Origin of the sequence: Streptomyces roseicoloratus, from assembly GCF_004117935.1 — a bacterium.
GTDB classification, from domain to species: domain Bacteria; phylum Actinomycetota; class Actinomycetes; order Streptomycetales; family Streptomycetaceae; genus Streptomyces; species Streptomyces roseicoloratus.
Genome location: NZ_SDOY01000119.1, coordinates 1 through 55,616, shown reverse-complemented (window position 1 = coordinate 55,616; position 55,616 = coordinate 1). Strand labels below are relative to the sequence as shown.

Genomic DNA, 55,616 nt, shown 5'->3' with positions numbered 1-55,616 from the left:
GCGGATCCCCCCAGCGGTCCGGACCGTCCGGCCCGGGCAGCCGCAGCGGCTCCGGGTCCTCCTCCAGCGGAACCGCGAGGAGCGTCGGCGCCGGCCGGTCGGCGCGCACCAGCAGCACCAGTACCCGCGAGCCGCGGCGGACGAGTTCGCAGAGCACGACATCCGGTGGCAGCACCGCGCGCAGTTCCGCGAAGGTGGCGGGTGCTCCGCGCCGGTGCCTGACGTAGGCCGCGCCGAGCGGCCCCGAGGCCTCCAGTTCCGCCCAGACCGCTTCGCGGGCGGCGCGGTACCGCCGCTGATGGGCGGGGTGGATGTCCGTGGGTGCGTCGGCCTGGGCACCCGCGCCCGGGAGGACGCCTTCGTGGACCCGCCCCTGCTCCATGCTCCGTTCCCGGGCCTGTAACGCCGCGAGCCGCTTGGGGAGTTCGGGTGAGTGGGAGGAGCCGAACACCTCGAGGAGCAGTCGGGACCGGCAGCGTTCGGCCAGCTCGACGGCCTCGGCCGGCTTCAGCTGGGGAGCCTTCCCGTCGACGACGAGCTCGATCAGCCGGGTGCAGGAGGGGGTGAGGTCCAGGTCGATCCGTGTGTCGCCGTCACCGACGCGTTCCCGCAGCCGCTCGACGACGTCCACGACGGCCAGGAGTTCGGCGGAGAGCTCCTCCCAGCGGTGTCCCGTCTCGGCGAGCCGGGCCAGCAGCCGATGGGCGTCCGCCTCGCTCGGCAGATCGCCGAGGGCGCGGGCGGCGGTCACCACGTCCTCGCCGATGGCCCGCGCGACGGCGGGTGCGGTCCGCTCGGACTCCCGCGCCCGCCGCAGTGCCTGACGCAGGTCGTGGGCGGCGGGCAGCTCGTAGCGGTCCAGGACCGTGGTGTACATGCTGCGTCCCCGGGCCTGGGCCGGTACGGCGGGTCCGAGCGCGTCCGCGACGCCGGCGAAGCGCTGCTCGACCAGCCGCACGAACCCGATCTCCTGGGGAAAGTGGCTGCCGAAGGGCAGCCACGTCGGCAGCTCGTCGAAGAGCCCCTTGGCGCACCGCAGGTCGAGGGGCATCATGCGGGCGGCGGCCGTCCCGGCCGCCCGGTCGCCCGCCGCCGCCTTCAGGACCAGCGCCAGACACGCCACCGCCTTGGGGGGACGCGGCTGCGCGGCGACCTGTTCCAGCTCCTCTCGGGCCTCCTCGGGCCGGTGCAGGTCGAAGACGAGCACGTCGGCGGCGAGGCAGCGAGCGGCGGCCGCGTTGCCGTGGAGCCCGGCGGCCGCGTACAGCTTGGCCGCGGTACGGCGGTTGCGGAGCGCGTAGTCGAACTCGCCGGAGGCACAGCTCACTTCCGCCCGGGCCATCGCGGTCATCGCCGTGACGATCAGCGCCGTGCGCAACAGGTCCCGCCGGCGGACGGGATCCAGGCCGACGGACTGGTGGCACAGCCCGCGAAGCGACTCGGCGGCGGCCTCGGCGGCACTGATCCACGGCTCCCCGTCCGAGGTGGGCACGGCGGTGACGGGCCGCCAGAGGACCGGCACCCACGCGTATCCCTCGCGCGCGGACAGCACCTCGCGGTGACGCAGCCACAGTTCCCACAGTGCCAGGTCCGGCTGGTGCGGTGGACGCGTCGTCGATTCCCACCACCGCTCCTTGGCGATCGCGGTGAGGCCCAGGGGAAACCGGTCACGGGCGATCCGCGTCGTCAGGAGCTCGACCGCGGCATCCGCGCGCAGGGCCCAGTCACCGGTTCGTGACGCGACGAGGGCGAAGGCGATCTCGAGGACGGTCATCGCCGTCGCCGCGGGCAGGATCATGACCGCTTCCGGCTGGACCACGGCGAGCAGTGCAGGAGCCCAGCCGTAGCAGAACCAGGTCCTCAGGCGGCCGAACCAGCGCACCCACGGGGAGGACACTCCCCGCACCTCAGGCCAGGTGCGGTACTCGCACAGGCAGCCGAACAGCGTGACCGCGACGGCCGCCACCGCGCACAGGACTGCCCACCCGGACGAAGGACGCGACGCACTGCCCCACGGCAGCAGCGCCGCGAGCCCCGTCCCCATGACCAGCAGGACGGCCTCGGTACGGGCCCGCCGGCGCCGCACGGCCCGGCTGATCGCGCGCATGCGCCGTTCGCCGATTCCCGCACGCACCAGGAGGAGCACGGCGAGGAGAACGCGCATCACGCCCGAGGCCGCCCCGTGGTCCGGTCGCACCGACGAGACGACGATCGCGAGCGGTACGACGGCCACGGCCAACCGGACCGCGCGCCACCAGCGATCGTGCAGGTCGGTGGGCCCGGCCTGGACGTCCTCGTAGCTCCGGAGCCGGCCCCCGCTGGGCAACCGCATCGAGCACATCCCCCCGCATGGCAGTAGATCGCCAACCAGGCTAGGGGCCCACCGCCACAGGAACCGGCCGCACGACGCCAGTCACCCGATCGAGTAGTGGCATCGGTGCGTGGTGGGCTGGGGGGCGGGGGTCACCCAGCCCACCACGGCAGGACGACCACCCCGGGCGACACGGCCCGGCGACCGCGGCGGCTTCGTCAGTCGGGGCACCAGGGTGAAGCGGCGGGGGTGGTCGGTGGAGGGCACTGCGGGACGCGCCGCCGTGCGAGCGGCAGGGCGGCGTCCATCACGGCTACGGGGATTTTCGTGGGCCTGGTTGGGGTTACCCCTTCGTTAGGATACCCAAGGGGGTATTTCGAAGGAGTGGGTCGTGGAACTGGCGATGGCGGCTGAGGAACTGAAGACGGTGGTCAACCGGCTGCGCCGGGCGCAGGGTCAGATCGCCGGTGTGATCAAGATGATCGAGGACGGGCGGGACTGCGAGGACGTCGTCACCCAGCTCGCCGCGGCGTCCAGGGCCCTGGACAAGGCTGGTTTCGCGATCATCGCCACGGGTCTCCAGCACTGCCTGACCGATGCGGACGCATCCGCTTCCGGTGACCGGGAGCAGATGCGTGCTCGGCTGGAGAAGCTGTTCCTGTCTCTGGCGTGATCCCTGGCGTGTTCTCTGGCGTGATCCCTGGCGTGTTCTCTGGCGTGATCCCTGGCGTGAACCGTGGTGCCGCGACGGCGGACCACCCGCCGGGTCCGGAGCGGCTGGCCACGTGGCCTGGCATACGTGAGGAGGGACCCGGAGCCGGGCCCCTCCCCTTGTGGTGTGGTTCAGCGACTGCGCAGCGCGGCCAGCGTGTCGTCGAGGTCGGCGGCGCGGGGGCGGTTGTGAGGGAGCCTGGCGAGCATGGCGGCCATGCCGCAGGTGCCGGTCAGGGCGGAGAAGACCAGACCGTCCGCGATGCCGGCGGAGACGAGCTGGAAGGCGGGATGGACCACGAGCCCCAGCAACAGGCCGAGCAGCACGATCACTCCCGCGGTGAGCCTCACCTGACGCTCCATTCCCCACGTCGCACGGGAGGCGCCCTGGGGGCGGTGGAGCCCGTGGCCGCCGGCCGCCCAGGCGCCGGTGCCTCCCGACAGGGTGGCGGCGGAGACGCCGTTCTCCGCGAGGATCTTGCAGGCGTTCGCCGAGCGAGCGCCCGAGGCACAGACGACCAGGACGTCGCCGCGGTCGGTGGCCTGACGGATGTCGGGCAGCGCGCGCCGGATCCGGTCGAGGGGGATGTTGAGCGCGCCGGGGAGGTGGCCACCGGCGTATTCGCCCGGGGTCCGCACGTCGATGATGGTCAGTTCGTGCAGGCGCGTGCGCGCCTCGTCGGTGGTGAGGGTCGCGGGTGTGGTCATGGCAGGGGTCGTCCTTGCGTGCCGAGGTGGACTGGGGATTGTTTGAGGGGGCCGGACCGAGGGCGGTCCGGAGAGACAGGAGCGGTCCGGAGAAACCGGAGGCGATCCCGAGCGGCCGGAGACCGTCCGGAGCAGGGCCCGTAGGCGCTCCTGAGAAACCAAGGGCGTCCTGAGAGGAGATCGAAGGCGGTCCTGAGATGCCGCGGGCCGCGCCGGTCGGAGAGCTGCCCTGGTCCCTGGCCGCGTTGGCGGCGGCCTCGGGTTCAGACGATCACGTCGACGAGCATGAAGGCCGCCACCGCCAGCAGGATGCTGCTGAAAACCTTCTGAAGGGTGCTTCCGGAGACCTTCGCCGCGAGGCGTCTGCCGTCCCAGGCGCCCAGGATCGCGGCTCCGGTGAACGGGGCGATGACCTCCCACTGGAGCCCGCCGGTGGTGCCGGAGCGGGCGGCGAGCGCGGCAAACGAGTTCACGGTGATGACGAGCAGGCTGGTACCGACAGCCCGGCGCATGGCCAGTCCCAGAGCGCCGACCAGGGCGGGCACCGCGAGGAATCCCCCGCCGACCCCGAGGAAGCCCGTCACGGCGCCGAGTCCGGCACCGGCGCCGGCCGCCTTGCCGGGACGGATCCTGTCCGGCGGCACGGCCGCGGACGGACGTCGCATACGCAGGGCCGCCAGCGCGGCGATGACCGCGAACGCCCCCGTCAAGGCCGCTTCGGGCAGGCGTCCGGCGGCAGCGCCGGCGAGGAAGGCGGGGACGATGCCCGCCGCGGCGAACAGTGCCCCTGTCTTCCATGCCACGTGCCCGTCGCGGGTGTGGGCGTACAGGGCGACGGCGGAGGTGGCGGTGACGATGATCAGACCGGCGGTGGTGGCGGCGGCCGGAGTGAAGCCGAGCAGGTAGATCAGTGCCGGTACGGCGAGGACGCTGCCACCGCCGCCGAGGGCTCCGAGGGCGAGACCGACGACGGCCCCGGCGATGAGGGCGAGTACGAGTACGGTCACGCTGTCCGACCGCTGTTCCCGCGTTCGCCGACGACCGGGTGCCCGGCGGCGGCCCACGCGTTCATGCCGCCCTTGACGTCCACCGCCTGCGCCCCGCGTTCGGCGAGGAGCTCCGCGGCCCGCCGGGAGCGGTGTCCGCTGCGGCAGATCACCACCAGCGGACGCCCTTGTGTCTCGGCCGGCAGGGGGAAGCCGGCGACCAGTTCCGTCAGGGGTACGTGAACGGCGTCCGGGGCGTGGCCCGCGCACCACGCGGGCTTCTCGCGCACGTCCAGCAGGACGGCGGAGGGCCGGTCGCCGCTGGTACGGCTTCGCGCCTCGTCGACCGTGACGCGGGGCCCGTTTCGGCGAAAGAGGAACATCACACGCTTCCTTCCGTACGTGGACAGCGGCCGGGATCAGCCGGAGGCGAGGGGCAGTCCGGCAGCCGTCGCGGCGTCGAAGCCGTCGTCGACGGCGACCACGTCGCGGCCGGCGGCATCGAGCAGGGAGGCGGCGATCGCCGCGCGCATCCCGCCGGCGCAGTGCACCCAGACCGTCCCGGCCGGCACCTCGCCGATACGGCCGTACAGCTCGTGGATCGGGATGTGGACCGAGCCGTCGATAAAGCCGCCCACACGCTCCGAGTCCCGGCGCACGTCCAGGACGACCACCTCGTCGCCGCGCTCGCGCACCCGGGCGAGGTCGGCGAACCGGGCACGCGGGAAGGAAGCGAGCTGCTCGCCCTCTTGGACCCAGCCCGCCGGGTCACCGGTGGCGGCGGCGGCCGGGCGGTCGATACCCACCCGCGCCAGTTCCCGCTGCGCGTCGGCGATCTGCGCGGGCGTTTCGGCGAGCAGGGTGACGGGCTTGCCCCACGGGATCAGCCAGGCCAGGTAGGCGGCGAGCTTGCCCTCACCCTCGAAGTTGAACGACCCGGCCACGTGCCCCTCGGCGAAGGCCACGCGGCTGCGCAGGTCCACCACCCACTCACCGGCGGCCAGCCGGGCGGAGATCTCGCCCGCGTCCGCACGCGCCGGCGGGGTGAGGTCGACGGGGGCGGGGCCGGCGGCGTTGGCCGGGCCCATGTGCGCGTAGTAGGCGGGCACGTCCTCCAGCCCGGCGAGCATCCGCTGGACGAAGGTGTCCACGTCCAGGGTGAGCGCGTCGTTGCTGGTGCGTTCCTTGCCGATCGTGGTCGCTCCCCCGTCGGACTGGGCGGCGGAGCAGAAGCTGCCGAACCCGTGGGTGGGCAGCACCGGCACCTCGTCGTCCAGCTCGGCGGCCAGGCGGTGGGCGGAGGCGTGCTGCGCCCGGGCCAGCTGCTCGGTGAGCCGGGGTTCCACCAGGTCGGGGCGGCCCACCGTGCCGATCAGCAGTGATCCGCCGGTGAACGCCGCCACACCGCGCCCGTCCTGCTCCAGGACGTAGGAGGTGTGGTGCGGGGTGTGCCCGGGCGTGGCGATCGCCCGCAGGACCAGACCCGCGTCCACGTCCACGGTGTCGCCGTCGGCGACCGGCGTGCGGGCGAACGACACGTGCGCCGCGGCCGGCACCAGGTACCGGGCGCCGGTGACGCGGGCCAGCTCCGGACCGCCGGTGACGTAGTCGTTGTGCACGTGGGTCTCCGCCACGTACGCGATGCGCACACCGCGTCGGGCGGCGGCGGCGATCACCTGGTCGATGTCGCGCGGCGGATCGATGACCACCGCGGCCGCGCGCCCGCCGACCACGTAGCTGCGGTTGCCCAGGCCCTCGAACTCAAGGGTGTCGACGAAGAACACGACTGCGACTCCTCCACTGGATTGGTGTACCCCCGGGGGTATTCGTCACCCACCCTAACAGCAATACCCAGGGGGGTATCTCTGTGGCACTCGGCGCCCCCGTCCTGCGATGCTCGGCGCCCCCTTCCTGCGATGCTCGGCGACCGTTCCTCCGGTGCTCGGCGACCCCCACATCCCCAGGGTGCTTCTGTGTCCCCGACGCTCCGGCCGGGGTGGCGGTCGGCAGGCGGTGGCCGAGACAGCGCACGGGCTGCAGCGAGGCCGCACCCGTCTCGTCGACCGTGCCCGCCACGACTCCGAGAGCGCGCTCCGGCGCGGCCGGCAGCAATCCTCCGCGCCCTCCGTACCGAGCTGTCGGCTCACGGCGCGCGTCGGGACGCCGGCCCGGCTCCCCGGGCGCCCGACCACCCATGCTCCCAGCGTGACCGGCCGCGCCCCCGCCCGCATCCGACCGGTCACGGTCCCGCCCTCGGTCCGGTGAGGGGAGGCCGAGGGCGCTCCTGTAGGGCCGGCCTCGTGGCGCGTGGCACGTAGCGGGTTCTCTCCAGGGTGACTCCGAGTGGCGGCGGCTAGATTGGGGGCATGACGGATGCTCGGCGTGCGCTCGAGGTTCTGGCGGCGGCGCTGGGCGAGCGGTTCGGCACGGCCTTCGCCGTCGAGCCGGACACACGGGACGGGCTGACCTTGGCCTGGACGGACGGGCCGACCGCCGACCAGGTCGCGGAGGCGGCCCGGGTGCCGGTGTTGACGCCGGAGGCGGCCGAGGGGCTCGCGTTCCACCGCGCGTTGTCGGAGCGGGCGGTCGCGCTCGGCGCGATCCGACTGGCGGTGGCCCCGAGCCCGCCGGCCCGCGGCCTGCCCGTGCCGGTCTCTCCGGCCGGCATCGAGTCGCTGTGGTGGCGGACGCCGTTGCCCGCCACGGCCACCCCGCGCGAGGAACGGCTCGTGTACGGCCTCTTGTACGAGGTCCACGACGACCACCGCAGCAACCACGTCACCCCACAGCAGATCTGCGACGGGCTCGCGCACCGCGGCATCGCGATGCTGCTGCTGCGGTCCGGGGCCGAACTGACCCCCGCCGAGGTCCTGACGGCCCGGTATGCAGCCGCGCACGGGCACCTTGCCTGGCGGCACCGGCTCGTGACGATGCCGGTCCCGGCCCTGCTGCGGGCCGTCCGCGAGGACCCGCAGGCGCCGCCGGAGTGCCGGGCGGCGGCCCGCGCGCTGGAGGCGGAGGCCACTACCGGAACGGCGCCCGCCTGAGACCACCCGAGGCCCCGTCTGAGCCAGGGCGATCAGGTGGCGGGCTGGTCGTCGCCGGAGGCCTCCGCGTCGTCCGTCTCCTCGACCGGCGGGACGAGGAACAGTGCGCGGAGCCTGTCGAGGATCCAGGTTCCGCCGTTCAGCGTCGTACCGTCGATCGTCACCGGGTGGACGAGCATCGGGGTCGCGGCGAGGACGGCGAGGACGGCTTCCCGTACTCCGATGACGGGGGCGAGACGTTCGTAGAGCCGAAGGAGCTGCACCGTTCCCCGCGCGAGGATCTTGCCCTCGAAGGGCCACTCCGGGGAATCCTCACGCGCCTCCGCGAGGACGCCGAGGCCGGCGGTGACGAGGTACGGGTCCCAGTCGCCGGGCCGGGGCCTCAGCCACGCGACCATGGCCGCCGGCTCGTCACCGCGGATTCGGAGAGCCGGGCCTTCGCGCCAACGCCCGAGGAGCCGAAGTCACCGTGGTGCACCCGCGTGATCCGTTCCGCGACCGTCCCGGCGTCGCCTGCTGGGCGAGCTGGTGGCCGACTCCGGGTCGGGCCTCGCCTCGTAGAGCATGGGGCGAGTCGGGGGGCTCGGGTCCCCGCGGGCGAGCTCTCACCGATCAGGCGTCCGCTTCCCCGCGACCGGTGTCGAACGTCTCCAGCGGCGTGCGTACGCCGCCACGGAAGGCTTCGAGGCCGGCCTCGAAGTCGACCGCCGAACCCATGAAGAGGGCCGTCTCGTCGGGCGCGACGTAGATCTTGCCGCCGCCACGTGCGGCATGCACGAGGCAGACGCCGAGGCCGTCAGGGAGCTCGACGATGCTCAGCACCGGATCGTCCGCGAGGGTGGCGAACAGAGCGCGGCCGACCGTGATCAGCCTGTTCTCGTCTAAGGGTGAGGTGAGCGAGTCGGAACTCCGGAACGTCGTCATGCGTGCCTTCCTCGGACCGGCGAGCGTCGCAGCGACACGCCGAATGACGCGCCCGGCGCGCCGGTTGGAGCGGGCTGTCCCGGTGGCCTGTCGTCCGGGAAGAGTACCGGGGCCGGGCCCGGGGGGCCCAGGGTTCTGGAGGGCCAGGGTTCTGGAGGGCCAGGGCTCCGCGTCAGCCGCGACCCTGGTGAGCGGGAACGTCGACCCCGACCTCGACGAACGGGATCACGAGCACCTCGAACTGCTCCGCGGTCAGATTCCCTCGCTTCAGGATCCCTCGGGCCGCCGTGGAGATCGCGGCCCGGGCGTCGGAGTGCAGCCCGGCAAGGTGCGCGTCGAGTTCGGCGGCGCGAGGGAGGAGGGCGGTGCGGATCCGGCGGTCCAACTCGGAGTTCTCGGCGGCGGACGGCACCGCTGCCCGGCTCGCTTCCCTGCCGCCTTCGGCGCGGAGGTCGACCATCCGGTCGAAGGCCGTGGCAAGCGACTCGGGTGGCAGGGCGCGAACCCGGTCGACGAACCGTTCGGTGGCCGCGTCAAGCATGGACGAGCTCCTTCGTTGATGGAGGAACGGCGATGGGCGTCATCGCCTCGATCTTGTCGAAGTTCGGCGTGTGCTCCGGTCTGCGCGGACCTCGTCTCACGGACACAGGACGGGAAAGTCGGCCTCGGCCCAAAGAGCACGGGGAGCAGCAGCCGTGTCGTCGAGAGGGGCGTCTTCGGTGCTCCATATCCTCGCCTGGGCCGGGGAGTTGTCGACCGACGGCCAGCCGGGGTTTCCCGTGGCAGCGAAATCGGCCCACGCGCGCACCATGCGGCGTGCCAGTCCGTGGTCCGCGGGTGTGGGTCTGCCGCCGATGAGGAACTCCAGGAAGCCGTTGTCGAGGTTGCCGAAGGCGAAGGGGATGTCCGCGCAGTGCCAGGCCCGGACGGCCCCGTCCGGGCCGGTGCGCCGGCGATCGAGCCGCGACAGAAACGCCTGGGCGCCGGCCTGGGCATGCATCTCGGCGAGTCGATTGCTGTACTCGCCGAACAGCAGGTCCCCGAACACGGCGAGGTAGACGTCGAGCACCGGGGCGTGGGGCATCGCAGCGCGGTAGCCGGCCACCAGACCGTCAGGGAGGCCGAAGTCTTCGGCGAAGAGGGCCAGCTGTTCATCCGTGGTGATCTTCGCGCTGCTGCCGACGGCGTCGAGCAGCCAGTACTCCTCCGTGGTGTGGCAGACCAGCAGGTCCACTCCCCGGGTCGCGCCGGAGGCCATCCCCGTGAGGGGGTCGACGGGCAGGACGTCGCCGTCAAGGACGGGGGCGTACAGAGACGGGTCGTAGTGGCGGGACCCGGAGGCGGGGTTCCGCCGGTAGTCGTCGAGCACCTGGTCGGAGGCGGTGACCAGGGCCTGCGGAGTCAGGGACGTCAGGCCCTCCGCAGTGGCGGGGCAGCCCGCCGCAGCAGCGATCTCCCGGGTGGTCGCCGCGGCGATCTCGCGGGTGTAGTAGGGACTGGCGGCGCTGTGGGCAATGGCCCGGTGGAACAAGCCCCGGGCGCGGTCCATCACCATCAGGCACGCGACGGACGCGGCACCGGAGGACTGGCCGGCGACCGTGACGTTGCCGGGGTCACCGCCGAAGGCGGCGATGTTCTCACGGACCCAGCGCAGGGCCGCGACCTGGTCGAGCAGGCCCCGGTTGTCCGGGTAGGAGGTTGCTTCCGCAGTGGGGACGTGGCCGAAGCCTTCGAAACCGAGCCGGTAGTTGAGGGTGACCACGACCAGATGGGCGCGCGCCAGCGTGGTGCCGTCGAAGTCGGGCTGAGCCGAGGAACCGAAGGTGTAGGCACCGCCATGGATCCAGACCAGAACAGGCAGACGGCCACCCTCAGGAGCCGGGGTCCATATGCTGAGGGTGAGGATGTCCTCGTCTTCGGGCGACCACACCGGTGAACCGGGCAGCTGCGCCGACTGCGGGGCGATCGGGCCGAAGGCCGTACAGTCCCGCACCCCGGCCCATGCCGGCGCCGGGAGGGGTTCCCGGAACCGGTTGGCGCCGAACGGCGGTGCCGCATAAGGGATTCCAAGAACGGTTACGACGTCGGCGGCGGCCCGGAAACCTCGGACCGAACCGCCCGTCGTCTTGAAGAGGTCCACGGGAAGACTGCCTCTCGAATGCATGCCGGATGGCCCGGCAGGACGAGCTTCACCCTTGCACGGCGCGCCACGCCCTGACCAACACCAAGATCACGACGATTGACCCACCAGTGATGTCAATCGCTCCCGGCTACGGTCGGCGATGTCGAACTTCCTTGGTGCGCGGGGGTGTTCCGTGCCAAGCAGGCAGGGGTGGAGCTCGGCCGACCCCGGCAGGCCGGAGTACAAGGCGGCGAAGTCGTGACCGGCCTGGTCCGCGCGGGCAGCGGATGCTCTGGAGCAGATCGTCCAGTCCGCGCGTCCCGTCGGCACACCCCCACCAGCCACGCCGCTTCATCGGCACGCCCACACCGGCCATGCCCCATCGAACGGAAAGACGAGACGACGCGGGTGCTCGAACCCGGGGACGCTGCGAAGGCACGCCCTGCGAGCAAACGCAGCCGCGTGAGGTCGCCCTTCAGCCGAACCTACCTGGGCGGAATTCGCCCGGTGAGCCTCTCCCATTCCCGGGAGGCCTCTGCCATTCGGGCTTCCAGCTTCTCGCCCCGAGGGTCACTGCCGTTGCGCTGACGAAGCTTCTGCAGACGCTCCCGGGCAGCGTCCGCTTCACTGGTGTCGCCTTGCGCCTTCTCCCACTTGCTCTCCGCCTCCTCCAGCTGACGTGGAAGGCGGGCACGGAAGACGTTCTCCTGCGCGACGGCGTTCTGGATCGTCACGGCGAAGTCGCGGACCCGTTCCTCGTCGAAGAGCTGCTCATCGCTCTCGGGCCCGGACGGGAGATGCGAGTACTTGGCCCGGTACACGTGTCCGTCGGCGTCGGTGCAGTAGACGGAGTAGTTCTTCTGTCCGGCCTCGAAACGGACCTCCATGCCGGCCAAGGCGATCGAACGCGTCTCCGAGGAGGACTGCACAACGAGAACGTGTTGGAACAGCACCAGCTCCCCGAGGGCCTCGACCCGCTGTCCGCGGCCAGGGTCGCTCAGCGATGCGATGCGCTGATCCAGCCGACGCAGACGCTCTTCCTGAGCCTCCTCGGCCGATTCGACATCCCGAAGCGCCTTTGACTCGGCCTGCGCCTTCGAGCGTTCCCAGGCCCGGTACGCACGACGAGCGGCCGACAACACCTTCCGGGCGTCCGCGTGCCTCTGGCCGAAGGCGTGTTCCCACCTTCCCGGAAAGAGGTACCGCCGCCATGCCAGCCCTGCCAGCACGCCGACGCAGATGATCAACCCGAGAACCATGACGAGCACCGACCCCCTTCTGCTCCCTATGGATAGGTCTTACCTGGACCGGATCCTGTTCATGCCGAGTTCTGAGCCGTCGACATCGCGCTCAGGACGGGTGCGCTGGACAGGACTCCAGCGAGATCGACGCACAGCGAGCACCCGGGACAGAACCGGACCCTGAGGTAGGCGAACGTCCTACGGCCTCAGGCCCGACGGTCTCCGGTCCCGCGAAGGAGCGGTCCGAACTCGCCGCCGCAGCAAGGGAGACAGCCGCGCCCAACCGCAAGCGGAGCTGCTGACACATCCGGGGGTTCCGGAGGAGAGCGAGGGGCCGACGCTCAACCATCGCCTGGTGCGGCCGGACATCCGGCCTACAGGCCCGCGGTACCCGCCGCTACCCGAGGAACGACAGGCGTACCTGCCGCTGGGGGTTGTCCTTGTTGGTGTCCACCAGGCAGATCGACTGCCACGTGCCCAGTTCCAGGCGGCCGGCCAGGATCGGGAGGGTGGCGTGTGGGGGGACCAGGGCCGGGAGGACGTGGTCGCGGCCGTGGCCCGGGGAGCCGTGGCGGTGTTGCCAGCGGTCGTCGGCGGGGAGGATGTGGTGCAGCGCGGCGAGGAGGTCGTGGTCGCTGCCCGCGCCCGTCTCCAGGATCGCCAGGCCGGCGGTGGCGTGCGGGACGAAGAGGTTGAGGAGGCCGTCGCGGCCCTCGGCCGCCCGGGACAGGAAGTCCTCGCAGTGGCGGGTGAGGTCGGTGACGGTCTCCGTGGAGCCCGTGGTGAGCGTGAGGATCGTGGTGCTGAAGGCCATGGCCCCATCCTGCCGACCCGCCGCGGTGGGCGCACGCGTACCGCGGCGCTCCGGCCGCCGGTGTCCTACGGGTCCCGGATGAGCCGGGGCAGCCGTGCGGCGGCGGTCCGGGAAGATCTCCGGGGCGCGGGCGGTTGGTGGAAGCGTGAACGATTTCGAGGTGTACGGAGTCGCGGGGCGTCGGGTCTCGGGCCGCGAGGTTGCCGCGCGCGAGGTGGACGTCGTCGTCATCGGGGCCGGGCAGGCCGGGCTGTCCGCGGGCTATCACCTTCGGCGGACCGGTTTCGAGCCCGATCGGGACTTCGTGATCCTCGACCACGCGCCCCGGCCCGGCGGCGCCTGGCAGTTCCGCTGGCCCTCGCTCACGTACGGCAAGGTGCACGGCATGCACGCGCTGCCCGGCATGGAGCTGACCGGTGCCGACCCCGCGCGGCCGTCCTCCGAGGTGATCGGCCGCTACTTCGCCGACTACGAGGACGCCTTCGGGCTGCGGGTGCACCGGCCCGTCGAGGTGTCCGCGGTCCGCGAGGGCGACGACGGCCCGGACGGGCGGCTGGTCGTCGAGACCTCGGAGGGCGTCTACGCCACCCGCGCCCTGATCAACGCCACCGGCACCTGGGACCGGCCGTTCTGGCCTCGCTACCCGGGGCAGGAGACCTTCCGCGGACGTCAGCTGCACACCGCCCAGTACCCGGGGCCGGATGCCTTCGCCGGGCAGCGGGTGATCGTGGTCGGCGGTGGGGCCTCCGGCACCCAGCACCTGATGGAGATCGCCGACGTCGCCGCCGCGACGACCTGGGTCACCCGCCGCGAGCCCGTCTTCCGCGAGGGTCCCTTCGGCGAGGCGGAGGGCCGGGCCGCCGTCGCCCTCGTCGAGGAGCGCGTACGGCGGGGACTTCCGCCGCAGAGCGTCGTCTCGGTCACCGGCCTGCCGCTCAACGACGCCGTGCGCGAGGCGCGGGAGCGCGGTGTGCTCGACCGGCTGCCCATGTTCGACCGGATCACCCCCACGGGTGTGGCCTGGGACGACGGGCGGACGGTGGACGCGGACGTGATCCTCTGGGCGACCGGTTTCCGGGCCGCGATCGACCACCTCGCCCCGCTGCGGCTGCGCGAGCCCGGCGGCGGCATCCGGGTCGAGGGGACGAGGGCGGTACGGGACCCCCGCGTCCACCTCGTGGGCTACGGCCCCTCGGCGTCGACCATCGGCGCCAACCGGGCCGGCCGCTCCGCCGTCACCGACATCCGGCGGCTGCTCAGGACGTCGTCGCGGCCCGTCGCCGTGCGTTGAAGTCCGCCACGTTCGCCTGGTGTTCCGGGTAGCTGGCGGTGAAGCGGGTGTCGCCGTGGCTCACGGTGACGAAGTACAGCCAGTCGCCTTCGGCCGGGGCGACGGCCGCGCTCATGGCCTGGTCGCCGGGGTTGCCGATGGGTGACGGGGGCAGGCCGCGGCGCTCGTAGGTGTTGTACGGGCTGTCGATGCGGGTGTCCTGGTGGCTGGTGTCCACGGTGTCGCGCCCCAGGGCGTAGTTGATGGTCGAGTCCATCTGGAGCGGCATGCCCTGGGCGAGCCGGTTGTAGACGACCCGGGCCACCTTGCCCATGTCCTCCGGAGTGTCCGCCTCGGCCTGGACGATGCTGGCGATGATCACCAGCTGGTGGACCGTCATCCCGTGCCTGCGGGCGCCTTCCGCGATGCCCGGGGCGCCGAAGCGCTTGGTGGCGGTGTCGACCATGTAGCGCAGGAGTCCGTCGGGCGTGGTGGTCGTGTCGACGGGATACGTGGCCGGGAAGAGGTAGCCCTCGGGGTTTCCGGCTGCCGCCGCGGGCAGGGCGAGCGCGGTGGCCGGTGCCTGGGCGGTCCTGCGGGTGGTGCCGGCGGGAAGTCCGAGGGAGCGGTCCACGGCCTCGTACACCTCGCCGCCGCGCCATCCCTCCGGGATGAGCAGGGTGCGCTGCTTCACCGGCGGAGGTGGCTTCGGGTGGTCACCGCCGAGCAGGAGGAGCGGCACGGTGACCGCGGCGGCGACGGCGAGCAGGGCGCCGAGGACGACGAGCTTCCCGCGCCGGGTGAGCCGCGAGCGGCGGCGGGGTCGGCGCTCGGGCTGCCAGGTCCGGTACGTCATGGTTTGCACGCTAACCCGGGTGCCGGACGATTCCGGGGAGCCGAGCTGTGTCCCGCCCCTCGCGGCCCACCCGGCGCGACCCGTCATGCGGCTCGGCCACGCAGGCGCCTGGCGCGCGCATCCTCGCGCATCCCGTGATGCGGCCCCGCCGCACGGCCCCGCCGCGCAGGCGCCTCGCGCGGCGGCACATCCCTCGCATCGCCCCCCGTCACGCGGCGGCGCCGCCGACCCCCGGGGACGGGGAGTCGGCGGCGCCGGGCACTGCTGCCTGCGGGAGGCTCAGACGAGCCAGCCCACGAAGTGGAGGACGCCGGCGAGCAGGTGGGTGATGACGTTCATGGTGGTGCTTTCTCCTTGTGCAGAGCGTGCTGTGGGACTGCGCAGTCGCGGTCTGCAGCCCGTCGCTTGCGCACCGTAATCATCCGATGCCGTAGGGGAGTTGGGCAACGGAAACCGGCACGATCACACGTTCTGGGGAACAACCGCTCCCACGTTCGCGTGTTCTGATGCGCGGGCGTCCCGGCGCACCAGCGCCGCGTACCGTCCGTCCTGCGCGAGCAGTTCCTCGTGGGTGCCGCGCTCGGCGATGCGGCCGGCGTCCAGGACGACGATCTGGTCGGCATCGCGGACGGTGGAGAGCCGGTGGGCGATGGTGATGGTGGTGCGGCCGGCGGAGAGTGCGTCGATGGCCTGCTGCACGGCGTGCTCGGTGCGGGTGTCGAGGGCGCTGGTCGCCTCGTCGAGGATGAGCACGGGCGGGTCGCGCAGGATGGTGCGGGCGATCGCGAGGCGCTGTTTCTCGCCGCCCGAGAAGCGGTAGCCGCGCTCGCCGACGAGGGTGTCGTAGCCGTCGGGCAGCGAGGCGATGTGGTCGTGGATCTGGGCGGCGCGGGCGGCTGCCTCGATCTCCTCGTCGGTGGCGTCGGGCTTGGCGAAGCGCAGGTTGTCCGCGACGGAGGCGTGGAAGAGGTAGGTCTCCTGGGAGACCACGCCGACGGCCTGGGCGAGGGTGTCGAAGGCGAGGTCGCGCACGTCGACGCCGTCGAGGGTGACGCGGCCTTCGGTGACGTCGTAGAGCCGGGGCACCAGGTAGCTGAGGGTGGACTTGCCGGAGCCGGTGGGTCCGACGACGGCGAGGCTGCCGCCGGCCGGCACGGTGAGGTCGATCGCGTCGAGGGTGGGACGGCCCTCGCCCTCGGGGTCGTAGCGGAAGGTGACCTTCTCGAAGGCGATCTCGCCGGAGACACGGGCCGGGCGCACGGGTTCGGCGGGCTCGGTGATCTCGACGGGCAGGTCGAGGTACTCGAAGATCCGCTGGAAGAGGGCGAGCGAGGTCTGCATCTGCACGCCGGTCGACAGCAGGCTCACGGTGGGCCGGAAGAGGCCCTGCTGCAGCGAGACGAAGGCGACCAGGGTGCCGAGCGATATCGCCGGCCCACCGGCCTGGAGGGCGAGGCCGGCGGCCCAGTAGAGCAGCGCGGGCATGGCGGCCATGACGATGCCGATGGTGGACATCCGCCACCGTCCGGCCATGGAGGAGCGCACTTCGAGGTCGACGAGGCGCTCGGACTCCTCGGCGAAGGACCTGGTCAGGGAGTCGGCGCGGCCCATGGTGCGGCCGAGCAGGATGCCGCTCACGGACAGCGACTCGGTGACGGTGGCGGCCATGGCGGCCATCTGCTTCTGGCGGCGGGTGGTGATCTGCTTGCGCTCGCGGCCGACGCGGCGGCTGATCGCGACGAAGACCGGCAGCAGCAGGAGCGAGACGACGGTGAGCCGCCAGTCGAGCGCGAGCATGGCCACGACGGTGGCGACGACGGCGGTGAGGTTCGAGACGAGGGAGGTGGCGGTCGAGGTGACCGTCGCCTGCATGCCGCCGATGTCGTTGGCGATCCGGGACTGGACCTCGCCGGTGCGGGTGCGCGTGAAGAAGGCCAGCGGCATGCGCTGGAGCTGGGCGTAGACCGCGGTGCGCAGGTCGTGCATGACGCGCTGGCCGACGGTCGTGGAGATCAGCGTCTGGAGCACGCCGAAGACTCCGGAGACCACGGCGGTGGCGATCATGCCGAGCGCGAGCAGGCTGAGCAGGCCGGTGCGGCCCTGCGGGATCGCGGTGTCGAGGATCTCCCGGAGGAGGAAGGGCGAGGCGACCGAGACCAGCGACGAGGCGGCCACGAGCAGGCCGACGACGCCGAGACGGCCGCGGTAGGGCAGGAAGAGCCGGAGGATGCGCCGCAGCTGGGCGGGCTCCTTGGGGGCGCCGGGGTCGCGGGCGGGGGGTGTCCAGGTGGACTCGTCATGGTGACGCATGGGCTCCTACGAGGGTTCGGTGACGGTACGGTCGGAGCATAGCTCATTGTTACCTATACTCACAATGAACATGGTCCTGATAGTGTTCCCTCATGAGCACCCCGGCCACTTCCGGCGCCCCCACCGGCTCCGGCGCCTCCGCCGCCACCGGCCCTGCTGCCTCCGCCCCCGCCTCCCCCGGGGCCACTGCCGCCTCCGCCTCCCCCACCTCTTCCCCGGCCTCTGCCGCCGTCGGCACTCCCGCCGGCCCTCTGGGCGCGCCCGATCCCGACGGTCTCCTCGCCGAGCAGCTGCTGCGGCTGACCCGGCGGCTCCACCGCATCCAGAAGCGCCACCTGGAGCCGGTCGGGATCACGCCCGCGCAGTCCCGGCTGCTGCGGACGGTCGCGCACTACCCCGCCCCGCCCCGGATGGCCGATCTCGCGGCCCGCCTCGAGGTCGTCCCGCGCGCGGTGACCAGTCTCGTCGACGGCCTGGAGGCGTCGGGTCGGGTGCGCCGGGTGCCCGACCCGAGCAACCGCCGGGTGGTCCGGATCGAGCTGACCGACGCCGGTCGCGACACACTGAGGGAGCTGCGCAGCGCGCGCCGGGAGGCCGCAGAGGACATCCTGGCTCCACTGACCGTCGAACAGCGCGAGGTGCTCGGAGGTCTGCTGTCCGCTCTGGTCGACCGCGGTCCGGAGCCCGTCTGCTGACACGGTCCGGCCGTCCGCCGAAACGGCCGGAGCCCGTCCGCCGACCCGGCCCTGAGCCCGTCCGCCGACACCGGGGCAGCGGGAGCGGGGCACGGTCGCGCCGGAGGGGAGCCCTGGCCATGCCTGTACGGGAGCCGAATCCGCAGACCCTGCGAGCCGGGACGAAACGACGGGCGGCGCCCGACCGGGTGCCCGACCTCCAGGCCCGGGGCACCCAGAAGCACCTGCGCGAGGAGCTGATCGCCCTCCTCGGTCCCGAGAAGGTGCTGTCCAAGGTCTCCGATCTGGTCCGCTACGCCTCCGACGCGAGCCCCTACCGCTTCGTGCCGCAGGTCGTCGTGGTGGCCGAGGACGTCGACGACGTGTCGGCCGTGCTCTCGTACGCCCGCGGCAAGGGCCGCGAGGTCGTGTTCCGGGCCGCCGGGACCAGCCTCAACGGGCAGGCGCAGGGCGAGGACATCCTGGTGGACGTGCGCCGCCACTGGGTGGGCGTCGAGGTCCTCGACGACGGCGCCCGCGCGCGGATCCGTCCCGGCACGACCGTCGTCCGGGCGAACGCGGCGCTCGCGCCGTACGGCCGGGTGCTCGGCCCCGACCCGGCCAGCGCGGTCGCCTGCACGATCGGCGGGGTCGTCGCCAACAACGCCTCGGGCATGACGGCGGGCATCACCCGGAACTCGTACCGCACGGTCGCCTCGCTCACCTTCGTGCTGCCGAGCGGCACCGTCGTCGACACCGCCGACCCGGCCGCCGAGGAGGAGCTGGCGCGCGCGGAGCCCCGGCTGTGCGCCGGGCTGACGGCGCTGAAGGCGGAGATCGAGGCGGACCCGGAGCTGACGGCCCGGATCCGCGCCAAGCACACGATCAAGAACACCAACGGCTACCGGCTGGACGCCTTCCTCGACGGCGCCGGCCCGGTGGAGATCCTGCGCGGTCTGATGGTGGGCTCCGAGGGCACCCTGGGCTTCATCTCCGAGGTCGTCTTCGACACCGTGCCCCTGGACCGCAGGGTCTCCACGGCGCTGCTGTTCTTCCCCTCGCTGCCGGCCGCCGCGGCCGCCGTGCCCCGCTTCACCGAGGCGGGCGCGCTCGCCGTGGAACTGATGGACGGCAACACGCTGCGCGCCACGGCCGGCGTGCCGGGCGTGCCGGCCGACTGGGCGGAGCTGCCGAAGGAGACGGCGGCGCTGCTCGTGGAATTCCGGGCACCGGACGAGGCCGGGCAGCGGGCCTGCGAGGAGGCGGCGGCCGGGGCCCTCGCGCACCTCCGGCTCGTCGCCCCGGTCGCCTCCGTCGTCTCCTCCGGAAACGCCTTCACCCGCGACCCGGGCACCATCGCCGGCTACTGGAAGGCGCGCAGGGCCTTCGTGACGGCGGTCGGCGGCTCCCGCCCCTCCGGTACGACCCTGATCACGGAGGACTTCGCCGTGCCGCCGGCCCGGCTCGCCGAGGCCTGCGCGGAGCTGCTCGACCTCCAGGCCCGGCACGGCTTCGACGCGGCCGTCGCCGGTCACGCCGCCCACGGCAACCTGCACTTCCTGCTCGCCTTCGACGCCGGCGACCCGGCCGACGTGGAGCGCTACGCGTCGTTCATGGACGAGTTCTGCAACATGACCGTGGAGCGCTTCGACGGCTCGCTCAAGGCGGAGCACGCCACGGGCCGCAACATCGCGCCCTTCCTGGAACTGGAGTGGGGCCCCAAGGCGACCGAACTGATGTGGCGGACCAAGGAGGTCATCGACCCGGACGGGCTGCTCGCGCCCCGGATCGTGCTCGACCGCGACCCGCAGGCGCACCTGCGCGGCCTGAAGACCCTCCCGACCGTGGAGCGGGTCGCCGACCCGTGCATCGAGTGCGGCTTCTGCGAACCCGTCTGTCCCAGCGGGGATCTGACGACCAGTCCGCGCCAGCGGATCGTGCTGCGGCGGGAGATGATGCGCCAGGCCGACGGTTCGCCGGTGGAGACCGGTCTCCTCGAGTCGTACGGCTACGACGCGGTCGACACCTGCGCCGGTGACTCCACCTGTGCGCTGGCCTGCCCGGTCGGCATCGACACGGGCGCGATGATGAGGGAGTTCCGGCGTCGGCGGCACTCCCCGCGCGAGGAGGCGGTCGCCACGCTCGCCGCGCACGACTTCCGCGCCGTGGAGACCTCCGTGCGGCTCGCGGTGGCGACGGCGGCCCGGCTCGGCGACCGGTTCATGGAGTCGGCCACCGGACTGGCGCGCAAGGCCATGCGGTCGGGCCTGGTGCCGGAGTGGCTGCCCGAGATCCCGGGCGCCGCGCCCCGCAGGCTCCCGCGCACCCACCGGCCGGCCGCGGCGGCGGTCTACTACCCGGCCTGCGTGAACCGGATCTTCGGCAACCCGGACGGGCTCGCGGGCCCGTCGCTGCCGGAGGCGGTGGTGGCGCTGTCCGCCCGGGCGGGGCGGCCGGTGTGGATCCCGGACGACGTGGCCGGCACCTGCTGCGCGACGATCTGGCACTCCAAGGGCTTCGAGCGCGGCAACGGGGTGATGGCCAACCGGATCGTCGAGGCGGCCTGGGGCTGGACGGCCGGCGGCCGGCTGCCCCTGGTCGTCGACGCGTCCTCCTGCGCGCTCGGCCTCGCGCGCGACGTGGTTCCGTACCTCACGGACGACAACCGGGAGTTGCACGCGGAGCTCACGGTCGTGGACTCCCTCGTGTGGGCGGCGGACGAGCTGCTGCCACGGCTCGACGTGCGGCACCGGGTCGGCTCCGCGGTGGTGCATCCGACCTGCTCCATGCGGCACCTGGGCGACGAGGACCGGCTGACGGCGCTCGCCGGGGCCTGCGCCGAGGAGGTCGTCGTCCCCGTCGACGCCGGCTGCTGCGGCTTCGCGGGCGACCGCGGCATGCTCCATCCCGAGCTGACCTCCGCCGCCACGGCGCGCGAGGCGGCGGAGGTCACCGCCCGGCCCTTCGACGCGCACCTCTCGGCCAACCGCATGTGCGAGGTCGGCATGGAGCGCGCCACGGGCCGTACGTACCACTCGGCGCTGATCGCGCTGGAACGGGCGACCCGTCCATGACCCGCGACGCCCCGGCGAGGCGCCCGCGCCCGGATCCGGCCCGGACGGCGGACGGGCAGACGTGCCGGGTGAAAGGCTCCGACGCCGTGATCACGCCGTTCTCTGCGTGATCGTTCCCCTGCTTCAGGCTCCTGCTCGAACGCGATGCGGCAGCGTTCCGCCCGATCGGCCACCTGCCCCAGGTACCCGCGCATGACCTCGTAGGGGACGACGCGCTCGTCAGGGTTCCGGAGGCGGACGGTCGGTCGCAGATTCGGGTGCTCGTCCGGACATGCGTCACCAGGAAGGCGGCGGCCCGCCCCGGGCACCTCCCGGTCGGGTTCAGCAGCGCCGCAGGTCCTCGACCAGGGTGCCCTGGACGGTCGTCAGGGAGCGGTCGTAGCAGCCGTCGGAGCCGTAGCGGCGGTAGCGCTCGGTGCTGGTGCCGACCGCGTGCCGCTCCTCGCGCGGGACGCCGAGGGTGAAGGCGGCGTCGCCGGTGTACGTGTCGTCGAGCCGGGACCAGGACAGCCGCTCGCCGGCGCGGACCACGTCGACGGAGGCGCGGCCGCCGACGGTCAGCACCGTCCGCAGCCGGTTGTCGGCCGAGACGGTGATCTCGCCGTCCATGACGTACGCGCGGTGGGTGCGGGTGGCGGTCCGGCCGACGGTCACCGTCTCGTCGTCGGTCCAGCGCGCGGTGAGCGCGTCCGGGTTCTCGTCGGCGCCCCAGCGGTGCGTGGAGCTGTGGCCGACGGTGCGGGTGACGGTGGTGGCGACCCGGCCGTGCGAGGTGTTCAGGTGGCCGGCGACGGTCAGGGTGTGGCCGCCCGTGGTGTCGACGCGGTCGGGCGAACCGGGCGTGTGCACCGAGGAGTTGCGCGGGGTGCCGGACTCGTGCCGGTCGAGGGCGCCGGTGACGACGGCCCGGCCCTCGTCCTGCCAGAGCAGCACGTTGGCGGGGACGCTCCAGCCGGACTGGCCGGCGGGGACGCCGGCCACGGAGACCTCGATCCGGTGGGCCAGGCCGTCGTTGAGGAGCGCCGCGAAGGGCGTGAGGTCGTAGACGATCGGCTGGACGTCGAAGGCGCGCGGCGCGGGGGTCACGTACCAGAGGAAGGGGTTGGACCAGCCGCCGGTCCACACGTGCGGGAAGGGCGCGGCGATGCCGGCGAGCTTCCCGTCGACGGAGATCCGCACTTCCCGGTACGGGCCGTCGGTGGCCTTGCAGGAGTAGGGCGCGGCGTCGGGGACGGTGAGGTACCAGAACTCCTCGCAGCCGCCGCCGGAGCCGGTGGCGTACACCTCGGCGAGGATCCGTTCGGTGTTGCGCGGGGTGGTGAGGGTGGCGCCGGTGAGCGGCAGGACGCGGTCGGGGGTGTTCGCGGCGGGTCGCACGCCGCCCTGGGCGGTGTGGAAGGTCAGGGTGACGCGGACGTCGATGACGCCGGTGTAGGTCTCGTTGACGACGTTTCCGATGAGCATCTCGACGGGCTGCGGCCGGCTGAGGGTCTCGCGGTAGCGGGTGACGTCCTTCTCGACGGACCAGGCGATGCCGTCGGGCGAGGGCTCGGGCGTGGAGGTGCGGAGGATCTCGACGCCGCCGACGGCGAGGTGGCCGAGGCGGTCGTACTGGCGGCCCTTCACCGTGCCTTCGAGGCGCAGGACCACCTTGTTCCAGCGGGTGCCGCACTCCTTCGGCGGGGTGTAACTCCCCTTGTACGGCGTGAAGTCGCGGAACCGGGCGGCGGCGAGGGTGACCCGGCAGGTGCGGGTGCCGGGGGTGGTGACCGGCGGCGCGGCGGTGACCGGGTCGTGCCAGTCGGTGCCGAACTCGGCCGGCGGGGTCGGGGCCTCGTCCGCGTGCGCCGCGGGGGCGGCGAGCAGCATTCCGGCGGCCAGGGTGAGGCCGCTGATCATGCTCATGATCTTCCGTTGTCTCATGGGCCGTGAGTGAAGCGCGGGCCTCGGGACGCGGTCCAGAGGGCGGGGCCCGGCTTGGCCGGATGTGTTCCCGGGTGCCGGAAAATCGTTTGCCGGTGCCGACCGGGCGGGGCCGGCCTGGAGCGGTTCGACTTCACGTGACCGACCGGTCCACGGCATCGGCCGAGAGCGCCGGGAACATCATGCAGATTCGCGATCTACCGTATGCCGACCCCGGGGTGCCGGACGTCCGCTCGGGTTCCCGGTTCCTCCCCTGGCTGGGCAGGGAACAGCTGGGCGGGCACGTGAGGTGTCTGCTGTGGGGCCTGCTCCTGCAGCTCGGCATCGCCGGCCTGCCGCTCGGCGTCGGTGTCGCCGTGCAGGCGGTCGTGGACCGCGACGGCGGCCGGCTGGGTCTCGGCATCGGGCGGCTCGCACGGCTGACCGGGAGCGACCCGGGTCCGGCCGGGATCCGGGAGGGCCCGCCCCGGCCGGGAGCCGTGCGGACCGCGGCAGGCCGTTCCTTCCTGATCCGGGTCGGACCCGGCCAAGCTCCGGAAGAGGCGGCCCTGGTCCGGTCCGGCGGATCAGGACCGGACAGACCCTGGTCCGGTCCGGCGGATCAGGGTCGGACAGGCCCTGGTCCGGTCCGGCGGATCAGGGTCGGGGCCGCGCCCCCGACCCGCCGGACGGGCGTTAGAAGAAGCCCAGCGCCGACGCGCCGCCCACCCCGCCGAGGAGCATGAAGGCCGGCATCAGCACCTTCAGCTCGACCCAGCTGCCGGCCCGGAAGCGCATGGCCTTCGGCGGTCCGATCGGGTACCAGCGCTTGCGGCCCACCGGGATGGGCCAGAGGATCGGGCAGCCGGAGACGGTCAGGGCGTCGCCGATGTCGTGGACCAGGGCGCCGAGCACGATCGGCAGGCCCAGCCACAGGTACTCCTGGCCGGGGCCGGTGAAGAGCCAGTCGGAGCCGTGGCCCGGCTGGTCCAGGACGCCGGCGAGGATCCAGGCGCTGGTCGCGCCGAGCAGCCACACCAGGACGTCGCTGGACATCCGCGCCGCCCGCCACAGCAGGCCCTCGACCGCCAGGACGAGGTGGACGAAGAGGATCGCCAGGACCGCCCAGCGCCCGCCGGTCACGGCGGCGACCGAGGCGCCGGCGCCGATCAGGACGGCCCAGACCCAGGTGTGGGTGAGGGTGCGGTGGCCGCCGGACCGGCGGGGGTCGGCGGAGGAGCGGGTGGCCTTGTAGACGGCGTACGACAGCTTGTCGACGATCTCGCACAGCCCCCGCGAGACGGGTCCGAAGGCGCGCGAGATGGTCGCGGCCTTGTGGTCGAGGTCGGGCGCGAGGGCCGCACCGGCGCAGATGAGCGCCCCGACGACCAGAACCGGCCACGGCATCGGATGGTCGAAGGCCGCCGCTGCCGCTCCGACGCCCAGCCAGGCCGCCGCTCCGGACAGCGAGTGCGCCGGTCCCATCATGGTCGTTCCCCGCCCCATTCCTCGCGCGCCGGCGCCCAGTTGACGCACGGTCGCGCGCCGGCCGCACGGCCGGTCGACGGGCCAGCCTATCGTCCGTGATCTTCGATCCGGTGGCCGGTTCCCTCATCCGTGCGGAATCCAGGCAAGATGGGGGCGTGACCCTTATCGATCAGCTGCCGCCGACCGCCGACCCCGATGCCCTCTTCGAGGCCTTCTCCTCATGGGCGGAGGACCGGGGCATCACGCTCTACCCGGCCCAGGAGGAGGCGCTGATCGAGGTGGTCTCCGGGGCCAACGTGATCCTTTCCACGCCGACCGGCTCGGGAAAGTCGCTGGTCGCGGCGGGTGCACACTTCACGGCGCTGGCCAACGACCAGGTCACCTTCTACACGGCGCCGATCAAGGCGCTGGTGTCGGAGAAGTTCTTCGACCTGTGCAAGATCTTCGGCACGGAGAACGTCGGCATGCTGACCGGCGACGCCTCCGTGAACGCGGACGCGCCGGTCATCTGCTGCACCGCCGAGGTCCTGGCGTCGATCGCGCTGCGCGACGGCAAGGACGCCGACATCGGCCAGGTCGTGATGGACGAGTTCCACTTCTACGCGGAGCAGGACCGCGGCTGGGCGTGGCAGATCCCGATCCTGGAGCTTCCGCAGGCCCAGTTCGTCCTCATGTCGGCGACGCTCGGCGACGTGTCGATGTTCGAGCAGGACCTGACCCGCCGCACCGGCCGCCCGACCGCAGTGGTCCGCTCGGCGACCCGGCCGGTCCCGCTGTCGTACGAGTACCGGCTCACGCCGATCACCGACACCCTGACCGAGCTGCTGGAGACGAAGCAGGCGCCCGTCTACATCGTCCACTTCACGCAGGCGCAGGCCGTGGAGCGGGCGCAGTCGCTGATGAGCATCAACATGTGCTCGCGCGAGGAGAAGGACGCCATCGCCGAGATGATCGGCAACTTCCGCTTCACCACGAAGTTCGGCAAGAACCTGTCGCGTTACGTCCGGCACGGCATCGGCGTGCACCACGCGGGCATGCTGCCGAAGTACCGGCGTCTGGTGGAGAAGCTGGCGCAGGCGGGCCTGCTGAAGGTCATCTGCGGCACCGACACGCTCGGCGTCGGCGTCAACGTGCCCATCCGCACGGTGCTGTTCACCGCGCTGACCAAGTACGACGGCAACCGGGTACGCACGCTGCGGGCCCGGGAGTTCCACCAGATCGCGGGCCGTGCGGGCCGGGCCGGCTTCGACACCGCCGGTTTCGTGGTGGCGCAGGCGCCCGAGCACGTCATCGAGAACGAGAAGGCGCTCGCGAAGGCCGGCGACGATCCGAAGAAGCGCCGCAAGGTGGTCCGCAAGAAGGCGCCCGAGGGCTTCGTCGGCTGGACCGAGAACAGCTTCGAGAAGCTGATCGCCTCCGAGCCGGAGCCGCTGACCTCCCGCTTCCGGGTCACGCACACCATGCTGCTGTCGGTGATCGCCCGGCCGGGCAACGCCTTCGACGCGATGCGCAAGCTCCTGGAGGACAACCACGAGCCGCGGAAGAACCAGCTGCGGCACATCCGCCGGGCCATCGCGATCTACCGCTCGCTGCTCGACGGCGGTGTCGTGGAGCGGCTGGACACCCCGGACGCCGAGGGCCGCACGATCCGGCTGACCGTGGACCTCCAGCAGGACTTCGCGCTGAACCAGCCGCTGTCGACGTTCGCGCTCGCCGCGTTCGACCTGCTGGACCCGGAGTCGCCGTCGTACGCCCTGGACATGGTGTCGGTGGTGGAGTCCACGCTGGACGACCCGCGGCAGATCCTGGCGGCGCAGCAGAACAAGGCGCGCGGCGAGGCGGTCGGCGCGATGAAGGCCGACGGGGTCGAGTACGAGGAGCGCATGGAGCGGCTCCAGGAGATCTCGTACCCGAAGCCGCTCGAGGAGCTGCTGTGGCACGCGTACAACGTCTACCGGAAGTCACACCCGTGGGTCGGTGACCACCCGGTGTCGCCGAAGTCGGTCATCCGTGACATGTACGAACGGGCGCTGTCGTTCACGGAGTTCACCTCCTTCTACGAGCTGGCGCGGACCGAGGGCATCGTGCTGCGCTATCTCGCGAGCGCGTACAAGGCGCTGGACCACACCATTCCGGACGACCTGAAGACGGAGGACCTGGAGGACCTGATCGCCTGGCTGGGCGAGATGGTGCGGCAGGTCGACTCCTCGCTGCTCGACGAGTGGGAGCAGCTGGCGAACCCGGAGATCCAGACCGCCGAGGAGGCGCAGGAGCAGGCCGACCAGGTCAAGCCGGTCACCGCGAACGCGCGCGCGTTCCGGGTCCTGGTGCGCAACGCGATGTTCCGCCGGGTGGAGCTGGCGGCCCTGGACCACGTGGACGAGCTGGGCGAGCTGGACGCGGAGTCCGGCTGGGACGCGGACGCGTGGGGCGAGGCGATGGACGCGTACTGGGACGAGTACGACGACCTCGGCACCGGCCCCGACGCGCGCGGCCCGAAGCTGCTGTCCATCGAGGAGGACCCCGAGCACGGCCTCTGGCGCGTCCGGCAGACCTTCGCCGACCCGAACGGCGACCATGACTGGGGCATCAGCGCGGAGGTGGACCTGGCGGCCTCGGACGAGGAGGGCCGCGCGGTGGTCCGTGTGACGTCGGTCGGACAGCTGTAGTCGGCTCCCGTCGGCCGCGGTCGGCTGTCGTCGGCCGCCCTGGGCCGTAGTCGGACATCCCCTGGAGGAGGAGCAAGGTGGCGAACCCCGCCGAGAGGCTCGTGGATCTGCTCGATCTGGAGCGGATCGAGGTGAACATCTTCCGCGGCCGCAGCCCGCAGGAGTCGCTCCAGCGGGTCTTCGGCGGGCAGGTCGCGGGCCAGGCCCTGGTGGCGGCCGGGCGGACCGTGGACGACGAGCGGCCGGTGCACTCGCTGCACGCCTACTTCCTGCGGCCGGGCCGCCCGGGCGTGCCGATCGTCTACCAGGTGGAGCGGGTGCGCGACGGGCGTTCGTTCACCACCCGGCGGGTGACGGCGGTGCAGGAGGGCCGGACGATCTTCAATCTGACGGCCTCCTTCCACCTGCCGGAGGAGGGCGCGTTCGAGCACCAGCTGCCACCGCGGCACCTCACCGACCCGGAGAGCCTGCCGAAGCTCGCGGACGAGATCCGCGACCACCTGGGCGTACTGCCGGAGGCGCTGGAGCGGATGGCCCGCCGCCAGCCCTTCGACATCCGCTACGTGGACCGGCTGCGCTGGACGAAGGCCGAGGTGACGGACGGGGACCCGCGCAGCGCGGTGTGGATGCGGGCGGTGGGCCCGCTGGGCGACGACCCGCTGGTGCACACCTGCGCCCTCACGTACGCCTCGGACATGACCCTGCTCGACGCCGTCCGCATCCCCGTCGAGCCGCTGTGGGGTCCTCGCGGCTTCGACATGGCGTCCCTGGACCACGCGATGTGGTTCCACCGCCCCTTCCGGGCCGACGAGTGGTTCCTGTACGACCAGGAGTCGCCGATCGCGACGGGCGGCCGGGGCCTGGCCCGGGGCCGGATCTACGACCGCGAGGGACGGCTGCTGGTGTCGGTGGTGCAGGAGGGCCTGTTCCGGAAGCTGTAGGACTGCCGGGCGGCAGGGTCCTCAGGTGCCCGGCAGGGTGTCCTGGTCCACCTCGTGACGGCGGGTGCGGATGTCCGGGCCCGCCGGGTGGAGTTTGGCGTCGCAGGCCGGGCCGAGGCCGGTGCGGCGGGACTCCGGTCCGGTCAGGGGGCGGCCGCAGAGGCGGCAGCGGATCCGGCGGGGCTCGGCGGACGCGGAATCGATCTCGATTGCCAGTGGTTCGTCTCCCATACTGAGATCAAACCCCATCGGTGTGACAAGGAGCCTTCCATGAGCTTGTACGACATCCCCTTGACGACCCTGTCCGGCGACCCGGTCTCCCTCGCGGACTTCCGCGACAAGGCCGTCCTCGTGGTCAACGTGGCCTCCAAGTGCGGTCTGACGCCGCAGTACGAGGGCCTGGAGCGGTTGCAGAAGGCGTACGGGGAGCGCGGCTTCACCGTGCTCGGCGTGCCGTGCAACCAGTTCGCCGGGCAGGAGCCGGGCAGCGCGGAGGAGATCGAGACCTTCTGCTCGACGACGTACGGGGTGAGCTTCCCGCTCCTCGCGAAGGCCGAGGTCAACGGCGCCGGGCGGCACCCGCTGTACGCGGAGCTGACCAAGGTCGCGGACGCCGGGGGCGAGGCCGGGGACGTGCAGTGGAACTTCGAGAAGTTCCTCATCGGGCGGGACGGAGCGGTCACCCGCTTCCGGCCGCGCACCGAGCCGGAGGCCGCGGAGATCGTCGACGCCATCGAGGCGCATCTTGCCTGACCTGGGGGTGGTGGAGCGGCTGCGGGCCGCGGGCTGCGTCTTCGCCGAGGAGGAGGCGGAGCTGCTGCGGGCGGCCGCGAGCGGTCCGGACGAGCTCGACGCGATGGTCGGCCGGCGGGCCGGCGGGCTGCCGCTGGAGCACGTGGTGGGCTGGGCGGAGTTCGCCGGGCTGCGGATCGAGGTCGACGGCGGGGTGTTCGTGCCGCGGCGGCGCACGGAGTTCCTGGTCGGCCGGGCGGTGGCGCTGGCCCGCCCGGGCGCCGTCTGTGTCGACCTGTGCTGCGGCTCGGGCGCGGCGGGCGCGGTGCTGCTCGCCTCCGTCCCGGACGCCGAGGTGCACGCCTCCGACATCGAGCCGGCCGCGGTGCGCTGCGCCCGGCGCAACATCGAGCCGCGCGGCGGCCGGGTGTACGAGGGCGACCTGTTCGAGCCGCTGCCGGGCGCGCTGCGCGGCCGGATCGAGGTGCTGGTCGCGAACGTGCCGTACGTGCCGAGCGAGGATGTGGCCCTGCTGCCGCCCGAGGCCCGCGATCACGAGCCGCTGGTGGCCCTGGACGGGGGCGCGGACGGCCTGGACGTGCTGCGCCGGGTCGCGGCCGGGGCGGCACAGTGGCTGGCCCCCGGCGGCCGGCTCCTGGTGGAGACCAGCGAGCGCCAGGCCGGCGAGGCCGTGGCGGCGGTCACCGCACACGGCCTCGGGGCCGAGATCCTGGAGGACGAGGAGCTGTACGCCACGGTGCTGGTGGCGACCCGCCCGTAGCGCGGCCCGCGTCCGGTACGCACCGTCAGGGGGTACGCGGCTTCAGGCGGCAGCGCGCCGGGCCGAGGGCCTGCAGGGTGATCGCGGATCCCACGGGCACGTGGGTGTCGATCGCCTCCAGCTCGAATTCCTGGAGGATCATCGCCAGCGCGATCACCGACTCCAGCATGGAGAAGTGCTGTCCGATGCAGGCCCGCGGACCGCCGCCGAACGGGAAGTACGCGTAGCGCGGGCGCCCGGCCTCGCGTTCCGGCAGGAAGCGGTCCGGGTCGAAGCGCTCGGGATCGTCCCAGTAGCGGGGGTGGCGGTGGGTCACCCAGGAGGAGACGATCACGTCCGCGCCGGCCGGGATCAGGTGGCCGCCGATCTCGACGGCCTCGACGGCCCGGCGCCCGATGGCCGGGGCGGCCGGGAACAGCCGCATGGCCTCCTTCAGGACCTGGGTGAGGTACGGCAGCTTGTCGAGGTCGGCGGCGCCGGGCGTGCGGCCGGCCAGGACCCGGTCCAGCTCCTCGTGGGCGAGCCGCTGCTGCTCGGGGTGGCGGCCGAGCAGGTGGAGGGCGAAGCCGAGCGAGGTGGCGGTGGTCTCGTGCCCCGCGAGCAGGAACACCAGGACCTGCTCGCGCAGTTCGGACGGGTCGAAGCCGCCGTCCTCGTCGCCCGCGGCCGCCAGCAGGGTCAGCAGGTCGCGTCCCTGGACGGCGTCCGGGCCGGCGGCGCGCCGCTCGGCGATGATCCGGTCGCAGACGGCGTACAGCTCCTCGTGCGCGACGGCCGCCCGCCGGTTGCCGGGCAGCGGCCAGGAACGCGGTGGCTTGCGCGGCGAGTAGCCGCGCCGGGAGACGTAGTCGCCGAGCACCGGGAAGCAGCGCTCGACGATGCCGACGGCGGCGTCGACGTCGGTGCCGAAGAGGATGCGGGCGACGGCGCGCAGCGCGAATCCGGTCATCTCGTGGACGACGTCGACGGTCCCGGTGCCCGCGGCGCGCCAGCCGTCGGTGAGCCGGGCGACCTCGTCGGCGACGGCGGAGGCGTAGGTGTCGACGCTGCGGCGGGTGAACAGCGGCTGGACGAGCCGGCGTTGGCGCAGGTAGTCGCCGTCCTGGCTGGTCAGCAGGCCGTTGCCGAAGGACTCGCGGATCTCCTGGTAGAAGGCGTTGTCCTTGCGGAAGTTGGCGGCGTCTCCGGCGAGCACCTGCTGGGCGCCCTCGGCGGAGAACACGCAGTGGACGACGCCCCGGAAGCCGGGCGGTCCCGCGGAGATCCGGACGACGTCTCCGTGGTCGCGCCGGGCCTTGAGGAAGGTGCCGAGCGAGTCGTTCTTCAGGTCGAGCAGCGAGCCGAGCAGCGGAAGTCCGGTGAGCTCGGGTATGGCCGGGGCGTGGGTGGTCGCCATCGTGCTGTTCCCCCTCGTGAGCGTCGGTGGCGCGGTCGATTCTGCCGCACGGGGCCATCTGCCGGTAGGAGGCGCGGGAGCCGTCTCCGGGCACGGCTCGCGGGCCGCCCGACGGGAGGGCTGCGGGGCGCCGTCGCGGGGCCGTTGTCAGTGGGGTCTGGGAGGCTGCGGCGCATGGACGGACACGCGGACGGACCCCAGATGACCCTGCAGCTCACGATCGACTGCGCCGAGCCGCAGCGCCTGGTCGCCTTCTGGGCGGAGGCCTTGCGCTACGTGCCGGAGCCGCCGCCGGAGGGCCATGCCGACTGGCGGGCGTACTGGAGGGCGATCGGCGTGCCGGAGGAGGAGTTGGGCGACGACGCCGGGCTGCTCCCCGAGTCGATCGTGGACCCGGCCGGCTCCGGGCCGCGGGTCTGGTTCCAGCAGGTCCCCGAGCCGAAGACGGTCAAGAACCGGCTGCACCTGGACCTGAAGGTCGGCGGCGGCCGGGCGGTGCCGCTCGCGGAGCGCCGGTCCCGGGTGGACGGCGAGGTGGCCCGGTTGACGGCGCTCGGCGCGTCGGTGCTGTACAGGATGGACGAGCCGGACGGCATGGACTACTACGCGGTGGTCCTCCGGGACCCGGAGGGCAACGAGTTCTGCGTGGTCTGAGCCGCCCGGCGTGCGTCCCGGGAGGGTGGGAGCCGCGTCAGCGGATCGGCATGCCGGAGAGCGTGCGGGCGATCACGAGGCGCTGGATCTCACTGGTGCCTTCGAAGATCGTGTAGATGGCCGCGTCGCGGTGCATCCGCTCGACCGGGTACTCGCGCGTGTAGCCGTTGCCGCCGAGGATCTGGATGGCCTGGGCGGTGACCTTCTTGGCGACCTCGCTCGCGTACAGCTTGGACATCGAACCCTCGGCGGAGGTGAAGGGCTTGCCGGTGGTCGCCATCCAGGAGGCGCGCCAGACGAGCAGCCGGGCCGCGTCGATCTGGGTGCGCATGTCGGCCAGCTGGAAGGCGACGCCCTGGTTGTCGATGATCGGGCGGCCGAACTGCTCGCGGGTCTTCGCGTAGTCGAGGGCGACCTCGTACGCGGCGCGGGCCGTGCCGACGGCCATGGCGCCGACGGCGGGGCGGGAGGCCTCGAAGGTGGCCATGGCGGCGTTCTTCACGCGCTCGCCGTTGCCGGCGGCCCTGGCGCGCTCCCGGGCGCGGGCGAGGCGCTCGTCGAGCTTCTCCTTCCCGCCGAGGAGGCAGTGGCCGGGGACGCGGACGTCCTCGAGGACGACCTCGGCGGTGTGGGAGGCACGGATGCCGTGCTTCTGGAACTTCTGGCCCTGGGAGAGGCCGGGCGTGTTCGGCGGCACGATGAAGGAGGCGTGACCCTTGGAGCCGAGGTCGGGGTCGACGACGGCGACGACGACGTGGACGTTGGCGATGCCGCCGTTGGTCGCCCAGGTCTTGGTGCCGTTGATCACCCACTCGTCCTTGGCCTCGTCGTAGACGGCGCGGGTGCGCATGGAGGCCACGTCGGAGCCGGCGTCGGGCTCGGAGGAGCAGAAGGCGGCGACCTTGACGTCGTCGGGGTCGCCGTACATCTGCGGGACCCAGGTGCCGATCTGCTCCTCGGTACCGTTGGCGAGGACGCCGACGGCGGCCAGACCGGTGCCGACGATGGACAGGGCGATGCCCGCGTCGCCCCAGAACAGCTCCTCCATGGCCATCGGGATGCCGAGGCCGGTCGGGTCGAAGAACTGCTGCGCGTAGAAGTCGAGGGAGTAGATTCCGAGCTTGGCGGCTTCCTGGATGATCGGCCAGGGGGTCTCCTCACGCTCGTCCCACTCGGCGGCCGCGGGGCGCATCACGTCGGCCGCGAAGCCGTGGAGCCAGTCGCGCACCTGCTTCTGGTCGTCGTTGAGTTCGAGCGTGAACTCGGCCATGGTCCCTCCAGGAGGTATGTTACTTGCGGTAACAGCAGTGTGTTACCGGCGGGTAGGGCCTGTCAACCAGCGAGGAACGCTTCCCGCAGCAGGCCGACGGGCGACGGCCGCGCGGCACCGGCCGCCGCACGGGTGTTACGTTGCGACAGCCTCAGGAATTTCGTACGGGCGGGGAGACACGCTTATGGACACCACACACCGGACCACCACCGACCAGCAGAAGCCGGCCGACCAGCGGCGCCGCGAACTGCTGGAGGCGGCGGACCGTGTGGTGCTGCGTGACGGCCCCCAGGCCTCCATGAACGCCATCGCCGCCGAGGCCGGGATCACCAAGCCGATCCTCTACCGCCACTTCGGCGACAAGGGCGGCCTCTACCGGGCGCTCGCCACCCGCCACACCGACGCCCTGCTCGCGGCGCTGCGGGCGGCGCTCGACGCGCCCGCCGACCGGCGCCGCCGGGTCGAGTCGACCCTCGACACGTATCTGGCCTCCATCGAGGCCATGCCGCAGGTCTACCGCTTCCTGATGCACCCGGCCGAGGAGCCGCACCAGTCCGAGCAGGGCTTCGACGTCGGCCGCCACTCCGCGCCGCTGCTGCGCCGCATGGGCGAGGAGCTGGGCCAGGTCATCGCCGAGCGCATCGACCTCGGCCCGGGCGGCGAGGCCCAGGCCCGCATCTGGGGCCACGGCATCGTCGGCATGATGCACGCGGCGGGCGACTGGTGGCTGGGCGAACGACCCTGCTCCCGCCAGGAGTTGGTGCACGCCCTCGCGGACGTCCTGTGGGGCCGCCTGGCCCAGGCCCAGGACCGCCCGGACGGCCCGGGCTTCTGAGGAGACCCGTTCCGTCGCCGCACCCGGCAGCCCCGCCGCCGGGTGCGGGGCGGGGTGCGGGCGAAGGCCCGCGGGTACGGCGCGGGTACGAGCGGAGCCCCCACTCGTACGGACGCAGCCCGCGCCCGTACGGGCCGGAGCCCCCGCGGGTACGGCGCGGAGGCCCCGTCCTCAGCCCTCCAGGACTCCCACGCCGCTCCCCCACGCCTCCTTGCGGATCGCCCGCAGCAGGCGCCGCCGGGACCAGCCCGTGACGTGGTCGGCGTACACACCGCCCTCCAGGTGGTCGCACTCGTGCTGGAGGCAGCGCGCGAAGAAGCCCGTGCCCTCGACGCGGACCGGGGTGCCGTCGAGGCGGACGCCCTCGACGACCGCGCGGTCGAAGCGCGGGGTCGGCGCCTCCAGGCCCGGCAGCGACAGACAGCCCTCCGGACCGCGGATCACGTCGCCGTCGGCCTCGACCAGACGCGGGTTCACCACGTGGCCCAGGTGCCGGACGTCCTCGTCGTCCGGGCAGTCGTAGACGAAGACCCGCAGCCCCGTGCCCACCTGGTTCGCGGCGAGGCCCACGCCGTTCGCCGCGTACATCGTCGCGAACATGTCCTCGACGAGGCGGGCGAGCTCCGGCCCGAAGTCGGTGACGGGCTCGCAGGGGGCGTGCAGCACGGGGTCGCCGAGCAGGGTCATCGCTCGGACGTGGCCGGAACTGCCGGGGATCGGGCGGTTTCGCATGGGCGCAAGGGTACGTTCAGGGGTCAGGATGCCCCGCTGGTGGTGCCGCGGTTCGGGCTGCTGGCCGGATCTCGATAGGCTGAGCCCGGACCGACGCAAGGAGGAACAAGGACGATGTCAGGCAGCAACTCGGAGCCGCTGTCCGCGCGCGCCAAGCTGGCCGTGACCGCGGGCAAGGCCGCCGCGGCGGTGTCGCGTGCCGCGGGGCGCGGCAGCGGATCGGTGATCGGCGGCCGGGTGGCGCTCAAGCTCGACCCCGATCTGCTGGGCGCGCTCGCGCAGCACCTGGACGTCGTGCTCGTGTCGGCGACCAACGGCAAGACCACCACGACCCGGCTGATCGCCGAGGCCCTGCGGGCCAGCGGCCCGGTCGTGTCGAACGCGCTCGGCGCCAACATGCCCGCCGGCATCACCTCCGCCCTCGCCGGCGGATCGGACGCCAAGTACGGCGTGATCGAGGTCGACGAGAAGTACCTGGCCGGCGTCGCCCGGGACACCACTCCCAAGGCGATCGCCCTGCTGAACCTCTCCCGCGACCAGCTCGACCGCGCCGCCGAGACCCGGATGCTGGCCGAGAAGTGGCGCGAGGGCCTCAACGGCAGCAAGGCCGTCATCATCGCGAACGCGGACGACCCGCTGATCGTCTGGGCCGCCTCCTCCTCCCCCAACGTCGTGTGGGTCGCCGTCGGCCAGGAGTGGAAGGACGACGCCTGGTCGTGCCCCTCCTGCGGCGGTGTGCTGCAGCGCCCGGGCGACGACTGGTTCTGCGGCGAGTGCGGCTTCCGCCGCCCCGCGCCGAGCTGGGCGCTCAACGGCGACCACGTGCTCGACCCGCACGGCTCGGCCTGGCCGATCCACCTCCAGCTGCCCGGCCGCGCCAACAAGGCGAACGCCGCCACCTCCGCCGCGGTCGCCGCGGTGTTCGGGGTGCCTCCGCAGGTCGCCCTGGAGCGCATGTACCAGGTGCAGGCCGTCGCCGGCCGCTACGACGTGGTCTCCTTCCAGGGCCGCGAGCTGCGCCTGCTGCTCGCGAAGAACCCGGCCGGCTGGCTCGAAACGTTTTCCCTCATCGACCAGCCGCCGACGCCGGTGATCCTCTCCGTCAACGCGCGCGGCGCCGACGGCACCGACACCTCCTGGCTGTGGGACGTGGACTACGGCCGGCTCGCCGGCCACCCGATCATGGTGATCGGCGACCGCAAGCTGGACCTCGCGGTCCGGCTCGAGGTCGCGGGCGTGGACTTCCGGGTCTGCGAGTCGCTGGACGAGGCCGTCACGGTGGCCCCGCCCGGGCAGATCGAGCTGATCGCCAACTACACCGCCTTCCAGGACGTCCGCCGCCGCGTGGGCAACTGACCCCGACACGACTCGCAGAAGGACGTGCAGCATGACCGACAGCAGCCTGCGTGTGGTCTGGGTCTACCCGGACCTGCTCAGCACCTACGGCGACCAGGGCAACGTCCTGGTCGTCGAGCGCCGCGCCCGGCAGCGCGGACTCAGCGTCGAGCGCCTCGACGTGCGCAGCGACCAGCCGGTCCCGACCTCCGGCGACATCTACCTGATCGGCGGCGGCGAGGACCGGCCGCAGCGGCTCGCGGCCGAGCGGCTGCTCCGTGACGGCGGTCTGAGCCGTGCCGCGGCCAACGGGGCGATCATCTTCTCGGTGTGCGCCGGGTACCAGATCCTCGGCCACGAGTTCGTCAACGACGTCGGCGAGCGCCAGCCCGGCCTCGGCCTGCTCGACGTGACCACGGTCCGCGGCGAGGGCGCCCGCTGCGTCGGCGACGTGCTCGCCGACATCGACCCGCAGCTGGGCCTCCCCCAGCTCACCGGCTTCGAGAACCACCAAGGCGTCACGCATCTCGGGCCGACCGCCCGGGCGTTCGCGCGGACCGTGTTCGGCAACGGCAACGGCACGGGCGACGGCACCGAGGGCGCGTACAACGACACCGTCTTCGGCACGTACATGCACGGTCCGGTGATGGCACGGAACCCGCAGATCGCGGACCTGCTCCTGAAGCTGGCGCTCGACGTCAACGCGCTGCCGCCGACGGACGACCGCTGGTACGAGGCGCTGCGCGCCGAGCGCATCGCGGCGGCCTCGCAGCCCGCCTGACGGCCGCACCGACCGCCGGACCGACCGCCGCCGGCCCGACCGGCGGTCGGTCTGACGGGTCGGCAGACTGCACGTCTGAGCGGCCCCTTGCACATGGGATTCGTAAGGAAAACCGGTGTCCAATCTGCGGACATTCGGTTCGGCCCCGCCACTCGGCACCGATAGGGTGGCGGGGATCCAGCCGGACGACGTGGTCCGGGAGTCGGCCCACGTTGCAAAGGTTTTTGGGCTATGCGCATTGGTGTGCTCACCTCCGGCGGAGACTGTCCCGGTCTGAACGCCGTCATCCGGTCCGTCGTGCACCGCGCCGTCGTCGACCACGGTGACGAGGTCATCGGCTTCCACGACGGCTGGAAGGGCCTCCTCGAGGCCGACTACCGGAAGCTCGACCTCGACGCGGTGGGCGGCATCCTCGCCCGCGGCGGCACCATCCTCGGCTCCTCCCGGGTCCAGCCGGCGCACCTCGTCGACGGTGTCGAGCGCGCCCGGGGCCACGTCGCCGACCTCGGCATCGACGCGATCATCCCGATCGGCGGCGAGGGCACGCTGAAGGCGGCGAACCTGCTCTCCGAGGCCGGGCTGCCGATCGTCGGCGTCCCGAAGACGATCGACAACGACATCGCCTCCACCGACGTCACCTTCGGCTTCGACACGGCCGTGACCGTGGCGACCGAGGCCCTCGACCGGCTGAAGACCACGGCCGAGTCCCACCAGCGCGTCCTGATCGTCGAGGTCATGGGCCGGCACACCGGCTGGATCGCGCTGCACTCCGGCATGGCGGCCGGCGCGCACGCGATCGTGGTGCCGGAGCGGCCCTTCGACATCGACGAGCTCACCGCCCGGGTCGGCGCCCGCTTCGCGAACGGCAAGCGCTTCGCGATCGTCGTGGTCGCCGAGGGCGCGAAGCCCCGCGAGGGCGGCTCGATGGACTTCAAGACCGCCGGGACCGACATCTACGGCCACGAGCGCTTCACCGGCGTGGCCAACCAGCTCTCCGTCGAGCTGGAGCGGCGGCTCGGCAAGGAGGCCCGCCCGGTGATCCTCGGCCACGTCCAGCGCGGCGGCACCCCGACCGCGTACGACCGCGTCCTCGCGACCCGCTTCGGCTGGCACGCGGTGGAGGCGGCGCACCGCGGCGAGTTCGGCATGCTGACGGCGCTGCGCGGCACGGACATCGAGCTGGTGCCGCTGGCGCAGGCCGTGGAGAGCCTGAAGACGGTTCCGGCGGAGCGCTACGCCGAGGCGGAGAACGTGCTCTGACCCTCCCGCCCGGGCTTCCCGCGCCGTGAACCGCCCCCGGTCGTGATCGCGATCGGGGGCGGTTCTAGTCTGGTGCGGACAACAAGCGCGAATCGGGCTCCAGGAGTACTACATGGATCACAGCGGGCACGGCATGACGATGGATCTGCCGCCGTTCACGCTGGGGCGGGCCCTGGAGTTCTCCCCCGACCTGTTCTTCCTCTTCGGCTGTCTCGCGGCGCTCGGCCTGTACGGCTGGGGCGTGGCGCGGCTGCGGAGGCGCGGGGACGCCTGGCCGGTGAGCCGGACGGTGCTCTTCACCGTGGGCGTGCTGAGCATCACGCTGGTGACGTGCACGAAGCTCAACGACTACGGCATGGTCATGTTCAGCGTGCACATGGTGCAGCACATGGTGATCTCCATGCTGTCGCCGATCCTGCTGCTGCTCGGCGCGCCGGTGACGCTGGCGCTGCGGGCGCTCCCGGTGGCGGGCCGCGGCTCGCTCGGGCCGCGCGAGCTGCTGCTCAAGCTGCTGCACAGCCGGTACATGCGGATCGTCACGCACCCGGCGTTCACCATCTCCATGTTCATCGCCAGCCTCTACGGGCTGTACTTCACGCCGCTCTTCGACTTCCTGATGGAGTCGAAGACGGGTCACGTGGCGATGATGGTGCACTTCCTCATGGTGGGTCTGGTCTTCTTCTGGCCGATCATGGGCGTCGACCCAGGTCCGCACCGGCCGGGCTACGTGATGCGGATGCTGGAGCTGTTCGCGGGCATGCCGTTCCACGCCTTCTTCGGCATCGCGATGATGATGGCGACCGAGCCGCTGGTGAAGGTGTACGAGAACCCGCCGGCCTCGCTCGGGATCGACGCGCTCTCGGACCAGAACGCGGCCGGCGGCATCGCCTGGGCGTTCAGCGAGATCCCGTCCGTGCTGGTGCTGATCGCGCTGGTCTACCAGTGGTACCACTCCGAGCAGCGGCAGGCCGTCCGCAAGGACCGGGCCGCGGACCGGGACGGCGACAAGGAGCTGGAGGCGTACAACGCGTACCTGGCCTCGCTCCAGGCGCGCGGCCGGTAGGGCTTCCGCCGTCGGTTCGGGGTCGCGCGAGCGCTGACCCTCCGTACCGGCGCACGACCGGAGCGTCGCAGGTCTGGCGCGCGCCCCTCCTCCGGGGTCACGATGGGGCGGGGAGGAGGGCGGAGCGATGATGTCCGGTCCCACGAAGACGATGGGTGTGATCACCTTCGCGACCCTGGTGCTGATCACCGCGTACACGGTGGCGCTCGGCAGCAGCGGCTGGCTCTGGTTCGGCTGGGTGGTGCTCGGAGTGGCCACCATCGGGATGGCCGCCGCCGACGCGGGCGAACCGCGTCTCCGGCCGCCGCGGGCCCGGCACCACAGGCCCGGACCGCAGCCCTGAGTTCTCTCACGTCCCGGTGCCGGTGAGCAGCACCCACACCTGGCCGGGCGCGAAGTTCAGCGGCGCGCCCGCGGGCGTGGTGTAGGTGGTGCCGGCGTTCGCGTCCGGCCGGTTCCAGCGGGCCTCGTACGCCTTGCCGTCGCGGAGCACCTGCGCGGTGCCGGAGCCGGTGGTGACGGTGTACGGGGAGACGGCGCCCGTGAAGTCGCGGAAGCGCGAGGGTTTCACGGTGACCTGCTGCACCACGACGGTGGCGGGTTTCAGCGGCCCGTCGGAGCGGCCGTCCATGGTGACCCGCCAGGCGTGCTCGGCGGGTGCCCAGGCGAAGGTGTAGCGGACGGCGGGGAAGCGGACGGTGCGGCTGTTGACGGGCGTGCCGTCGGCCGGGGCCGGGCCGAAGCGGAAGCCGATGTCCTTGGCGTGGGTGGCGTCCGGCGCGGCGGCGAGCGCGCGGTCGGGCCGCAGGTACAGGTTGTGCGGCGCGGCGCGGCGGGGGTCGCGCAGGAAGGCGCCGGGGTCGCCGCTCTCGGTGACGAGGTGCAGCGGGGCGGCTTCGAGCAGCGGGGTGAGCGCGCTCTGGGCGCCGGAGTAGGCGAGGACGGGGCGGCCGAACTGGCGCAGCAGGGCGAGGTCGGACTCGCGGGCGCTGCGCACCGGTCCCACCCGGTCGGGGAGCTTCGACGCGTAGACGGCCATGAGCCGGGTCTGGCCGGACTCGACCTGCTCCACGTAGACGAGGTCGGCGTCGGTGAGTCCGGTGTGCGGCCGGGCCGGCGGCACGTTGTCGATCTTGACCGCGAGCACCGGGCCGGAGCGGGCCGGCAGGCCGGTGAGCGGGGAGACGCCGGCGGGGAGCGGGCTGGTGGGTGCGGGCCGGGACGCCGGGGGCGGCGTCGGGGTGGGCGTGGGCTCCGAGGGGCCCGGGTCGGAGCAGCCGTGCAGACCGGCGGCCGTCACGGCGCACAGCAGTGCGGCGGTGACGGCTGCGCCGGGACGCCTGTGCCCGCGCGCGCCTGTCATCGGTCCCGCTCCTCCCCACCAGTGGACCACGGGCCGGGCCTTGGCTACAAAGGGCGTGCACGGGGCTTGTACGGGCGATCCGGTTCGGTGAGCCGCTGGACTTCTCGCGGTACGCGGGGATGGCGGGCGGGAAGGCGGTGGTCCGCGCGGTCACGGACGAGATCATGTACGCGATCATGTCGCTGTCCGGGCAGGAGTACGTGGACGCGTACGCGGCGAACGTGAAGGCGGCGGAATCCGGACAGGGGCCGGAGAAGTTCCCGGAGCCGGAACGCTGACGGCGAATCCGCGCACGGCGAAAGGTCCTGGTCCGGCCGGTCCCGCGTCCGTAGCGTCCTGGCCATGACCAAGGGAAACGCGTTCGTGCTGGGAGCGACGGGACAGATCGGACGGGCGGCCGTACGGGCGCTCGTCGCGGACGGGTGGGAGGTGACCGCCGCCTCGCGCCGGGGCGGCAGGGACGAGCGGTGGCCGGCGGAGGTCCGGTCGGTGGCGGTGGACCGGAACGAGGAGGGGGCGCTGTCGGCCGCGCTCGGCGCGGGCACGGACGTCCTGGTGGACGTCGTGGCCTACGACGCCGGGCACGGGCGGCAGCTGACGGCCATGGCGGACCGGATCGGTTCGGCGGTGGTGATCTCCAGTTGCGCGGTGTACGAGGACGACCAGGGGCGGAACTTCGACACGCAGGACGAGCCCGACGGCTTCCCGGTGTATCCGCTGCCGATCCCGGAGACCTGGCGGACCGTCGCGCCGGGCGACTCCACGTACGGCACTCGCAAGGTGGCCCTGGAGCTGGAGCTGCTGAAGGCGGGCGACAGGCTGCCGGCCACCGTGCTGCGGGCGGCGGCCGTGCACGGCCCGTACAGCCCGGGTCCGCGCGAACTGTGGTTCGTGAAGCGGGCGTTGGACGGGCGTCCGGTGCGGATCCTGGCGGAGGGCGGCCGGTCCGTCTTCCATCCGGTGCACGTGGACAACCTGGCCGAGCTGATCCGGCTGGCCGCGGCGAAGCCGGGCAGCCGGGTGCTCAACGGCGCAGACCCGGAGTCGCCGACGGTGGCCGAGATCGGCGCGGCGATCGACGCGGCGATGGGCGTGACCAGCGAGACGGTCCTCGTCGAGGGACCGCCGGGGAAGGACCTGGTCGGCTACACGCCGTGGACGACGCCGCATCCGGTGGTGGCGGACATGTCGGCGGCGGAGCGGGAGCTGGGCTACCGGGCGGTGGTGCGCTACGCGGAGTCGCTGCCGGGCACGATCGAGTTCCTGGCGTCGGCGGTGGAGGGGTGCGACTGGCGGGAGGTGTTCCCGGGTCTGGCGAAGTACGGCGTCGACCTCTTCGACTACGCGGCCGAGGACGCCTGGCTGGCCGCGCGCGGCTGACGGGACGAAGGGCGCCTGGGCCGGGACGGTCGGCAGGTCCGTCGCGGCCGGTGCGCGGAGGGGCGGCCGCCGGGTCCGGCGGCCGCCCCTCGTCTGGGTGCGCGGGTGTTACGGCGTGGGCGTGGCGTGCGGCTCGCACGTCACGTCACGGGCGTCCACCGTGCCCTTGAGCAGGTACGCCTCGACCCTTGTGTTGACGCAGGGGTTCACCAGGCTGGTGACGCCGTGCGAGCCGGCGTTCTTCTCGGTGATGAGACGGGAGCCCTTGAAGCGCTTGTGCAGTTCGACGGCACCGGCGTACGGCGTCGCCGCGTCGCGCTCGGCCTGGACGATGAGCACGGGCGGCAGGCCCTTGCCGGTCTTCACGTCGGTCGGCCGCTGGCGCGGCGCGGACCAGGTGGCGCAGGGCAGGTTCATCCAGGCGTTGGCCCAGGTCATGAACGGGTACTTCTCGTGCAGCCGGGTGTTGTCCCGGTCCCACTTCTTCCAGCTGGTCGGCCACGGCGCGTCGGCGCACTCGACGGCGGTGTAGACGGCGTTGCCGTTCTCCGCCGAGATGTTGCCGGCGGTGTCGGTGAGGTCCGCGGCGGCGGCGTCGATCAGCGGCTGCGGGTCACCGGCGGCGTAGGCGCTCCAGGCCTCCGCGACGGGGGCCCACATGGAGTCGTAGTACGGGGCGTTCTGGAAGAAGCCGATGAGCTCGGCCGGGCCGACCTTGCCGCCGAGCGGCTCCTTCTTGGCGGCGGCGCGCAGGACCGTCCACTGCTGCCGGACCTCGTCGTAGGTCTTGCCGAGGTGGTAGGCGTCGTCGTGCCGGGCGACCCAGGTCATCCAGTCCTTGAGGCGGCCCTCGAAGGCGATGTCCTGCTCCAGGTTGGCGTTGTACCAGATGTTGCTCTTCGCCGGGTTGACCACGCTGTCGACCACCATGCGGCGCACGTGCGCCGGGTAGAGCGTGCCGTACACGGCGCCGAGGTAGGTGCCGTAGGAGACGCCGACGAAGTTGAGCTTCTTCTCGCCGAGCGCGGCCCGGATGACGTCGAGGTCACGGGCGGTGTTGCGGGTGGTCATGTGCGGCAGCACGTCGCCGCTCTTCTCGGCGCAGCCCTTGGCGTACTCGGCGGCCAGCTTGCGCTGGGCGAGCTTGTCCGCCTCGCTGTCCGGGACCGGGTCGGCCTTGGGGCCCTTGACGAACTCGGTCGGGTCGACGCAGGAGATGGGCGCCGAGTGGCCGACGCCGCGCGGGTCGAAGCCGACGAAGTCGTAGGCCTTGGCGGTGTTCGCCCAGACCTTGTTCTGGGTGGTGACCCGGCGCGGGAAGCGCAGGCCGGAGCCGCCGGGGCCGCCCGGGTTGTAGAGCAGCGCGCCCTGGCGCTCGGCCGGGGTGCCGGTGGCGCCGATGCGGTCGACGGCGATCTTGATCTGCTTGCCGTGGGGCTTGGCGTAGTCGACCGGGACGGTGACCCAGCCGCACTGGATGGGCTTCTCCAGGCCCCAGTCCGCGGGGCAGTCCTGCCAGTCGATACCGGCCTTCGCCGCGCGGGCGGCGGCGACGGAGGCGCCGCGCGCCTCGTCGTCGACGCCGTGGCGGCCATGGGCGGCGGCGGTCGGCGTGGCCAGGGCGCCGGCTATGAGCGTGGCCGTGACGAGCGTGCCGGCCGAGCCGAACGCTGCTGTACGTCGCAAGTGGTTCCTCCCCCTGAAAAGCGCCACCCGACGGGCGGCGCCGTGGTCGTGGGTGTCGGTGGATCCTTTCGTCAAGAGGGCCGGGGGTGAAAGGGCGTACACGTGTTCTTTGCCGAACCGATAACCGGTGAGCGGTGTGTCGCTGAGCGGGACCTCACCGGCCGCCGGTGAGGTGTCCGAGTGCCTCGTCGAGGGCGCGCCGCAGGGCGAGGGCGTCGGGGGCGACGGCGGTGACGAGGGTGGCGGGCCCGGCGAGCGGGGCGAGCACCGCGTGCTCGCCGAGCAGTCGGCTCTCGGCGGGACGGCTCGCAGGGTCGTCGAACTCCGGGTCGACGACGAGGAGTTGGCCGATCGCGCGGTGTCCGGCGAGAACGGCGGGGCCGTCCCAGCCGCCGGGCGCGCCGGGGCCGATGGCGAGCTCCTGGTCGAGCAGCGGGCGGCCGGCGCGGCGCACGGTGAGCCGGCTGACGAGGGTGCCGGGCTCCTCGGCGTGCCGGCCGAGGACCTGCTCCTCGCGGAGCACGAGCCGCGCGGTGGGGGCGAGTTCGACGGTGGTGCGGGTCCGCAGCACGGATCCGGCGGCGCTGACCAGCTGTTCGGGCAGCCAGCGCAGCTCGGCGCCGGCCCCCACGGTGAGCCGCACCTCGTACGTGGCGGGCGCGCCGCCGGGACCGGGCAGGGCGACGGTCGCGGCGGCGGAGTCGACGCGCAGGCTCGCCCCGTCGCGCGCCTCGGCCTCCAGGGCGAGCCGGTCACCGCCGAGCGGGGCGCTCATGGCGCCGACGACGGTGACCCGGGCGTACGGGCCGGTGGCGCGGGTGCGGCGCAGGGCGAACGGCCCCGCGCTCTCCAGGACCGGCAGCGAGCCGCCGGGACCCGCGACGATCCGGGCGGTGGCGGTGAGGCTGCCCCGGTCCGGGCCGGCCGTGGTGGGGCCCGTCCGGTGCGGGGCGGACGTGGCGAGGCTCATGCGGCCCAGTCCGCGAGCCGGGCGCGGACCCACTCGGCGACGGGCCCGACGCCCTGCTCCGAGCGCAGGGAGGTGAAGGCGACGGGCAGTTCGCCGCGCTGCTCCTTGGCGTCGCGCGCCATGCGTTCCAGGTCGGAGCCGACGTACGGGGCGAGGTCGGTCTTGTTGACGACGAGCAGGTCGGCGGTGGTGACGCCGGGTCCGCCCTTGCGCGGGATGTCGTCGCCGCCGGCGACGTCGATGACGAAGACCTGGGCGTCGACGAGCCCCTTGGAGAAGGTCGCGGTGAGGTTGTCGCCGCCGGACTCGACGAGGACGAGGTCGAGCGGACCGACCGCGTCCTCCAGTTCCTCGACGGCTTCGAGGTTGGCGGAGATGTCGTCGCGGATCGCGGTGTGCGGGCAGGCGCCGGTCTCGACGGCCCGGATCCGCTCGGGCGGCAGGACGGCTTCGCGGAGCAGGAACTCGGCGTCCTCGCGGGTGTAGATGTCGTTGGTGACGACGGCGAGGGAGAAGGTGTCGCGCAGTGCGCGGCAGAGCGCGGCGACGGTGGCGGTCTTGCCGGATCCGACCGGGCCGCCGAGGCCGATGCGCAGTGCGCGCCGGGTGCCGTCGGGCCGGTGGGCGTCGGCGGAGACGGCGCCGTGGTGGGTGTGGGTGTGGTCGAGGTGCATGGGGTGGGCTCCCGGGGTTCTCAGGACGCGAAGAGGCGGACGGGCCAGGCCGCGTGCTGTTCGGCGGTGAGGTCGAGCATCGGCGCGGAGGCGGCGGGCAGGGCGTCGACGCCCGCGCGGGCGGCCTCGGCGGCGCGGGCGGCGACCTGGTCCATCTCGGGTGCGAGGCGGGCGAGGACGGCGGTGGCCTGGTAGGGGTCGAGGCCGAGGAGGCGCACGGCCGCGGTCGCCGGGCCGCCGACCGTCTCGTACGCGACGCAGTGCGCCGCGTCCTCGGGGCCGAGCCCGGCGGCCCGGGCTGCCGTGCCGAGGACCACGGGCTGGTGGGCGCCGCGCGGGAACGCGGCGGCCAGCGCGTCCAGTTCGGGGCTCGGCCAGGCCGCGCGGGCGGCCCGCATCAGCTGGCGGCCGAGTCTGCGGGCGGCCGCGCGCAGGGCGGGCGAGGGGGTGCGGGCGTCGGCCGCCGCGTCGAGCTCGTACGGGTCGAGTCCGTGGGCGGCTCCTGCGGCGAGCGCGGCCGAGCCGAGGCCGGTGGTGTGCAGCCGGCCCCGGCAGAAGGCCTCCAGGCCGGCGGCATCGGTGATGCGGCCGGCCTTGACGGCGGCCTCGGCGCCGCCGGAGTGGGCGTGCCCGCCGGCGGGGAACCGTCCGTCGGCGAGCACGAGGAGTGCGGATCGGGTCATCGTCGCGGCGTCCCCGTTCAGAACAGGAAGTAGCGCTGGGCCATGGGAAGTTCTGCGGCCGGCGCGGGTTCGACCGGTTCGCCGTCGATGGTCACCGAGAAGGTGTCCGCGTCGACCTCCACGCGGGGCAGGGCGTCGTTCTCGCGCATGTCCGCCTTGGTGATCCGCCGGGTGGAGCCGATGGCGGTGAACTCCTTGTGCAGGCCGAGCCGTTGCGGCAGATCGTGCTCGATCGCCGCCTCCGCGACGAAGTTGACGGAGCCGGCCGCGGCGGCCCGTCCGAGCGCGCCGAACATCGGCCGGGGCAGCACGGGTTGGGGCGTGGGGATGGAGGCGTTGGCGTCGCCCATCTGCGCGTACGCGATCTGGCCGCCTTTGAGGACGAGGAGCGGCTTCACGCCGAAGAAGGCGGGCTCCCACAGCACCAGGTCGGCGAGCTTGCCGGGTTCGACGGAGCCGATGAGGTGGCCCATGCCCTGGGCGACCGCCGGGTTGATCGTGTACTTGGCGACGTAGCGCCGGACCCGGTGGTTGTCGGCGGCCCCGTCGCCGGGCAGGGCTCCGCGCCGCTTCTTCATGACGTGGGCGGTCTGCCAGGTGCGCATGATCACCTCACCGACGCGCCCCATGGCCTGGGAGTCGGAGGAGATGATCGAGATGGCGCCGAGGTCGTGGAGCACGTCCTCGGCGGCGATGGTCGAGGGCCGGATGCGGGACTCGGCGAACGCGAGGTCCTCGGGCACGGCCGGGTTGAGGTGGTGGCAGACCATCAGCATGTCGAGGTGTTCCTCGACGGTGTTGACGGTGTGCGGCCGGGTCGGGTTGGTGGAGCTGGGCAGCACGTGCGGCTCGGAGACCACGGTGATGATGTCCGGCGCGTGCCCGCCGCCCGCGCCCTCGGTGTGGTACGCGTGGACGGTGCGGCCGGCGACGGCTGCGAGGGTGTCGCCGACGAAGCCTGCCTCGTTGAGGGTGTCGGTGTGGAGGGCGAGCTGGGCGCCGGTCTCCTCGCAGACGTCCAGACAGGCGTCGATGACGGCGGGTGTGGCGCCCCAGTCCTCATGGATCTTGAACCCGAGTGCGCCGCCGCGCAGTTGGGAGCGCATGGCCTCGCGGGACATGGTGTTGCCCTTGCCGAGCAGCCCGATGTTGACCGGGAACGTGTCCAGGGCCTCGAGCATCCGGGCCATGTGCCAGGGGCCGGGAGTGATGGTGGTGGCCTTGGTGCCCTCGGCGGGCCCCGTGCCGCCGCCGACGAGGGTGGTCACGCCGGTGGCGAGGGCCTGTTCGACGACGGTCGGCGAGATGAAGTGGACATGGGCGTCGACGGCTCCGGCGGTGAGGATCCGGCCGTTGCCGACGACGACCTCGGTCTCGGGGCCGATGACCAGACCCGGATGGACGCCGTCCATGGTGTCGGGGTTGCCGGCCTTGCCGAGCGCGGTGATCCGGCCGTCGCGGATGCCGACGTCGGCCTTGACGACCCCCCAGTGGTCGATGACCACGGCGCCGGTGATCACGGTGTCGGGGGCGCCCTCGGCACGGGTGGTGCGGGACTGGCCCATCGACTCGCGGATGACCTTGCCGCCGCCGAAGACGGCCTCCTCTCCGGCGCGCCCGGGTCCGCCGGAGCGGTCCTCCTCGATCTCGACGAGCAGGTCGGTGTCGGCGAGCCGGACGCGGTCGCCGGTGGTGGGGCCGAACAGGTCGGCGTACACGGCGCGGTGCAGCTCAGGCACGGTCGTCTCCGTCGGGGTCCGTGGCGGTGTCGAGCGGTCCCGCGGTCTCGCCGCGCAGGCCGGGCACGATGCGCCGGCCGGCGAGGGGCACCAGCTCGACCTCGACGGGGATGCCTGGTTCGAAGCGCACGCCGGTGCCGGCGGCGATGTGCAGGCGCAGCCCGCGGGCGGCGGCCCGGTCGAAGGCGAGGCCGGGGTTGGCCTCGGCGAAGTGGTAGTGGGAGCCGACCTGGACGGGTCGGTCGGCGGCGTTGAGGACGGTGAGGCGGGTGACGGGGCGGCCCTCGTTGAGGATCAGGGGCCCGTCCCCGTGGAGGATCTCTCCGGGGATCATCGGCGACGGCCCGCCTTCACACGATCGGGTCATGGACGGTGACGAGCTTGGTCCCGTCCGGGAAGGTGGCCTCGACCTGGACGTCGTGGATCATCTCGGGGATGCCGTCCATGACCTCGTCGCGGGTGAGCACCTTGCGGCCGGAGGCCATGAGTTCGGCGACGGTGCGGCCGTCGCGGGCGCCTTCCAGGACGTGGGAGGTGATGAGGGCGACGGCCTCGGGGTGGTTGAGCAGCACCCCGCGGGCCCGGCGCTTCTCGGCCACGTCGGCCGCGACATGGATGAGCAGGCGTTCCTGCTCATGGGGGCTCAGTTGCACGCTTCCACCTCACTGTCGTCCACCGGGTGTCACCCGGACAGCAGCGGACCTTAGCGATCTTCAACATGCTGTTGAGCCACGGGAAGGGGCCGCCGGTCAGACATTGCAGGTTAGGGCGGAAGTTTTTCCGGCTCGTTAACTCGCGCTTTGCGTCCGCGTGGACATCGGGCCGCGCGGGCGGACGTCAGGACCGGGAGGTGCCGGGGTCCTGGTGGTGGGCGGCGATGCCGAACCTGCGCTGTTCACCCGCAGCGGACACCGGACGGCCGGTACGGGACACCGAAGAGATCACCGGCTCCTCGGCCGCCTCCCGCAGCGCCTCGAGTTTCTCCAGGTCAGCGGCGGAGACCAGGGCGACGAGCGGCTTGCCGTGGCGGGTGACGACCACGCGCTCGTCGCCGTACACGACGCGGTTGATCAGATCCGCGAGCTCTGCGCGCGCTTGCGTCACCGGAATCTCGTAAGCCATGCTCCCCATCTTACGGGCTGTACGTCCTGTACATTTTTTACAGAAGGAGGAGCACCATGGACGGTGCCGGCACGGAGAACGGCGACCGGAGCACGACGCGGTACGTCCTTCCGGAGTTCACGGAGCGCACGAGCTTCGGCACCCGCACCCTCGACCCCTACGCGAAGCTGCTCCAGGAGCGGATCGTCTTCCTGGGCACCCCGATCGACGAGACCGCGGCCAACGACGTCATCACCCAGTTCCTCCACCTGGACTACGCGGCGCCCGAGCGGCTGATCAGCCTCTACATCAACTCGCCCGGCGGCTCGATCAGCGCCATGACCTCGATCTACGACACCATCCGCACGGTCTCCTGCGAGGTCGAGACCACCTGCCTCGGTCAGGCCGTCGGCCCCGCCGCGGTGCTCCTCGCCGCCGGCTCGCCCGGCCACCGGATGGCCCTGCCGGGCGCCCGCGTCGTGCTCCAGCAGCCCGAGCTCGGCGAGCCGTTGCGGGGTCAGCCCAGCGATCTCGGCATCCAGGCCCGGGAATTGCTGCGGCAGCGGGAACTCGTCGCGGATCTGCTCGCCGAGCACACCGGCCGGGACCGTTCCCGCGTCGACGCCGACATCGACCGCACGACGGTGCTCGACGCTCCTGCGGCGCTTGCGTACGGCCTGGTGGACCACGTCGTCCACAACCGCCGCTCGTCCGCCGGCCACGGGGAGCGGTGAGTCCGCCGTGGTGCCCGAACCGCCTCCGCTGCCCTCACTGACGCGCGCCGAGGGCGAGTTCGTGGACGCGTACCTCGAAGTCGTCGACCTGCTCGGGCGAATCAATCCATCCAGGACCTCGCATACTTATGGGGCGCTGCGCGCGGCCCAGGCCCTGGTCGGGCGGGCGACGGCACTCCGGGACGCGCTGACGCTCATGCACCTGCGGGGCGAGAGCGAGGTCCACGCGGCCACATTGGCGCGTGCGCTAAGGGTGTTGGACGGCGAACGGAGATCGGCCAGGGTCACCGTCCGCGAGGAGCAGGCGAGTTGACACGAACGCGTGTCGTGTCGAGGGCCAGTCGGGGCACGCGTACCGCAGAATCGCTCCCTCGTTCGGCGTAGGAGACGAATCGACATAGAGCTCAGGTGGGTTGCGCAACAGGTGTACGCATCTGGCGGAATCGAACGCTTCCTTGCTGGTGAAAAGCTCGTCGGCCAAACCTCCGAAGATCCCGAAACCTGACTGTCCACCCGTATGGATCAGTCGTGAGGAGCCTCACATATCGCCGTTTCAGCTCGGATTTCGGTCGGGATGTGGGTCAAGATCCCTGTCGACGACAAGCCCCCGCCAACCGAGGCGGGGCGGTCCGGGCGGACGCCGAGTCCTGCCGCCGTTCCGGACGTCTGGTCGACAGGAGTGGATCGGCAGGAGTGGAGGACCCGAGCAACACGGGACGTCCGAGCAGTGGGGACGTTCCTCGGGGTGAAGCCGCGCGAGCGGCCGGGCATCTTCGCCTGCCCGAACCCGACAGGTCATCCTTCACAGGCGGCTGACGAAGGGTTGCGCATGACTGCGCAGATTCATGTCCCGTCCCTGCTGTCCCGGGCCGGAGCCGTCTCGGCTCTCACCCTCGCCGCCGTCGGCGGCACGCTGCTCGCCCCAGGAGCGGCATCGGAGGCCCAGGCCGCGACGTCCCACGCGAACACGGCGCTGAGCGTCGCCGCCTCGAAGAAGGGATCGCCCTACAAGTACGGCTCGGCGGGTCCCAGCAGGTTCGACTGCTCGGGCCTCACGCTCTACTCGTACAAGAAGGCGGGCAAGACACTGCCGCGCACGGCGCAGCAGCAGTACAACAAGACCCGGCACGTCTCGGCGTCCAGCCGGCAGAAGGGGGACCTGGTCTTCTTCCATTCCGGCGGAAGGGTCTACCACGTCGGAATCTACGCGGGTAACAACAAGATCTGGCACTCACCGAAGACCGGTTCGTGGGTGAAGCTCGACAAGATCTGGTCCTCGAAGGTCCTGTACGGCCGGGTCCGCTGACCCGCCGGCACGTCCAGGGCTCGTAGCGGGCCCGCAGGATCCACCGAGCCGGCACGGGCCCGCAGTACCCGCACGGCCCGCAGGACGCGCACGACCCGCACGGCCCGATACGGCCCTGCCGAAGCCGGGAGGAGCGCCGGAGGCGCCCCGTCCCCCCTCCTCCCGGCCGCTCCCCGCCGGTCAGGCCGGCCCGCGGCGGCCCTGAACGGCGACCGACCGACGCCGGGCGGCGCCGTGGGGGTTTCAGACCCCCTAGTGCGGCACCGCCACCGGCCACGGCAGGGCGATCCAGACCGTCTTGCCGCCCTGCGGCGTGGGGGTCACCGAGAGGCGGCCCCCCGCCTCCGCGGCCAGGTAGCGGATGATGACCATCCCCCGCCCGTTGTCCTGCTGCACGGCGGCGGGCAGGCGCTGCGGCCACCGCGGATGGCTGTCGGTCACGCCGATGCGCAGCTGCTCGTCCCGTTCCAGGCGGACGTCGACCGTGAAGGTCGGCGACTGGCCGAACGTGTGCTGCACGGCGTTGGTCGCCAGCTCGGAGACGACCAGCCGGACCGTGTCCGCCATGTCGCTCGCGTCGTCGAGGCCCCAGGACGACAGCACGTCGGCGACGTGTTTCCGAGCGGCGGAGACCGACGCGGGATCGCTCGGCAGCGTGACGGTTGCTTCCTGGTGGTCTGCCATGGCGACGCCGTCCCTTTCCCACCGGGTCCCGCCCGGATTGCACTGCGCGTCAGCCTGCCACCGATGCCGCCGCGGCGGGCGGCGTTCCGCCAGATATACGGACATCTGTCGCCCGAAACAGTGAACCGTGCGACGGGCGAGCGGATTCGGCAGGGCCAGCCGGTCGCGGTCAGGAAGGGTCGGGCCGCGTGGGCACGGACGGTTCGGGACGCCGGTGTCGGCCGGCGCGGCGGGCGGTCGCCACCAGCACGACGGTGATGCTGATCAGCAGGGACCAGGCACCGAACTTCTCCACGCCGACCGGCTCCCAGCCGTTCATCTGGTACGGATAGCGCCAGGCGCCCACGTAGGTGGCGAGGTTCTCCGCCACCCACAGGAAGAAGCCGATCAGGACGAACGACAGCGCCAGCGGCATGCGCAGGCGCGCTCCGCGCACCGTGAAGTGCGCCGAGGTGCCCGCCGTCACGGCCAGGAGCAGGACGGCCAGCGGCCAGCGGACGTCCGGCAGCCAGTGGTGGGTGAAGAAGTTGACGTAGATCGCCGCGGCCACCACGGCGACCGACCTGGGCCGGTAGCGGACCAGTTCCAGGTCGAAGAGGCGCCAGGCGCGGCAGACGTAGCTGCCGACGGCCGCGTAGAGGAACCCTCCGTACAGCGGCACTCCGGCGAACTTCAGCACGGCCGGCTCCGGATAGCTCCACGAGCCGAGGGAGACCTTCACGAGCTCGAAGGCCAGGCCGATGACATGACAGACCCCGATCACGGCGACGTCCCGCCCGCTCTCCCAGCCACGCAGCCAGAAGACCAGGGTGAGCAGCACGCCGTACGCGACGAGCAGGTCGTATCGGGCCACCGGGAGGCCCGTGAGCAGGGTGGACGCCGCCACGCCGGACAGCAGCGCGATCGCGAAGGCGCAGGCACGCGTCTGCGTCCAGGCGAAGGCGAGCAGCCGACGGAAGGCCGAGGTCAGGTTTTCGGTGAACGGTCCGCTGAGGCTGATCATGGTGCGGTGTAGGACGAGCGCGGGGGCGCGAACGGTTGCGGAACACCACCGACGCGCGCCCCACGCACCGAGCCGCGGCCACTGACACCGACACCGACACCGACAGCGACAGCGACAGCGACAGCGACAGCGACAGCGACAGCGACAGCCGTACCGTTACCGGTACCGGCTGGGCGACGGGACCGGCTACGAGACGAAGCCGATGACGCCGAACCCAGGGCGGGACTCCACGTGGCGGAGCCAGCCCATGACGTCCATGACCGCGTCGACGACCTCCCGGTCGAGCGGCGGCGCGTGGCCGTCCGCCTTCGTCCGCTCGAACTGCTCCAGCGCCGCCAGGCACTCCTCGTGCGTCCACTCGCCGCACCGCGGCAGGTCGTAGGTCGGCAGCCCGTCGGGGAACCCGCCGTAGTAGCCGAGCTCCGCCACCGAGACCGCGGTGATCCGCAGGGCCTTCAGCCCCTCGTCCACCATCTCCAGCCAGTCGCCCCGGAACGGCGAGAAGGAGGAGTTGTCGAGGAAGGAGCCGGTCAGCGAGCACAGCCGCTCGTAGGCGTAGCCGTACTGGAAGGCATGGTGCCGCTGTGCTTCGTACGGACCGCCGTGCACGACGGTGCGCAGCGCCTCGTACGCGGTGGGGGCCCCGTCCTTGATCGCGGAGGAGAACCAGTCGTCGTCGTGCGCGAGCCGATCGGCGAAGCGGTCGCGGATGATCTCGAGCAACTGCTCGTCGCCGGAACCGACGAGGGCCCGCGCCGCCTTGGGGTCGATCAGGTACACGCTCAGGGAAGAACTCATGTGATCAACATAGCGAGCGGCACTGACACCGCGTGATCGGCCGTCAGACCGTCGTCCGGGCGGCGGCCGTCGTGGAGGCCCCGGTTCCCACCGCGCCGGCCGGTGCGGTGCGGACGATCGTCGCCACGGCGCGCTCGATCTCCGCGTCCGTGAGGTCCGCGCGCGCCGTCAGGCGCAGCCGGGAGACGCCGTCCGGCACCGACGGCGGCCGGAAGCAGCCCACGCCGAGACCCAGTTCCCGGCAGTCGGCGGCCCAACGCAGCGCCTCGCTCGGTCCCGGCGCCCGCACCGACACCACGGCCGCGTCCGGGCGTACGGCGGCGAGGCCGGCGTCGGTGAGCAGGCGGTGGAGGGTGCTCGCCACGGTACGGGCCCGGGCCGCGAGGGCCGGTTCGGCCGCGATCAGGCGGAGGCTCGCGAGCGCGCCGCCCGCGGCGGCGGGCGCGAGTCCGGTGTCGAAGATGAAGGTGCGGGCGGCGTTGACCAGGTGCTCGATCACCCGTGCCGGGCCGAGCACCGCACCGCCCTGGCTGCCCAGGGACTTGGAGAGGGTGAGCGTCGCGACCACGTCGGGGTCGCCGGCGAGCCCCGCCTCGTGGACCGCGCCGCGGCCGCCGTCGCCGAGCACGCCGAAGCCGTGGGCGTCGTCCACGACCAGGCCCGCCGCGTGCTCCCGGCAGGCGGCCGCGAGCCCGGCGAGCGGCGCCTTGTCGCCGTCCACCGAGAAGACGGAGTCGCTCACGACGAGCGCCCGGCGGCCCGGCCGCGCGGCCAGGGTCTTGGCCACGGCCGCCGGCTCGGCGTGCGGGACGACCGCCGTCTCGGCCCGGGACAGGCGACAGCCGTCGACGATCGAGGCGTGGTTGCCGGCGTCGGAGACGATCAGCCCGTCGCGTGCGGACAGCGCGGTGAGCACGGCAAGGTTCGCGGTGTAGCCGGAGGAGAAGACCAGCGCCGCCTCGAAGCCGCAGAACTCGGCGAGTTCGTGTTCCAGGCGGGTGTGCAGCCGGGTCGTGCCGGTGACGAGCCGGGAGCCGGTGGAACCCGCACCCCAACGGCGGGCGGCCTCGGCCGCCGCCTCGGTGATCTCGGCGCGGTGGGTCAGGCCGAGGTAGTCGTTGCTCGCGAGGTCGAGGAGGTCGGACGTGGCGGCGCGCGGGCGCAGGGTCCGCACCAGCCCCGCCTCGGCGCGCCGGAGCGCGGCGTCCTCGGTCCAGCCGAAGGCCTCCCGGCGGGCCTCCGGGTCCGCGCCTCGCCCGCTCGGGTCCGCGGCCTCGCCGAGGACCGTGGTCTCACCCGGGTCCGCGTCCCCGCCGCGCTCCGCGACCCCCTTCGGGGCCGACACGTCCTGCGGGTCCTCGGCGTACGGCGGCATGACGGATCCTTTTGTAGGCAGCGCACAGACCCTAACCGGATCCGGCCGAGGTCAGGGTGTGGCCATACACACACCTCAAACGACGGCGTTTGTTCGGATCCTCCTTGGCCGCAGGCCGTGCCGTAGGCCAGGATCAGCCCTTATGGACCTGCTGAACACGCTGGTGGAGAAGGGGCTGCGGCGCGAGTCGCCGACCCGTGAAGAAGCGCTCGCCGTGCTGGCGACCTCCGACGACGACCTGCTCGATGTGGTGAGCGCGGCCGGCAAGGTGCGCCGTCATTGGTTCGGGCGACGGGTGAAGCTCAACTATCTCGTCAATCTGAAGTCCGGGCTCTGCCCCGAGGACTGCTCCTACTGTTCGCAGCGCCTCGGCTCCACGGCCGGGATCCTCAAGTACTCCTGGCTCAAGCCCGACGAGGCCTCGGCCGCCGCGGCGGCCGGTGTCGCCGGCGGCGCCAAGCGGGTCTGCCTGGTGGCGAGCGGCCGGGGCCCGACGGACCGGGACGTCGAGCGGGTCGGCAAGACCATCGAGGCGATCAAGGAGCAGAACGAGGGCGTGGAGGTCTGCGCCTGCCTCGGTTTGCTCTCCGACGGTCAGGCGGAGCGGCTGAAGGAAGCCGGCGCCGACGCGTACAACCACAACCTCAACACGTCCGAGGGGACGTACGGGGAGATCACCACCACCCACACCTACGCGGACCGGGTGGACACGGTGCAGAAGGCGCACGGCGCCGGCCTGTCCGCCTGCTCGGGCCTCATCGCGGGCATGGGCGAGACCGACGAGGACCTGGTCGACGTGGTGTTCGCGCTGCGCGAGCTCGACTCGGACTCGGTGCCGGTCAACTTCCTCATCCCGTTCGAGGGCACCCCGCTCGCCAAGGAGTGGAACCTCACGCCGCAGCGCTGTCTGCGGATCCTCGCGATGGTGCGGTTCGTCTGCCCGGACGTCGAGGTGCGGATCGCGGGCGGCCGTGAGGTCCACCTGCGCACGATGCAGCCGCTGGCGCTGAACATCGCCAACTCGATCTTCCTCGGCGACTACCTCACCAGCGAGGGCCAGGCCGGCAAGGCCGACCTGGAGATGATCGCGGACGCCGGCTTCGAGGTGGAGGGCACGGGCACCACGACGCTCCCGGCGCACCGCGCGGACCTCGCCGCCGCCGCTGCCGCCGCGGCGGGCGGTGGCTGCGGCTCGCACGCGGGCACGGAGGCGGGCGCGGGCTGCGGCTCGCA

53 protein-coding genes, 2 pseudogenes and 1 riboswitch (1 of these 56 running past the window's edge) are annotated in these 55,616 nt (G+C 72.6%); of the genes and pseudogenes, 23 read left to right on the top strand and 32 right to left on the bottom strand.

The genetic code is table 11. From position 1 onward, the window contains the following. Positions 1-2,332, bottom strand: partial view of a CHAT domain-containing protein gene (locus tag ESG85_RS17370; protein WP_128980332.1) — the 5' portion only. The gene continues 1,028 nt to the left of window position 1, outside the view; 2,332 of the gene's 3,360 nt are visible here — the first part of the coding sequence; the start codon lies at positions 2,330-2,332; its stop codon lies beyond the left edge, outside the window. 370 nt (positions 2,333-2,702) lie between these two features. On the opposite strand from ESG85_RS17370, the gene ESG85_RS17365 reads away from it, so the two are divergent. After that, positions 2,703-2,984 (top strand): metal-sensitive transcriptional regulator, encoded by a 282-nt coding sequence (locus tag ESG85_RS17365; RefSeq protein WP_128980330.1) that lies wholly within the window; start codon positions 2,703-2,705, stop codon positions 2,982-2,984. Between the two features lie 170 nt (positions 2,985-3,154). Here ESG85_RS17365 and ESG85_RS17360 read toward each other — a convergent pair whose 3' ends face one another. The 4 genes from ESG85_RS17360 to ESG85_RS17345 form a co-directional block, all read right to left on the bottom strand. Next, entirely contained in the window at positions 3,155-3,730 is a 576-nt protein-coding gene (locus ESG85_RS17360; protein ID WP_128980328.1) for a rhodanese-like domain-containing protein, read from the bottom strand. A 263-nt stretch (positions 3,731-3,993) separates the two neighbouring features. Beyond that, entirely contained in the window at positions 3,994-4,737 is a 744-nt protein-coding gene (locus tag ESG85_RS17355; RefSeq protein WP_128980326.1) for a sulfite exporter TauE/SafE family protein, read from the bottom strand. Next, a complete protein-coding gene (locus tag ESG85_RS17350; RefSeq protein ID WP_164986257.1) occupies positions 4,734-5,099 on the bottom strand; it encodes a rhodanese-like domain-containing protein in 366 nt (121 codons plus the stop codon). The genes ESG85_RS17355 and ESG85_RS17350 overlap by 4 nt, the downstream gene beginning before the upstream one ends. A gap of 36 nt (positions 5,100-5,135) precedes the next feature. Next, a complete protein-coding gene (locus ESG85_RS17345) occupies positions 5,136-6,500 on the bottom strand; it encodes an MBL fold metallo-hydrolase (protein WP_128980322.1) in 1,365 nt (454 codons plus the stop codon). A 582-nt stretch (positions 6,501-7,082) separates the two neighbouring features. Here ESG85_RS17345 and ESG85_RS17340 point away from each other — a divergent pair. Next, positions 7,083-7,763 carry a hypothetical protein gene (locus ESG85_RS17340; protein ID WP_128980320.1) on the top strand — a complete coding sequence of 227 codons (681 nt, stop codon included), beginning with the start codon at positions 7,083-7,085 and terminating at the stop codon, positions 7,761-7,763. Between the two features lie 32 nt (positions 7,764-7,795). Here the strand turns inward: ESG85_RS17340 and ESG85_RS17335 are convergent, their stop codons facing one another. The 6 genes from ESG85_RS17335 to ESG85_RS17310 all read right to left on the bottom strand — a co-directional run bounded on the left by ESG85_RS17335 (position 7,796) and on the right by ESG85_RS17310 (position 12,864). Next, positions 7,796-8,161 carry a hypothetical protein gene (locus ESG85_RS17335; protein ID WP_128980318.1) on the bottom strand — a complete coding sequence of 122 codons (366 nt, stop codon included), beginning with the start codon at positions 8,159-8,161 and terminating at the stop codon, positions 7,796-7,798. 214 nt (positions 8,162-8,375) lie between these two features. Next, positions 8,376-8,687 carry a hypothetical protein gene (locus ESG85_RS17330; RefSeq protein ID WP_128980316.1) on the bottom strand — a complete coding sequence of 104 codons (312 nt, stop codon included), beginning with the start codon at positions 8,685-8,687 and terminating at the stop codon, positions 8,376-8,378. Positions 8,688-8,859: 172 nt separating this feature from the next. Continuing rightward, complete coding sequence (locus ESG85_RS17325) at positions 8,860-9,228, bottom strand: hypothetical protein (protein WP_128980314.1); 369 nt, start codon at positions 9,226-9,228, stop codon at positions 8,860-8,862. A gap of 96 nt (positions 9,229-9,324) precedes the next feature. After that, complete coding sequence (locus ESG85_RS17320) at positions 9,325-10,851, bottom strand: carboxylesterase/lipase family protein (RefSeq protein WP_128980312.1); 1,527 nt, start codon at positions 10,849-10,851, stop codon at positions 9,325-9,327. A 443-nt stretch (positions 10,852-11,294) separates the two neighbouring features. Then, entirely contained in the window at positions 11,295-12,077 is a 783-nt protein-coding gene (locus ESG85_RS17315; RefSeq protein WP_128980310.1) for a hypothetical protein, read from the bottom strand. Positions 12,078-12,447: 370 nt separating this feature from the next. After that, positions 12,448-12,864, bottom strand: a complete 417-nt coding sequence (locus tag ESG85_RS17310) for a secondary thiamine-phosphate synthase enzyme YjbQ (protein WP_128980308.1) — start codon at positions 12,862-12,864, stop codon at positions 12,448-12,450. Between the two features lie 214 nt (positions 12,865-13,078). Between ESG85_RS17310 and ESG85_RS17305 the strand changes: the two genes are divergently transcribed. Then, positions 13,079-14,155, top strand: coding sequence for an NAD(P)-binding domain-containing protein (locus tag ESG85_RS17305; protein WP_128980355.1), 1,077 nt, complete (start codon positions 13,079-13,081; stop codon positions 14,153-14,155). On the opposite strand, the gene mltG is transcribed toward ESG85_RS17305, so the two are convergent. Then, positions 14,121-14,990 (bottom strand): endolytic transglycosylase MltG, encoded by an 870-nt coding sequence (gene mltG, locus ESG85_RS17300; RefSeq protein WP_128980307.1) that lies wholly within the window; start codon positions 14,988-14,990, stop codon positions 14,121-14,123. The two genes, ESG85_RS17305 and mltG, sit on opposite strands and share 35 nt — an antisense overlap. A gap of 462 nt (positions 14,991-15,452) precedes the next feature. Beyond that, positions 15,453-17,300, bottom strand: a complete 1,848-nt coding sequence (locus tag ESG85_RS17295; RefSeq protein WP_128980305.1) for an ABC transporter ATP-binding protein — start codon at positions 17,298-17,300, stop codon at positions 15,453-15,455. 251 nt (positions 17,301-17,551) lie between these two features. On the opposite strand from ESG85_RS17295, the gene ESG85_RS17290 reads away from it, so the two are divergent. Together ESG85_RS17290 and ESG85_RS17285 are read left to right on the top strand one after the other, a co-directional pair. Then, a complete protein-coding gene (locus ESG85_RS17290; protein ID WP_128980352.1) occupies positions 17,552-17,995 on the top strand; it encodes a MarR family winged helix-turn-helix transcriptional regulator in 444 nt (147 codons plus the stop codon). A 119-nt stretch (positions 17,996-18,114) separates the two neighbouring features. Then, on the top strand, positions 18,115-21,048 hold the full coding sequence (locus ESG85_RS17285; protein WP_128980303.1) for an FAD-binding and (Fe-S)-binding domain-containing protein: 2,934 nt from the start codon (positions 18,115-18,117) through the stop codon (positions 21,046-21,048). 321 nt (positions 21,049-21,369) lie between these two features. Here ESG85_RS17285 and ESG85_RS17275 read toward each other — a convergent pair whose 3' ends face one another. Continuing rightward, positions 21,370-22,971 carry a peptide-N4-asparagine amidase gene (locus tag ESG85_RS17275; RefSeq protein ID WP_342781357.1) on the bottom strand — a complete coding sequence of 534 codons (1,602 nt, stop codon included), beginning with the start codon at positions 22,969-22,971 and terminating at the stop codon, positions 21,370-21,372. 182 nt (positions 22,972-23,153) lie between these two features. Here ESG85_RS17275 and ESG85_RS35930 point away from each other — a divergent pair. Beyond that, positions 23,154-23,393: pseudogene (locus ESG85_RS35930) on the top strand (ABC transporter ATP-binding protein); the annotation flags it as partial. 253 nt (positions 23,394-23,646) lie between these two features. Here the strand turns inward: ESG85_RS35930 and ESG85_RS17265 are convergent. After that, positions 23,647-24,438, bottom strand: a complete 792-nt coding sequence (locus ESG85_RS17265) for a metal-dependent hydrolase (RefSeq protein ID WP_128980298.1) — start codon at positions 24,436-24,438, stop codon at positions 23,647-23,649. Positions 24,439-24,533: 95 nt separating this feature from the next. Between ESG85_RS17265 and ESG85_RS17260 the strand changes: the two genes are divergently transcribed. Together ESG85_RS17260 and ESG85_RS17255 are read left to right on the top strand one after the other, a co-directional pair. After that, on the top strand, positions 24,534-27,107 hold the full coding sequence (locus ESG85_RS17260; protein ID WP_128980297.1) for a DEAD/DEAH box helicase: 2,574 nt from the start codon (positions 24,534-24,536) through the stop codon (positions 27,105-27,107). Between the two features lie 77 nt (positions 27,108-27,184). Then, positions 27,185-28,048 (top strand): acyl-CoA thioesterase, encoded by an 864-nt coding sequence (locus tag ESG85_RS17255; RefSeq protein ID WP_128980296.1) that lies wholly within the window; start codon positions 27,185-27,187, stop codon positions 28,046-28,048. A 21-nt stretch (positions 28,049-28,069) separates the two neighbouring features. On the opposite strand, the gene ESG85_RS17250 is transcribed toward ESG85_RS17255, so the two are convergent. Beyond that, a complete protein-coding gene (locus ESG85_RS17250) occupies positions 28,070-28,279 on the bottom strand; it encodes a DUF6011 domain-containing protein (RefSeq protein ID WP_128980293.1) in 210 nt (69 codons plus the stop codon). A 39-nt stretch (positions 28,280-28,318) separates the two neighbouring features. Between ESG85_RS17250 and ESG85_RS17245 the strand changes: the two genes are divergently transcribed. Further along, positions 28,319-28,801, top strand: coding sequence for a glutathione peroxidase (locus ESG85_RS17245; RefSeq protein WP_128980291.1), 483 nt, complete (start codon positions 28,319-28,321; stop codon positions 28,799-28,801). Beyond that, on the top strand, positions 28,794-29,561 hold the full coding sequence (locus ESG85_RS17240; RefSeq protein WP_128980289.1) for a putative protein N(5)-glutamine methyltransferase: 768 nt from the start codon (positions 28,794-28,796) through the stop codon (positions 29,559-29,561). Before ESG85_RS17245 ends, ESG85_RS17240 begins: the two co-directional genes overlap by 8 nt. Positions 29,562-29,586: 25 nt before the next feature. Here ESG85_RS17240 and ESG85_RS17235 read toward each other — a convergent pair whose 3' ends face one another. Beyond that, entirely contained in the window at positions 29,587-30,957 is a 1,371-nt protein-coding gene (locus ESG85_RS17235; RefSeq protein ID WP_128980286.1) for a cytochrome P450, read from the bottom strand. Positions 30,958-31,131: 174 nt separating this feature from the next. Between ESG85_RS17235 and ESG85_RS17230 the strand changes: the two genes are divergently transcribed. After that, positions 31,132-31,611 carry a VOC family protein gene (locus tag ESG85_RS17230; protein ID WP_128980283.1) on the top strand — a complete coding sequence of 160 codons (480 nt, stop codon included), beginning with the start codon at positions 31,132-31,134 and terminating at the stop codon, positions 31,609-31,611. A gap of 37 nt (positions 31,612-31,648) precedes the next feature. On the opposite strand, the gene ESG85_RS17225 is transcribed toward ESG85_RS17230, so the two are convergent. Beyond that, positions 31,649-32,881 (bottom strand): acyl-CoA dehydrogenase family protein, encoded by a 1,233-nt coding sequence (locus tag ESG85_RS17225; protein ID WP_128980281.1) that lies wholly within the window; start codon positions 32,879-32,881, stop codon positions 31,649-31,651. Between the two features lie 184 nt (positions 32,882-33,065). Here ESG85_RS17225 and ESG85_RS17220 point away from each other — a divergent pair, with 184 nt between their 5' ends. Beyond that, positions 33,066-33,716, top strand: a complete 651-nt coding sequence (locus ESG85_RS17220) for a TetR/AcrR family transcriptional regulator (RefSeq protein WP_128980279.1) — start codon at positions 33,066-33,068, stop codon at positions 33,714-33,716. A gap of 171 nt (positions 33,717-33,887) precedes the next feature. On the opposite strand, the gene def is transcribed toward ESG85_RS17220, so the two are convergent. After that, entirely contained in the window at positions 33,888-34,448 is a 561-nt protein-coding gene (def, locus tag ESG85_RS17215; RefSeq protein ID WP_128980277.1) for a peptide deformylase, read from the bottom strand. Between the two features lie 114 nt (positions 34,449-34,562). On the opposite strand from def, the gene ESG85_RS17210 reads away from it, so the two are divergent. The 5 genes from ESG85_RS17210 to ESG85_RS17190 all read left to right on the top strand — a co-directional run bounded on the left by ESG85_RS17210 (position 34,563) and on the right by ESG85_RS17190 (position 39,230). Next, positions 34,563-35,804: a Mur ligase family protein gene (locus ESG85_RS17210; RefSeq protein ID WP_128980276.1), complete on the top strand. Its 1,242-nt coding sequence runs from the start codon at positions 34,563-34,565 to the stop codon at positions 35,802-35,804. A 31-nt stretch (positions 35,805-35,835) separates the two neighbouring features. Next, positions 35,836-36,564 carry a type 1 glutamine amidotransferase gene (locus ESG85_RS17205; RefSeq protein WP_128980274.1) on the top strand — a complete coding sequence of 243 codons (729 nt, stop codon included), beginning with the start codon at positions 35,836-35,838 and terminating at the stop codon, positions 36,562-36,564. Between the two features lie 231 nt (positions 36,565-36,795). Continuing rightward, entirely contained in the window at positions 36,796-37,824 is a 1,029-nt protein-coding gene (locus tag ESG85_RS17200; RefSeq protein ID WP_128980272.1) for a 6-phosphofructokinase, read from the top strand. A gap of 112 nt (positions 37,825-37,936) precedes the next feature. Next, positions 37,937-38,887: a cytochrome c oxidase assembly protein gene (locus tag ESG85_RS17195; RefSeq protein WP_128980270.1), complete on the top strand. Its 951-nt coding sequence runs from the start codon at positions 37,937-37,939 to the stop codon at positions 38,885-38,887. Between the two features lie 127 nt (positions 38,888-39,014). Further along, positions 39,015-39,230: a hypothetical protein gene (locus tag ESG85_RS17190; RefSeq protein WP_246095102.1), complete on the top strand. Its 216-nt coding sequence runs from the start codon at positions 39,015-39,017 to the stop codon at positions 39,228-39,230. Positions 39,231-39,236: 6 nt separating this feature from the next. Here the strand turns inward: ESG85_RS17190 and ESG85_RS17185 are convergent, their stop codons facing one another. Beyond that, entirely contained in the window at positions 39,237-40,250 is a 1,014-nt protein-coding gene (locus tag ESG85_RS17185; protein ID WP_128980268.1) for a DUF3048 domain-containing protein, read from the bottom strand. Positions 40,251-40,324: 74 nt separating this feature from the next. Here ESG85_RS17185 and ESG85_RS17180 point away from each other — a divergent pair. Together ESG85_RS17180 and ESG85_RS17175 are read left to right on the top strand one after the other, a co-directional pair. Continuing rightward, a pseudogene (locus tag ESG85_RS17180) lies at positions 40,325-40,528 on the top strand (1-acyl-sn-glycerol-3-phosphate acyltransferase); the annotation flags it as partial. A 64-nt stretch (positions 40,529-40,592) separates the two neighbouring features. Next, positions 40,593-41,630 (top strand): NAD-dependent epimerase/dehydratase family protein, encoded by a 1,038-nt coding sequence (locus ESG85_RS17175; protein WP_128980266.1) that lies wholly within the window; start codon positions 40,593-40,595, stop codon positions 41,628-41,630. A gap of 108 nt (positions 41,631-41,738) precedes the next feature. Here the strand turns inward: ESG85_RS17175 and ESG85_RS17170 are convergent, their stop codons facing one another. From ESG85_RS17170 to ESG85_RS17135, 8 genes are all read right to left on the bottom strand, one after another. Beyond that, positions 41,739-43,316 carry an alpha/beta hydrolase gene (locus ESG85_RS17170; protein WP_128980264.1) on the bottom strand — a complete coding sequence of 526 codons (1,578 nt, stop codon included), beginning with the start codon at positions 43,314-43,316 and terminating at the stop codon, positions 41,739-41,741. A gap of 154 nt (positions 43,317-43,470) precedes the next feature. Beyond that, entirely contained in the window at positions 43,471-44,286 is an 816-nt protein-coding gene (locus ESG85_RS17165; RefSeq protein ID WP_128980262.1) for an urease accessory protein UreD, read from the bottom strand. Then, on the bottom strand, positions 44,283-44,960 hold the full coding sequence (gene ureG, locus ESG85_RS17160) for an urease accessory protein UreG (RefSeq protein ID WP_128980260.1): 678 nt from the start codon (positions 44,958-44,960) through the stop codon (positions 44,283-44,285). The genes ESG85_RS17165 and ureG overlap by 4 nt, the downstream gene beginning before the upstream one ends. A gap of 20 nt (positions 44,961-44,980) precedes the next feature. Next, a complete protein-coding gene (locus ESG85_RS17155) occupies positions 44,981-45,643 on the bottom strand; it encodes an urease accessory protein UreF (protein ID WP_128980258.1) in 663 nt (220 codons plus the stop codon). Positions 45,644-45,660: 17 nt separating this feature from the next. Continuing rightward, complete coding sequence (locus ESG85_RS17150; RefSeq protein WP_128980256.1) at positions 45,661-47,382, bottom strand: urease subunit alpha; 1,722 nt, start codon at positions 47,380-47,382, stop codon at positions 45,661-45,663. Next, positions 47,375-47,716 (bottom strand): urease subunit beta, encoded by a 342-nt coding sequence (locus tag ESG85_RS17145; protein ID WP_128980254.1) that lies wholly within the window; start codon positions 47,714-47,716, stop codon positions 47,375-47,377. The genes ESG85_RS17150 and ESG85_RS17145 overlap by 8 nt, the downstream gene beginning before the upstream one ends. Positions 47,717-47,732: 16 nt before the next feature. Next, the gene (locus ESG85_RS17140) at positions 47,733-48,035 is read right to left on the bottom strand and encodes an urease subunit gamma (protein ID WP_128980252.1); all 303 of its coding nucleotides are present in this window, start codon (positions 48,033-48,035) and stop codon (positions 47,733-47,735) included. A 184-nt stretch (positions 48,036-48,219) separates the two neighbouring features. Further along, entirely contained in the window at positions 48,220-48,504 is a 285-nt protein-coding gene (locus ESG85_RS17135) for a type II toxin-antitoxin system Phd/YefM family antitoxin (protein WP_128980250.1), read from the bottom strand. A gap of 56 nt (positions 48,505-48,560) precedes the next feature. On the opposite strand from ESG85_RS17135, the gene ESG85_RS17130 reads away from it, so the two are divergent. The 3 genes from ESG85_RS17130 to ESG85_RS17120 all read left to right on the top strand — a co-directional run bounded on the left by ESG85_RS17130 (position 48,561) and on the right by ESG85_RS17120 (position 50,523). Continuing rightward, positions 48,561-49,217, top strand: a complete 657-nt coding sequence (locus ESG85_RS17130; protein ID WP_128980248.1) for an ATP-dependent Clp protease proteolytic subunit — start codon at positions 48,561-48,563, stop codon at positions 49,215-49,217. A gap of 7 nt (positions 49,218-49,224) precedes the next feature. After that, positions 49,225-49,530 carry a hypothetical protein gene (locus ESG85_RS17125; protein WP_128980246.1) on the top strand — a complete coding sequence of 102 codons (306 nt, stop codon included), beginning with the start codon at positions 49,225-49,227 and terminating at the stop codon, positions 49,528-49,530. Positions 49,531-49,870: 340 nt separating this feature from the next. Beyond that, positions 49,871-50,043, top strand: a riboswitch (cyclic di-AMP (ydaO/yuaA leader). Positions 50,044-50,046: 3 nt separating this feature from the next. Further along, a complete protein-coding gene (locus ESG85_RS17120; RefSeq protein ID WP_128980244.1) occupies positions 50,047-50,523 on the top strand; it encodes a C40 family peptidase in 477 nt (158 codons plus the stop codon). Positions 50,524-50,775: 252 nt separating this feature from the next. Here ESG85_RS17120 and ESG85_RS17115 read toward each other — a convergent pair whose 3' ends face one another. The 4 genes from ESG85_RS17115 to ESG85_RS17100 form a co-directional block, all read right to left on the bottom strand. Further along, entirely contained in the window at positions 50,776-51,207 is a 432-nt protein-coding gene (locus tag ESG85_RS17115) for an ATP-binding protein (protein ID WP_128980242.1), read from the bottom strand. Positions 51,208-51,376: 169 nt separating this feature from the next. Then, on the bottom strand, positions 51,377-52,210 hold the full coding sequence (locus tag ESG85_RS17110; RefSeq protein WP_128980240.1) for a DUF817 domain-containing protein: 834 nt from the start codon (positions 52,208-52,210) through the stop codon (positions 51,377-51,379). Positions 52,211-52,396: 186 nt separating this feature from the next. Further along, positions 52,397-53,008 (bottom strand): DUF7691 family protein, encoded by a 612-nt coding sequence (locus ESG85_RS17105; protein ID WP_128980237.1) that lies wholly within the window; start codon positions 53,006-53,008, stop codon positions 52,397-52,399. A 43-nt stretch (positions 53,009-53,051) separates the two neighbouring features. After that, positions 53,052-54,383, bottom strand: a complete 1,332-nt coding sequence (locus ESG85_RS17100; RefSeq protein WP_128980235.1) for an 8-amino-7-oxononanoate synthase — start codon at positions 54,381-54,383, stop codon at positions 53,052-53,054. 142 nt (positions 54,384-54,525) lie between these two features. Between ESG85_RS17100 and bioB the strand changes: the two genes are divergently transcribed. Continuing rightward, the coding region (gene bioB / locus ESG85_RS17095) for a biotin synthase BioB (RefSeq protein WP_128980233.1) at positions 54,526-55,616 on the top strand (1,091 nt) is incomplete at its 3' end.

Bases quoted from the DNA above. Each gene is read 5' to 3' on its own strand.
- ESG85_RS17360 (WP_128980328.1), bottom strand. From the start codon at position 3,730: ATGACCACACCCGCGACCCTCACCACCGACGAGGCGCGCACGCGCCTG.
- ESG85_RS17350 (WP_164986257.1), bottom strand. From the start codon at position 5,099: ATGTTCCTCTTTCGCCGAAACGGGCCCCGCGTCACGGTCGACGAGGCG.
- ESG85_RS17340 (WP_128980320.1), top strand. From the start codon at position 7,083: ATGACGGATGCTCGGCGTGCGCTCGAGGTTCTGGCGGCGGCGCTGGGC.
- ESG85_RS17335 (WP_128980318.1), bottom strand. From the start codon at position 8,161: ATGGTCGCGTGGCTGAGGCCCCGGCCCGGCGACTGGGACCCGTACCTC.
- ESG85_RS17330 (WP_128980316.1), bottom strand. From the start codon at position 8,687: ATGACGACGTTCCGGAGTTCCGACTCGCTCACCTCACCCTTAGACGAG.
- ESG85_RS17325 (WP_128980314.1), bottom strand. From the start codon at position 9,228: ATGCTTGACGCGGCCACCGAACGGTTCGTCGACCGGGTTCGCGCCCTG.
- ESG85_RS17320 (WP_128980312.1), bottom strand. From the start codon at position 10,851: ATGCATTCGAGAGGCAGTCTTCCCGTGGACCTCTTCAAGACGACGGGC.
- ESG85_RS17310 (WP_128980308.1), bottom strand. From the start codon at position 12,864: ATGGCCTTCAGCACCACGATCCTCACGCTCACCACGGGCTCCACGGAG.
- mltG (WP_128980307.1), bottom strand. From the start codon at position 14,990: ATGACGTACCGGACCTGGCAGCCCGAGCGCCGACCCCGCCGCCGCTCG.
- ESG85_RS17295 (WP_128980305.1), bottom strand. From the start codon at position 17,300: ATGCGTCACCATGACGAGTCCACCTGGACACCCCCCGCCCGCGACCCC.
- ESG85_RS17285 (WP_128980303.1), top strand. From the start codon at position 18,115: ATGCCTGTACGGGAGCCGAATCCGCAGACCCTGCGAGCCGGGACGAAA.
- ESG85_RS17275 (WP_342781357.1), bottom strand. From the start codon at position 22,971: ATGAGACAACGGAAGATCATGAGCATGATCAGCGGCCTCACCCTGGCC.
- ESG85_RS17265 (WP_128980298.1), bottom strand. From the start codon at position 24,438: ATGATGGGACCGGCGCACTCGCTGTCCGGAGCGGCGGCCTGGCTGGGC.
- ESG85_RS17250 (WP_128980293.1), bottom strand. From the start codon at position 28,279: ATGGGAGACGAACCACTGGCAATCGAGATCGATTCCGCGTCCGCCGAG.
- ESG85_RS17245 (WP_128980291.1), top strand. From the start codon at position 28,319: ATGAGCTTGTACGACATCCCCTTGACGACCCTGTCCGGCGACCCGGTC.
- ESG85_RS17235 (WP_128980286.1), bottom strand. From the start codon at position 30,957: ATGGCGACCACCCACGCCCCGGCCATACCCGAGCTCACCGGACTTCCG.
- ESG85_RS17230 (WP_128980283.1), top strand. From the start codon at position 31,132: ATGGACGGACACGCGGACGGACCCCAGATGACCCTGCAGCTCACGATC.
- ESG85_RS17225 (WP_128980281.1), bottom strand. From the start codon at position 32,881: ATGGCCGAGTTCACGCTCGAACTCAACGACGACCAGAAGCAGGTGCGC.
- ESG85_RS17220 (WP_128980279.1), top strand. From the start codon at position 33,066: ATGGACACCACACACCGGACCACCACCGACCAGCAGAAGCCGGCCGAC.
- def (WP_128980277.1), bottom strand. From the start codon at position 34,448: ATGCGAAACCGCCCGATCCCCGGCAGTTCCGGCCACGTCCGAGCGATG.
- ESG85_RS17210 (WP_128980276.1), top strand. From the start codon at position 34,563: ATGTCAGGCAGCAACTCGGAGCCGCTGTCCGCGCGCGCCAAGCTGGCC.
- ESG85_RS17205 (WP_128980274.1), top strand. From the start codon at position 35,836: ATGACCGACAGCAGCCTGCGTGTGGTCTGGGTCTACCCGGACCTGCTC.
- ESG85_RS17200 (WP_128980272.1), top strand. From the start codon at position 36,796: ATGCGCATTGGTGTGCTCACCTCCGGCGGAGACTGTCCCGGTCTGAAC.
- ESG85_RS17195 (WP_128980270.1), top strand. From the start codon at position 37,937: ATGGATCACAGCGGGCACGGCATGACGATGGATCTGCCGCCGTTCACG.
- ESG85_RS17190 (WP_246095102.1), top strand. From the start codon at position 39,015: ATGATGTCCGGTCCCACGAAGACGATGGGTGTGATCACCTTCGCGACC.
- ESG85_RS17185 (WP_128980268.1), bottom strand. From the start codon at position 40,250: ATGACAGGCGCGCGCGGGCACAGGCGTCCCGGCGCAGCCGTCACCGCC.
- ESG85_RS17175 (WP_128980266.1), top strand. From the start codon at position 40,593: ATGACCAAGGGAAACGCGTTCGTGCTGGGAGCGACGGGACAGATCGGA.
- ESG85_RS17165 (WP_128980262.1), bottom strand. From the start codon at position 44,286: ATGAGCCTCGCCACGTCCGCCCCGCACCGGACGGGCCCCACCACGGCC.
- ureG (WP_128980260.1), bottom strand. From the start codon at position 44,960: ATGCACCTCGACCACACCCACACCCACCACGGCGCCGTCTCCGCCGAC.
- ESG85_RS17155 (WP_128980258.1), bottom strand. From the start codon at position 45,643: ATGACCCGATCCGCACTCCTCGTGCTCGCCGACGGACGGTTCCCCGCC.
- ESG85_RS17145 (WP_128980254.1), bottom strand. From the start codon at position 47,716: ATGATCCCCGGAGAGATCCTCCACGGGGACGGGCCCCTGATCCTCAAC.
- ESG85_RS17135 (WP_128980250.1), bottom strand. From the start codon at position 48,504: ATGGCTTACGAGATTCCGGTGACGCAAGCGCGCGCAGAGCTCGCGGAT.
- ESG85_RS17130 (WP_128980248.1), top strand. From the start codon at position 48,561: ATGGACGGTGCCGGCACGGAGAACGGCGACCGGAGCACGACGCGGTAC.
- ESG85_RS17120 (WP_128980244.1), top strand. From the start codon at position 50,047: ATGACTGCGCAGATTCATGTCCCGTCCCTGCTGTCCCGGGCCGGAGCC.
- ESG85_RS17115 (WP_128980242.1), bottom strand. From the start codon at position 51,207: ATGGCAGACCACCAGGAAGCAACCGTCACGCTGCCGAGCGATCCCGCG.
- ESG85_RS17110 (WP_128980240.1), bottom strand. From the start codon at position 52,210: ATGATCAGCCTCAGCGGACCGTTCACCGAAAACCTGACCTCGGCCTTC.
- ESG85_RS17105 (WP_128980237.1), bottom strand. From the start codon at position 53,008: ATGAGTTCTTCCCTGAGCGTGTACCTGATCGACCCCAAGGCGGCGCGG.
- ESG85_RS17100 (WP_128980235.1), bottom strand. From the start codon at position 54,383: ATGCCGCCGTACGCCGAGGACCCGCAGGACGTGTCGGCCCCGAAGGGG.